This is a genomic window from candidate division KSB1 bacterium (assembly GCA_034506335.1).
GTDB lineage: Bacteria > Zhuqueibacterota > Zhuqueibacteria > JANLFK01 > Oleimicrobiaceae > Oleimicrobium.
Window position 1 is genome coordinate 1 of record JAPDPR010000013.1, and the last position, 57671, is coordinate 57671.

The following is a 57671-nucleotide window of genomic DNA, read 5'->3' on the forward strand; positions in this document are numbered from 1 at the left end:
GCCGCGCGGGACTGGCTAACGGCGCGCGGGATGACCGCCATGCGTGGTCCGATTAGCTTCGAGTCGCAGAACTGGGGCTTTATCGTCGAGGGCTTCGATGCGCCGCCCACCATCATGTCGCCGTACAACCCGCCTTTTTACAACCGGCAGATGGAAGCCTTTGGTCTGCGCAAGGTAAAGGACCTGGAGGTATACCGAGGGGACGCCGCCTCAGGGTATACGCTGCCGGAGCGCTTTGTGCGTCACCTGGGGCGCATTCAGCAGCGCTACGATGTGCGCGTGCGCACGGTGAATATGAGGGAGCTCGACCGTGAGGTGCGGCTCATCGTTGAGCTGGCCAATCGCTCCCTGGCTCACAATTGGGGCTACGCGCCGGTGACCGAGGCGGAAGCAGCGGACTTGGCCCGGAGCCTGAAGCTGGTCTTGGACCCTTCGGTGGTCTTTATCGTGGAAGCTGCCGGGCAGCCCATCGGCTTTTCCATTGCTCTGCCTGATGTGAATGAACTCCTCCGCGGGCTGAACGGCCGGCTTTTGCCTTTTGGCATTTTCAAGCTCCTGCTGGGCATGAAGAAGGTGAATAGCTATCGCATGTGGGCGTTGGGCATCGTGCCCGAGTTTCACCGCCGGGGCATCGATACCCTGCTTTACGTGAAGACGTACGAGGCGCTCAAACCGCGTGGCGCCCGTCTGGAGGCCAACTATGTGCTGGAGGACAATTTTGCTATGAAGGACGCCATCATCAAGCTCGGCTTGCAGATGGTGCGGCGTTACCGGGTGTATGAGATGCCTTTGACCGCCGCGGTGCATGCGTGAGGCTCGCCGATGGTCTGTGGTTCCATCCGAAAGAATGGGGAGGTGAAGACAATTGTACTTGTTCGAAGCGGACGAGGTGTGAAGTGCGTGGCATGAGGCGCGATCTGCAGGGGGTGGCGGCGTGTCTGTGGTTGGCGATGATGATCGCTGCGGCGCGCGCGGGACAGCAACCGCGAGTGACATTTTTTCAAGTGCGTGTCCTCGCCGGGTACGAAGGCTTGGCCGAGTCCGACTTTCCTGCAATGGAAAGCGAACCTACGGTCATGGTTGTACCCGCCAAAGAACGGCCTGGGGATGCTGCAGCTTGGCTCAAGGAACTGTTCAGGCTGGAAAGCGTTGATCCGCTGGAGTTGGAGACCATCGTCGAGGTCGTGAGTCCGCAAGTGAGCGGGGCCCAACCGTCGTTTTTCGACGCGGGCGAATCTGGGGAATTTCGGGTCTGGTGGTTCGGCGGCACTACCACGCCGTTGGCCGGATGGCTGAACGTGGCCCTGGGCGTGGATTGGCAGGGGGAGGAGCTGATTGCGCCCTTGCAAGTTCTGACCGCGCCCACGGAAATGGTGGTGGTCGCGCAACGTGTTGCGGCCGAACAGGGGATAGAAGAGCTCCAGTCCTTGTCCGATCTCAAGGAGCCGAGCCTGATCCTAATTTTGGTGATCACTGCCGAACAGGTGGTCGCTTCTGGAGAAGACTTTCGCCCGCTTGTTGACCGCTACCTGGCGTTGCGCGCGCAGCAAAAGCCCACTGGGGGGACTATTCCATTGGCAGAAGACCCCGGTTATGAGCTTCTCCGTGAACTCTTCGCGCAGCACTTCCGGAGCGCGGATTTGGAATACGGGGCAAACAAGCGCGTCCCGGTCAGCGCCGGTGGCTCGCGTCTGGAACTGACGCGCTACGACACTCCGCCGCAACTGGTGCGGGGCAATGAAGCAATCCGTGCGGCGCTGCTGCGCGTGTTTGAGCCGGCGGAGCTCTCGCGCTTTGCCCACAGCACGGTAAAGGTGTTGATCAATGAGAAGGGGAATGTGGAAGAGGTGCGGATAACCCCCCTCGTAAACCAGGAGGTGCGCAAGCGCTGGTGGCGCGCGTTGAAACTCCTACGCTGGCAGCCGGCCCTCCTCCACAACCGCCCTGTCCGTGCCTGGACGGTCATCCCCATTGGCGAGGCCCTGAAGTGATGAGGCACTACTGCATGCGGCCACGCGCGGTTTGACATTCTTTCTTCGGACGTTAGTGGATTGGAAGGTCGTTTGCGCTGGATAGAAACGCTGAGAAAGTCGGAAAGGCAAGGAGAGGTTCATGGGCTCGAACAACATCCCAAGATCGTTTCGACAGCTGGAACAAGAGTTTTCCCACTGGGAGAAGATCAAGGACATGATCGACCAGTGCATTGACTTTATGCTCAACCTCAGACAGAGCGGACACCCCGGTGGATCTCGCTCAAAGGTGCACGCGTTCGTGGTGACTGCTTTGAGCGGCGTCATGCGCTGGGACCCCCGGCACCCGGAAAAGCGCTTCGCAGACCGGTTTATCCTGGTGGGGGGGCATACAAACCCCTTGGTGTACGCGGCGCTGGCCGTCTTTAATGAAGCCCTGCGCCGCAAATACGAGCAGACAAAGGACAAGCGGTATCAGATTCCGGATGCGGACAAGCGCGCCGTCTTTTACGAGGATCTGCTCACCCTCCGTCGTCGGGGCGGGTTGCCCGGGCACGCCGAGATGGCCGGCAAGACGCTCTTTTTCAAGTTTAACACAGGCCCGTCCGCCCACGGCTCGCCGGTGGCTGCTGGCCAGGCACTAGCGCTCAAACTGGCAGGAGCGGAAGACGTGCGGGTGTTTGCCATGGAAGGCGATGGCGGCCTCACCCCGGGAGCGGCGCACGAAACGCAAAACAACGCCTACGGTCTAGGCCTCAATAACCTCTACTACCTCATCGATTGGAACGACTTTGGCATTGACGACCATCGCATCAGCTCCATCGTCTACGGCACACCCCAGGATTGGTTCAGCGCCCACGGATGGCGGGTGGTGGGTACCGAACAGGGTATGGAGTGGGGCCCGGTCACGAAGACGATTCTGGAACTGGTCTACGGCGAGAACCCGAAAAAGGTGCCCAACGCCGCCTGGTTCAAGACGCGCAAAGGGCGCGACTATGGCATTTTTGACAACAAGTCCCACGGCATGCCGCACACGCCCATGAACAGCCCAGTGTTCTGGGAATGGCGCAAGGGCTTCATGGAGCGCTATGGTATCAGCTTCGAGGGCTTCGGCCAACCTGCCCCCGCTACGGCTGAAGAGCGCCGTGAGCAGACCCGACGTAACCTTCGCCACGTGATGGAGGTCTATGACCAAAACCCGGACCTGGTGGACTATGTGGCGGACCGCCTGGTGGAACTCGGCGAGTCCATCCCGGAGGACAAGCCAGCGCTGCGCTATTTCTTTGAGCAGAACCCGGCGGCCGATCCGGTGATCACCGATTACCGCCAATACCCGCCTGAGCTTTTTGTGAAGCCCGGTGAGAAGGCCCCCAACAGGGCCGCGCTGGCGAAGTTTGGAGCTTGGGTCAATGCCTATACGCAGAAAAAGTATGGCCGTCCGTTGTTCATTGCAATGTCCGCCGACCTGGCCGAGTCGACCAACATCGCGGGCTTTGCCAAGAAGTGGGGTGACTTTCCCGGGTTTGGCGTGTACAATCGGGAGACAAATCCCGGCGGCTGCCTGCTGCCGCAGGCCATCACCGAATTCGCCAATGCGGGCATCTGTGCCGGCCTGGCGTGCGTGAACTTTGCCCGTGACCCATTTGCCGAATTCAACGGCTTCTACGGCGCCTGTTCCACCTACGGCTCTTTTGTCTATCTGAAATACGGGCCTTTGCGCCTGCTGAGCCAGCTTGCCCAGGACTGCGAGCTCAAGATCGGCAAGGTGCTCTGGGTGGTGGGCCATTCTGGGCCGGAGACGGCCGACGATTCTCGCACCCACTTTGGCATCTTTGCCCCGGGTGTGACGCAGCTCTTTCCGGAGGGACAGATCATCAACGTCTACCCTTGGGAGCACAACGAGGTGCCGGTAGTGATTGGGGCGGCCCTTGCCACCGACGTGCACATCATCGCCCTGCACCTGACGCGTCCGCCCATCGAGGTGCCGGATCGGCAGGCGCTGGGCATCCCCTCGCACTTTGAGGCTGCCAAAGGGGCCTATGTGCTGCGCGACTACCTCCCAGGCCAAAAGGTCGGCGGCACCATTTTCGTGCAAGGGACCAGCACGACGGCCAACGTGGTCAAAATTCTGCCTGAGCTGGCCAAGGAAAAACTGAACGTCAAGATCGTGGCGGCCATCAGTCCGGAGCTGTTCCGGCTGCAACCGGCCGCCTATCGCCAGTCGGTGGTGTCCGAGAGCGAATGGATGGACTCCACGGTGATCACCAACGTGGCCAGGCGCGGCATGTACGACTGGATTGCGCACAAGGTGGCCATCGAGTATGCCATGTCTGCCGATTGGGACAACCGCTGGCGCACGGGTGGCACCGTGGACGAGGTCTGTGAGGAGGCACACATTTCGCCGGAGTGGCTGCTCAAGGGCATCGAGCGCTTTGTGCGCGATAGGGACAAACGCCTGCGGGCCATAAGGGACGCCTGCGACAAGGCTCTCAAGCATTAGGTGCACGCCATGAGCTCCCCTCGGCAAGGAACAAAGCGGGTTTCCCGGCCTATCAAGCTGGGCATCATCGGCACCGGGCTTGCCGCGCGCAACCTGCATTGGCCGGTGCTCAAGGAGCTGCCTGAGCTCTTTCGAGTCACCGCCGTATGCAATCGCGGGGAGGAGAAGGCCGCCGACTTTGCCAAGCTGGTGGGCCTGGACCATTACTACCTCGACTACGAGGAGATGGTGCGCGAGGCGGACATGGAGGCGGTGCTGGTGGCCGTGCCCATCGCGCTCAACTACCCGATCAGCCTGGCATGCGCCAGGGCCGGCAAGCATGTGATGTGCGAAAAGCCAGTGGCGGTGGACCTCGCGCAAGGACGCAAGATGATGCACCTGCCGGCCCAGTACGGCGTGGTGGTGCAGATTGCCGAGCAGTTCTACTACCGCGAAGACTTGCAGCGGGCAAAGGAATTGATTCAGAGCGGCGAGCTTGGCGAGGTCTTCCAGATTCGGATGGACGTGACCGCGAAGATTGACCCGAACTCCGGCAGTGGTGCCACAGGCTGGCGGATCAACCCTGCGCATCGCGGCGGGTTTGTCACCGACGCGGGTGTCCACCACATGGCGCAACTGCGCTTGCTTGGAGGTGAGGTAGCGCGCGTGCATGCTTTTGCCCGCAGGCAGAGTCCCCATTTTGGCGGCGTAGACAACGTCTGCGTGAACCTATTGTTTAGATCAGGCGCCATCGGCCACTATTCAGCTTCCTACACGGCCACGACGCGCGAGCGGTGGTGGGTAAAGTGCCTGGTGTTTGGAACAAAAGGCACCATGGAAGTAGGCCATGGCGAGCTCTGGTTGCAACCGGCAGGCACACGCAAACGCCACCACCTGCGCTGGCAGCCTTTCGACGCAGGGTACCGGAACCAGTGGTTGGCGTTCTATCGCGCCATCAGGGAGGGTGAACCACCCATTGCCTCACCGGCCCAGACCTACCGGGACCTGCAACTGATTCTCGCTGCACTGGACGCGGCGGAGCGTGGCGAGGTCACATCCTTGGAAGAGGAGTAGATGAGGAGCTCCCCGAAGAAACCCGTACTGGCGCTCTTTGACATCGACGGCACACTCCTGCACTCCGGCGGGGCGGGCAAACGGGCTATGGTGGCCGCCTTCCGCGACGTATTCGGGTGCGAGAATGGGTTCGCCGACGTGCAGATGGCCGGCCGCACCGACCCAGAGATTGTGCGCGAGGCGCTCCAGAAGCAGGGCATTGCCTGGGACCCAGCGCTGGTGGAGGCGTTCCGCAGACGCTATCTGGAGCTGATAGGACCTGAGCTGGAGGCGCCTTCGCCTACAAAGCGCCTCATGCCGGGAATCCCTGCCGTGCTCGATGCCTTGCAGGCTCTGGGGTTTGTGACCCTTGGGCTCCTGACCGGCAACTGGCGAGGTGGGGCGGAGGCCAAGTTGTCCCATTTCGGCATCAACGGCTATTTTCGCCTTGGCGCCTTTGCGGATGACGCCGAACAACGAGACCGTCTACTCCCCTTTGCGTTGCAGCGCATGCGACAATTGACGGGTCTTGCCATTCCCCCGGAGCGGGTGGTGGTCGTGGGGGACACTATCCGGGATATCGAGTGCGCGCGCCCCCACGGCGCTGTGACGCTGGCCGTGGCAACCGGAGGCAACACCGCGGCCGAGCTTGCCGCCGCCAGCCCTGATTTCCTCCTTGCGGATTTGTCCGACTTGGTGGCGGTGAGGGGCATTTTCAGGTCACTGGCTTTCTTGGGGGAGGGGTAAGCCGGGGGGCCTGGCATGAGTGCGGCCACCTCGGGGAGCATGTCAATATGCAGGTCTTTGTGCCCTCCGTTTTTTTTCCTGGCCGTGGCGAAAATTTTCCTTGATTTTTTCCTTATTTTTTTTTTTACAATCCAGAAGCGGAGAGAACGAGGGGCGGGCCAGAACCCGGAAGTGGACACCCATGGGCGGAATTGTGCTATGAGGGAGGGCCCGCACGACCGGGGGAAGGCACCCCTTTGGGTTTGCAGCAGGAGTAGCGCGCGTGCGGAGGCGAAGGTTGGCACCTCGGGCCATTGAGGGCAAACGGGTAGTTGGGGGGCTGGTGGTGCTCAATGCCGTCCTGCTGGCGGTGCTGGTGAGTGTGAGCCTGCGGTTGGTGAGGAATTTGGCCAGGGAAGCCAGCGCTCCTGGTCCCCGGCTGGTGGGGGCTGGCGCGGTGGTGGGCGAGGAGGCCCGGGCGGTTCTGAGCGGGGCGCTGGCCGACGAAGTGAGGCGCAGCGCCCTTGTGTTTTGGCCTGATTCCACCCACAGCAGGGCCGCCAGGTTTGTGCAGGCACTCGGGGGTAGGGCAGAGGTGAGTTCGGGGCATTGGCGGGTGGTGTTTGTGTGTGGGGCGAGGGAGCGATGTGCGGCGGAGCCGGCCGCGGTGGGGGGAGGGGCCTTTGTGCTTGTGGCTGACTCGCGCGGGGCATTGCGCAAGGAGCTTGGGGTGGTGTGGCGGGCGACGGTGATCGTGAGCTGGCCTGAGGGCAAGGTGCTGGAAAGCTACCCGTACGCGTTGAATCCGGTGGTGTTGTACGAGCGTCTGCAGAGGGAGGAATCATGAGGTGGAGGGCTCTTGCCTGGGTATTATTGGCGGCGATGGGCGTAGTGGTGGGGTGTGGGAGGCGGGAGCCGCAGAGGCCATCGGTGGCGGAGTATGCCAAGCGGCTGAAGCCGCTGCTTGAGGCGGCGCCCAAGAGCGTGATCGAGCTTGATGCGCTGGAGCCGGAGGTGATCTATCCGGATTTGGTGATCCCTAGGGACACCACACAGAAGGAGGGAGGGTTGTTCTTGGCGGCTCCCTCGGGCGTGGTGGTGTTGCGGGATAGCGTCTACATCACTGACTGGATGAATCATTGCATCATGGTGGCAGATATGGAGGGGAGGTTGGACAGGGCGATTGGGCGCCGCGGCCAGGGGCCAGGCGAGTTTGACACGCCAGTGGGGATAGCGGCAAACAGCGCCTCACTGTTGGTCGCGGAGTTCGGCAACAGGCGCGTGCAGGTTTTCGACCATGCCTTAGCTTACCTTGGCTCCATCCCTGCGGGCTTCTATCTCGGCCGCCCGGCGGGGATCGGCGCCTCGGATCGGCGATTCTTTATCCCCGGCGGGCTTGTCCAAGACTCGCTGCTGGCCATCTACGAGGCGTGCCGACCTTATCGCCGCATCGGTTCATTGATGCCTCCTGTTGCTTCATCACCTGCCTACGCCAATGCGCTGAGGCAGGTGCAAGCGGCCAGCAATGCTGCAGGTCTCCTGGCTGTGGCTTACAGCGTGCTGCCCTATGTGTTTGTATTCGACTCCGAGGCGAGGCAAGTGGCCACCATAGAGTTCCGCGGCCGGGAGGTTCGAGAACTGGACGAGAAGCCCAAGGGAGTGGAATTCAGGGGGACAGGCCCAACAGTCTGGACTAGGGGCTTCATTTGGGGCCTCAGCGTCCTAACAGACGGTACTCTACTTGTCAATGTCCCAAAGAAGACTCTGATATTGCGCCAGGGGCGCCACGGATACGAGGTTCAGAGGTGTGTCCATCTGGAGGGCACAGAGGGTCCATGGGCGTGGTGGTATCATAACGGGAAGGTGTACACGTCCAGCAGGGATGGAACGAGAATACTTGTGTATTCATTGGGCTGACTGCGTGCGGCGGGGTTGTGGCAGAAAGGCTGGTGAGGGAGGTCGGAGCCCGAGGAGGAGACGGCGATGCGTTCAAGAATCAAGGTTCTGCTGACGGCGCTCGTACTACAGGCGTCGTTGGTCCTGTCTTTGCTGTCAGTGGGGCAGCTGATGGGGGCAGGAGGGGGCAGCGCCAGTGCGGAGTGCCCAGACGCCTGTTACGCAAGCTGCAAGGTCTCGCACTGCGTGGGCCAAACATACGGCTGCTACGCTACTCCCTGCGATGTCACTAGTCCGCAGTGCGTGTGCTTTTGCGGCACGGCGGTCTTCGAGACATCGTGCGGAGGTACCCAGCAGTGACCTTTGCGTGACAGCCGAAGGCCGTGGGGCGTTAGAGTACGTCCCCACGGCCTTGCTCTCGCGCGACCGATTGGGCTTCACGCTCGGCCAAATGGGTGTCGGGAAGTTATTACGCATGGGATTCACTCCAGGCTGGAAGGGAGAGAGCGAAACATGGCGGCCCCGTTGGGGAAGGGTGCCCCCGGGTTGATGCATCACCCCCGTTGAAAAGCACACCGAGGCTGGCAGACCCACCTCACCGTGGCGGTTCGCGTGCTACCGGGTGCCCTCCTGCTCTTGTCGGCCATCGCCAAGCTTCACGACCCTTCGCCTTCCCTCCGCTTCGTGGCGGCGATGGGGTTCAGGCGGCCATTGGCCTATGCCACTCTGGTGGGGGTGACCGCAGCCGAGCTAGGACTGGGCCTGGTCGCCCTGCTTGGGCTCTATCCCCGCGTAGTATCACGCCTTATGGCGGTGCTCTTTGCTGGGTTTGTGCTGGTGCTGGCTTACGCCCTGCTGCGCCGGGTGGGAGGTTCCTGCGGCTGTTTTGGCCGGATAGTGCTGGTGAAGGTGTGCCTTGCCGGGAGTGGGCGCGACCTACTCTTGGCGGCGCTGGCGTCGGTGGCGCTCGGGGGTACAAGTGGACAAGAGAACTTACGCGCCCGCGGCAAATGGACGCCGTTGGGCCTTGCTGAGTGCGTCTGCGGAGAAGGAGAGGAATGATGAGCGGAGGTGAGAGACTGCGGGCCATGGCGGTGGTCCTGGGGCTGGCAATACTGGTGGGATGTTGCAGCCGGGAGGAGGCCAGGCCATCGGTGGCGGAGTATGCCAAGCGGCTGAAGCCGCTGCTTGAGGCGGCGCCCAAGAGCGTGATCGACCTTGATGGGGTGGAGCCGGAGGTGATCTATCCGGATTTGGTGATCCCTAGGGACACCACGCAGAAGGAGGGAGGGTTGTTCTTGGCGCAGCCCTCAGGGATATTGGTGCTGCGGGACAGCATCTACATCACCGATGCGAAGGACCATTGCATTAAGGTTGCGGACATGGAGGGAAACCTTATCCGGACCATTGGCCGGAGAGGGCAGGGGCCAGGGGAGTTCAATCAGCCTTGGGAGATAGTGGCAAATGACAGCTTTGTCTTTGTCTACGACGTGGGGAACAGCAGAGTTCAGATCTTTGCCCATGACTTTCGCTATGTGGCGAGCCTGCCGGCGTTGTACATGCTGCTGCCGCCGGTAGGTGGCTTGGCAGCGGGCAATCGCAACCTCCTGGTGCATGGCTTTGTCACTGACAGCATGTTGGTGCGGGTGTACCGGGCGCAAAGGCCCTTCTCGCTCTGTTACGCTTTCCTGCCCCTTGTGGTTCCTTATCGCAGGCAGCCGAGGGTGATGAATAGCGTGGCCTTAGCGAGCACACCGGACGGTCGGTTTTGTGTCGGCTTTGTGTGTCTCCCTTATGCCTTGGTGTTTGACTCCACGGGTACGCAGGTAGCAACCCTAGAGTTTCGGGGCAGGGCGGTGAAGCGGCTTGATGAGCCTGTCTCTGCCAAGCGCCTCGCAGGGGTACCCCCGGGGGCCGGCAGAAGGAGATTCATGGGTAGCATCCGGATAGAGGGCAATTGGGGCGTGCGAACGCTGGTGATCTCTGGGCCCGATGTTGCTGACCTCTTGTTCCTACAGCGCCACGGCGAGTCCTATCGGTTAGAAAAGAGGCTGAGACTCCCCAACACCTTCAGCGAGCCCTTTTTCCTCTCCGAGGATGCCCTGTACGTGGCAATGGATTGGCGGGGCATGGTGTACAGGTACAAACTAAAGGGAGAGGGTTTGTGATGTTGCGTTAGTTCTAACGGGGAAGGAGGACTTTACCATGAGAGCGAGGAATGGCCTTAGGTTCTTGCTGGCTCTGTTGTTTGTGCAGGTCAGCCTGGTCCTCACGTTGCTTGGGGTGCACCAAGCGCTGGGCGTGGGCGGACACGCGGAAGCCTGGTGCAATGCCGACAAGTGCCCTGGTGGCTGCATAACGTGGTGCGACCTCACCCAGTACGGCTGCATGACCATTGGCAGCTGTTTCTGTGGGTGCTGGTGCGGCAGCGGACCGATGTGGACTTTCGACTGCGCAACACAACAATAGCAGTCAGCCCACATTGCTCGAGGCCAGGCGGTCTCTTGGTGGCGCCGCGCCGCCTTTGGCTATGGGGCCTATTCGGCGCGGTGGGGCGTGGTGCTAGCTCCGCGGAGTGGACTTGCGAGTCCGCAAGGCTTTCTGTTGCCCGCAGGTGGCGCGGGCTGGCGCCGGATTGTTGGCCATGAGGGACCGGAGATGAAGCGAGAGCTATATGAAGTGGCATTGCGAGCGTGGCGTTTTCTTCCAAAAGTGCTGCGCCTCCTCCTCGGGGGTCTGCTTGTGTTCTCGGCGGTGGCCAAGCTTCACGACCCTTCGCCTTACCTCCGCTTCGTGGCGGCGATGGGGTTCACGCGGCCATTGGCCTATGCCACTCTGGTGGGGGTGACCGCAGCCGAGCTGGGACTGGGCCTGCTCGCGCTGCTTGGGCTCTACCCCGGCGGGGTATTACGCCTTATGGCGGTGCTCTTTGCTGGGTTTGTGCTGGTGCTGGCTTACGCCCTGCTGCGCCGGGTGGGAGGCTCCTGCGGCTGTTTTGGCCGGATAGTGGGGGTGAAGGTGGGCCTTGCCGAGATGGGGCGGGATTTGGTCCTGGCATGCCTTGCCCTGCTGGCGGCGCGGGGGTATCGTCACCAATAAGACACCGGGTAAATCCACCGCCTGTCGGGCTTGCCCATTCCACTCTCCGCCGCGGCCCAAGGCCATTCGCAATGTGACGGCGCGCCTCGGCTGCTCCGACTCTTCCTCCCCCCTCCTACACCGGCCGGTACTTGAGTCCCTGTGCGAGCTCCCGCCCGTTGTGTCCAAGTGTCTTGATAGAGAAAGCGTCCCAACTCCGTCGCTGAGCCGGTGAGGATTTGCCTGGGGTCGCGAGCACTTTCGAAGCTGCGGTTCCGAGTGCGGCCGTGCCTCCAGCGCCTGGTTTCGGTGCCGCTGAAAGCTCCAGGCCAGAGACGCCCGAAGTTGTTTTTTTCCGCTCCCTCGAGCAATTTCTCCTTGATTTTGGCGCCAATTGGTGTTACATTTTTAGAAAACGTGGCACAAGAAAGGGAATAAAAAGATGCTGACCAGATTTGGCATATCCCTGGAGGCCGAGCTGCTGGAGCGGTTCGACAAAATGATCGCGGAAAAGGGCTACACCTGCCGCTCCGAGGCCATTCGCGATCTGATCCGCGATGCGCTTGTCCAGCGCGAGTGGGAAAAAGAAGCCGGCGAGCGCGTGGGGACCATCACGCTCATCTACGACCACCACCTGCGTGAGCTCCCCGAGCGGCTCACCGAGCTCCAGCACCGGTACACCGGCCAGATTATCTCCACCATGCACGTGCACCTGGACCACGACAACTGCTTGGAAGTGCTGGCGGTGCGCGGCGAAGCACAGGTGGTGCGAAACATTGCCGACCAACTGATCGGCACAAAGGGGGTCAAGCACGGCAAGCTGGTCACCACCACCACCGGGCGCGAGCTGAAGTGAGGTCTTTGCGGGCAATAGGTGCACGAAGGACGTCCGAAGAAAAGGAGGCTGTAATGAGGGTTGCGTTGCTCTTGACGACGTGGGGTTTGGGGTTGCTCAATGCCCATGGGGAGACGCCTACCGCCGAGAAGGGTTCCGCCGACTCTGTCAAGTACCGCTTCAACCCCGTCGTGGTGACCGCTACCAAGCTCAGCCAAGCGCAGCGCGACATAGCGGCCAGCATCACTGTGATAGATGGCGCCAAGCTAACGCTTGCGCCCAGTGCCGCCGTGCTTGACGTGGTGCAGAGCCATGTGCCTAGCCTGCACCTGACGCAGTGGGGTGTGATGGGTTACGGCGTGGCCGGCAGCGCGGCGGGCAAGATTGCCCTGCGGGGCGTAGGGGGCACTGCCGATACGCACGTGCTGATCCTGCGCAACGGCCGCCCGGACTTCATGGGGCTGATGGGATGCACCATCGGCGACGAGTTTGTCACTGACGGAGTGGAGCGCGTGGAGGTGGTGCGCGGCCCGGCCTCGTTTCTGTACGGCACCAATGCCACGGCCGGAGTGATCAACATCGTCACCGCGGGGTTGGATCGTCCGGGATTTGCGACAAGGATCAGTGGTGGAGTTGGCAGCTTCGCCACCCGACGCCTCGCGGCTTACCATGCCGGGCGGGTTGGGAACTTCAGCTACCAGCTCACCGCCGCGCGGCGTACCACCGACGGCCATCGCCACGATGGCAACAGCGCCTACGAAGGCAATTTTATCACCACCCATGCTGGCTACGCGCTCGGACAGCGCACACAGCTGGAGGCCAATGTCACCCTCGCCGACCTCATGCTGCATGACCCTGGACCAGTCACCAAGCCTGCGCGCGATGACTGGTATGACGTGCGTCGCTGGGGTGGCGATCTCACCTTGACCCACAGGAGCAGGGTGGGGGAGAGCTACCTCAAGCTGCATGGCAATTTTGGACGCCATCGCTTTTTCGATGGATGGCGCTCATACGATCGCATGCTTGGGTTAATGTTCTACCACAACCTCCGTCTTGTGCCCGGCAATACCACCACCGTAGGGTTTGACCTCAAGCGCTACGGGGGTGACGCCGAGAACACCAAGAGCCACACGCAGTATGGCAAGTATTACCTGAGCGAGTGGGCTCCCTACGTGCACGTGCAACAACTGCTGCTCAAGAGGTTCATCGCTTCGCTTGGGTTCCGTGTGGAGCATCACGAGTTGTACGGCACTGTACTCCTGCCCAAGCTGGGTCTGGTGGCCCACGCCACGGCTACCACGACCGTGCGCGCAGCGTTATCCAAGGGCTTTCGCAGCCCTTCGATCCGCGAGCTGTATTTCTTCCCGCCGCACAACCCGGAGCTCTTGCCGGATGAAATCTGGAACTATGAGGTAGGGGTTGCGCAGGACCTAACCGCTCGCGCCAGGGTCGAGGCAACCGTTTACCGTCTCCGCGGCGACAATCTGATCGTCCTGGCCAGGAATACTTCGCCGCCCCCGCCGTTTCGCCTGGCCAATGCCGGCAAGCTGGCCAACACAGGCTATGAGCTAAGCTGGCAATGGGAGCCCGTGGACAGGGTGCAGCTCGGTGGCTCTTGGTCGCACATCGTGAGGATGGATGTCCTGGTAGCGAATGCGCCGCGTAGAAAGCTCACTGCCTATGCTTCGGGACGTATCGGCGGCCTGCGCCTGATGGGAGAACTGAATGCGGTGCAGGACTGGTATGGGCGAGACAACGCTTCACCGAAGCCCAATTTCTATCGCATGGACGACTACCTGGTGGTCAACGTGTACGCGGAGGCGCGGCTGGTGGGGCCGCTGGGCGCGCGTCTGAGTGCACGGAACCTGCTTGATGCCAGCTATCAAGCAATGTGGGGCTACCCCATGCCGGGCCGGACCGTGGATGCCGAGCTGACGGTGAACTTTTGAGAAAGGCGATGCCAGCAAAGCATTTAAGCCTCTCGGGGCTGTTCGTGGCCATGGGCGTATTGATACCCATCGTATTTCATGCAGTGGGGTTGGGCAGTGTATTCTTGCCCATGTTCCTGCCGTTGGCCGCGGCTGGGTTCTACCTTCCGCTTCTTGCGGCGATGTCGGTGGGTCTGTTGACGCCGATGGTTTCGGCGCTTGCTACCGGCATGCCCCCGCTTTCTCCTCCAGTGGCGCAACTCATGGCGTTGGAAGGGCTAGCGCTGACAGGTGTGGTAGGGTGGCTTACTGGGCGTCGCTTGCCCGCGATGCTTGCCCTCCTGGCAGGACTGGCAGCATCGCGGGCCGTCATGGTGCTGTGGATTGTGGCGCTGGTCCCGCTATTAGGGTTGCCTGCGAGGGCGCTATCCGCAGCTGCCCTCCTGCAGGGATTGCCGGGGATCGTACTCATTCTCGTAGTGGTGCCTGTAGTCTTGAGACGAGTGCCACCGCAAAGCCGGAGGGGCAGCCATGCGTGACGAGCGCCGCGCATTTTTCGAACAGCTGGCTAATTCCTGGGACCTAGCGGCAGGAAACGAGTCATTGCCATATGTCATGGAGCGGCTGCAAATCCAGCCGGGAGAACGCATTCTGGACGTCGGCGCGGGCACAGGAAGGCTATCCCGTGCCTTGGCCAAAGCAGTGGGCCCCCAGGGGTTTGTGGTGAGCATGGACTTTTCTCTTGCAATGCTCCGCGCGGGGAAGCGGAAGGAGTACCCGTCACGGCAACATTTCCTTTGTGCCGACGCGGTGGACCTTCCCTTCGTCCATGCATGCTTTGACCGGGTGGTGTGCTTCTGCTGTTTTCCGCACTTTCGGGACCAGCACGCGGCGCTCCAAACCTTATCCCGAACCCTTGTGCCCGGCGGAAGGTTGTACGTGATTCACGAGGATTGCAGCCAGTCAGTCAACGCCATGCACCGTCAGATCGGTGGCATTGTAGCTCACGACTATCTCCCCTCCGCGGAGGCATTGGGCGCCATGATGCAGAGCTGCGGTCTGCGCTGCATGGTGAAAGAGGAGCGGCCGGCACTCTTCTGGTGTGAAGGCGTGCGCGAAACACGCGCGGCTGAGTCGTAGAGCGGGTGGAGTCTGTCCGGTTCAGCGCTGTGCCAAGCTGTTGAGGGCTGCGCGGTGGTAGTTAGCGCCTACGAGCAGGTCGGCATGCAGGGTAAGGTCGTCCAGCGTCCGGTCCAACTCGGCAAGGGAGGTGGGCGCCATTGGCTTGCCCACAATGGCCACACAGCGAGAGAAAGGCCTCGGCAGTAGGTAACGGCACCAGGTGCGCTTCAGGACCCAGGCGCTGCTGGCGCTCGCAGACACCGGGGCGATGAGTAGACCGAGCTTCTGCGCCAAGAACAACACCCCGGGCTTGGCATGGAACGCCGGCCCGTGAGGGCCGTCCACCGCGAACGCTGCGGGATGCCCGGCATCGACCGCCTTTTTCATCATCAGCAGGGCCCGCATACCCCCGTGGCTGCTCGACCCCCTGACCACTGTGTAGCCAAAGCGCTGCAAGATACGCGTCTGAATGTCACCTGCCCAGCTCAGGTCGCTCATCAAGGCGATATTCCAGTAAGAAAACTGGGGCACAAGCAGGAACTGCCTGCCATGCCAGAAGGCAAACACCAAGGGGTGGTGGTGCAGCTCCTCTTCAACCTGAGGGTGGAGTACGATGCGCACGCGCAGGGTACTGGTCAGCAGGCGTATAGCCGCGAAGCCAAACAGGGCCAGCGCCGCCACAAAGGCACGAGAATAGGTGATCTTACGGCGTAGCATTTTCACGCGGAGCCGCAGTGTAAGCCGAGCGGTATGTTGGGATGCTTCCCTGTCGCTTTTCTCCATCGCGCTGCTAACAGAAGCGCCGTCTGAACGGTTTCTTCAGACGGCGCCCAGCCTTTCGTTTGGTGAGCTCGTTACCCTCTCAGCCGCCTGAGGTAGGATTCGGCTTTGGGTACATATTCACTGTCTGGATAATCGCGGAGCAGGGCCTCCATAGAAGAACGCGCACGTTCATTGTCGCCCAGCTTCATGTAGCACCTGCCGATCATGAGCGTGGCGTCATCCTTCTTGTACGAAGACTCGTAGGAGAACACCTTCTCGAAGGCATCTCTGGCTGCGGAATAGTCGCCAAGGCCAAAGTACGACTCCCCAATCCAATACTGACAGTTGCTTGCCAGACGGTGGTCTGGGTATTCCTGCAACAAGGCGGTGAATTTCTGGATGGCGCCATTGTAGTCGCGGCTGTAATAGGAGCGCAGGGCATCCTCATAGGAGGCAGAAAATGCACCGGTTACCGCTGGAGCAGCAGCCGGCGCCACACGTTTCTTCCTCAGCTCGTCCTCCAACTCCGCAATGCGGTCGACCCTAAAATCCAACTCCGTACGAAGCGCCTCGATCTCTCGCTCCTTTTCCGCGATGACGCGGTTGAGTTCGTCAAGCTTCGATTTGAGGGCAAGATACTCCTCCATCGTAACCTTGCTCTCGGCCGACTCGGTGAGGACCAGTTTTTCCTCGAAGGCTCTGAACTTTGCGGTATCGGCTGGTTCTTCTTTCTCAAGCCACTTGGCCAGGTCCTTTTCATCCATGGCGATGAGCTCAGAAGGTTTCTCCGCAGGTGCCAACCTATCCTTGAAATAGTAGGTGAACCCCGCCCGGACTTGCAGATAGCCGTCTTTTTCTTGTCGGACGATTCCATCATAGCCATCGCCGGTGGTATGTCGATAGTCGGCGTAGAACTCGAGTGAGGTACGGGGCTGGAGCACTACTTCCAGACCGCCGCCGAATATGAATGACCCGTCGAAGTATCGCGGCCAGTTTTCGTATTGCCAGTTGAAAATGCCCAAACCGAACACCAGATAGGGGATGATGTGCCTTGGGCTGCTCAGCGCCAAGTGCCCTTTTAGATCGGCATTGATCAGGTTGGTGGTGAAGGTGGCGCTGGAAAAACTATCGGTGAGCTGGCCGTAGCCGAGGCTGGCCACAACGCTGAACTTGGAGCCCAGGAGGTATTTGACAGTGCCCTCCGCTCCAGGGGCAAAACTGGTGTGATAGATATCGCAGTAGAGCTTTTGTGCTCCAAGGTTAAAGCCAAGCCCTAATCGATCCTTAATCCCCTGCCCGGCCGCCTGCCCTCCTGCGATCCCAATGCACACCGTAGCGAGTAGGACAATGCTTCTTCTCCGGCTCATACTCTGGTTTCCTCAATCGTGAAGGGGTAGTATCCTCGGTTTGTCCGTGTTTTAGAGATAATCGCGCAAGTCAGCAGGCAGCACCTCGCTCAGGGACAACCTTTGGCCTGAATAGAGATTGTAGGCACCCAGGAGCTGCGACATCCGCACCTTCGCGTCCCGGATGCGTTCGGTGCTGGCTCCTTGCTCCACTTCATGCCGAAAAGCAAGAATCTCGTCGCCCAATCGCTCAAAGTAGTAGACCTTCATAGACTCTCTGATGGCCGCCCTTACCTCGGCTTCCACGCGCTGTTCGCGGCTTGTGTTTTCGCTCGTTGGCTCTTGTGCCTTCTTGGTTTCTAACTCATCGTTTAGCCGGGTATCGGTACCCATGCATATGAACAGCGAAGGGGCGCGTTCGTAGAACCCCACTCTGGCCGCGAACTCCGAGAGCAGGTATTGTTCAACAAGTCGGCGCTCAGTAGCATCGGTCTCACGGTTTGTCCAGTAGCGCAAAGCATTTGTGTCTGGACTGTAGTCGACTCTGATCAGAAGATCGACCGAAGAGAAGTATAGGAGTTCATTCATGGTCCGATGCGCGCCAACTCTGATTCAGATGTAGCCTTCGGTTTCGGAACTGCAAACACCGTGCCTTTCTCTTAAGGCGCTACTTGGCCCCACGATCAAGCACTTAACGCACCTTAGCCCTCCGGGTATGGCGGGAGTTGTTCATTCCCGACGCACTGTTTCACCCTGGGGCACCCCCGACCAAACCCGTGAGAGGCGTTGATCAGCAGCCTCGTCTCCTTCTTAACGGCCCGCATCACCCGCTCGCGCGGTGTCCACGGGAACCCCGCTGAACCACAACCAAGCCAGCGAAACCAACCCTGCCCGTCCCCAGAGCGCGCAGCGCGAGTCGGGTGCATGCGGTTGTTAGCCGCCCGAGATAGGGAGCCGGAACAATTCCACCGCATTTCTCCACAGAATCCCCTCCCGTATCTCCGGCGCGACAGGTAATTGCTTCACCATCTCCAGATGAGCCGCCCGATTGCACATCGCATAGTCCGTCCCAAACACAAGCTTCTTCGCGCCGTCTTCCAACACTTTCAGCAACACCGCTTCAATGCGCGCTTTCCCCGTCGCCGCAAGCACTTCCTCATCGGCCAACCCTGACGTGTCATAATGAATCGTCGGATAATCGCGCGTGACCCGATAACAATACTCCACTTCCGGCCAAAAGAAATGCGCGATCACGATCTTCAAGTTCGGATACCGTTCGGCCACCTGCACAATGTACTTGGGATCGTTATATTGCGCTACTTCGGGATGACCGCCTGTGTGAATTACCATCGGGATGGCATAGGCCTGGCATAACTCGTACAGCGGGAACACTCTCCGGTCGGTAGGATAAACCGGATCATGCCCAGGAAAAATTTTCATCCCCACAATGCGACGTTCGGCCAGTAGGCGTTCCAACTCTACCAGCCAAGCCTGCCCTTGAGTTTGAATATCCATTGTCCCCATAAGAAACAATTCAGGCGCATCTTTCACCAATTCCAGACAGGTGGGCACATCCCCGATACCAGAATTGGGCAAGTTGTCAGGAATCAGAATGGCATAATCAACTTGGTCCTTCTTCAAGTCTTCGATGAGCAGTGCTTTGGCCTGCTCATACGTGCGTGTATCGGATATCACCGGAAGGTGAAGATGTGCATCGATGACCATGTTTTTTAAGGCGGCTAACACTACTTTAGGTCACCCTACCCTGACATGTCTAACTGCACTTTCAGGACGTGGTCCTGTTGGGCAAAAGTAAAGGCCTCCAGCGCCTGGCTAAAGGGGAAGGTTTGCGTTACCAGAGGTTCTACCTGAACCAACTTCTGCCGCAACAACCGGATAGCGGTATCGAATGGCCCGCATCGGGAGCCCACCAACGTGATCTCGTCCACCACAATGTGGGAGAGATCCATGGTGGGCCGTTCAGCATAGGTGCTCTTGACCACTACCGTCCCCCGCGGCTCCACGAGCTGGAGGGCCAAGTCTAGACCACTTGGTGAGCCCGAAGCCTCCACCACCAGGGAGTAGGAGCGCTTGGGCAAATTGTTGCGCAAGGTGGTAGGGATGCCCAGCTGGGAAAGGGTCGCCAGTTTCGGCTGATGCTTGCCGACGACGATGAGCGCGCACCCGATGAGTCGGAGGACTTGCGCTACGAGTGCGGCCAGCTTCCCGTCCCCGATGATCGCCACGCGGTCTTCGGGCTGGATATGGACCTGCGCGAGAATCTCGGCGCTGGCAGCCAGCGGCTCCACCCACACTGCCTCCAGGTCGGAAATAGTGGACGGGACCTCAATGAGATTCGCGGTCGGCAAAGCCACGTACTCCGCGAAAACACCACTGCGCCCTTGTATTCCCACGACCGTGCGGTTCGGGCAGTGGCGGCTTAGCCCTCGCTGGCAGTATCGGCATTTGCCACACCCCACGTTGATCTCTGCAACCACCCTCTTATTGAGCCAGCGGGTATCTTGGCACTGCTCTACTACGCCCACAAACTCGTGCCCCAGAACCCCCTCAAAGCCCATGTACCCCCGGACTATCTCCATGTCGGTGTTGCAGATGCCAGCCCGCAATACCCGCACCAGGGCCTCCCCCTCTTGCAGAGCGGGCCGCTCCAGCTCCGTCAGCCGAAGCGACTTTTCCATGACAAGTGCTTTCATCACCATTCCTCACAGGCACGCCCGTTTCTCGTCTTTGCCTACGCCTTCCTTGGCTTCAACCTGCACAGGGCAAACCTGCAAGAAAGATGCCGCTCCTGTGAGTGATGGCGCACCAAAAAGACAAAAGTCCCCACTTTTCTGGCACCAATCTGTTCAACTTCTTGTCAAACAACCGGCCCAGACAGCAAGAGTCCGCTATACATGGGCTTCTTTTCACTCGAAAGCTCAAGTTCACGAAGCTGTTCTGCCCGAAAGGCGGCCACTTCCGAGATGGGCCACAAAAGTGTAAGAGACGCTGGCAACACCCATCCTTGGTCAGTTCCCTCTGGGCGTCCCCGCCTTTGGCCAAAAGGAATGTCGCGGCTAAAATAAGAATATTTTGCCGCTTTGTCAAGCTCTTTTTGTGCAAGAACAGCACAGAAAGCGAGCCAGTGCACCGCCCTACCGAACCACGGCTACCTTTTCAATAGACACCCCATCGGAGAAGCGTGCCACGATGAAATAGATGCCTGCCGCTACCTTCCCGCCGTGCTGATTCTCTCCCCTCCAAACCCATGGATAGGCACGGCGCGGGCCCACAACGCCCAGAGCTTCTTCAAACACCACCCGGCCATGAAGGTCGCGTACGGACATTGCGACTTCTTCTTCCGTTTCCAGGTGCAGAAGCACGGTCAATAACGCGTTTTCCTGCAAACGGAAGGGGTTGCTGGAGACTTGAGTAATGGCATTGCCTGTTGGGGCTTCGGTTGGGGGGAACCCCATTTCAACGATGAGCGAGAAGGCATAGAAGGCAGTCTTACCTAATCCCAGGTCTTGGTCGGCGAGGTTGGTCCGCGACGCCGCGACGACCACGGTGTCCACGGGCGCGAGGTGTCCCAAGCTACAGAAGGCGCCGCCTGGGGAAAAGTCGCCATTACCCTTCGTGGGACCGAACACGGCCAGCGACAATCGCCATCTGCTCGGGTCTGAAGATATGAGCGTTGCCCCATAGGGCGCCGGCAGCTGGGGCAGGAGCAGGTAGTACTTGGTGGCCATGCGCCGGCACGAATCTGCGACATCGACTCTCTCCTCCAGAACGAGGTGCTGGTGGAAGCGGACTTGGGGGTAGTGAGCTCCCTCGGGGTAGAAACGGATGGTGTCGGCGCGGCTTCCGGTGAATGCGTTCCAGAGCGCAAACTCGCCCAGTGCGTCCTCTAAGGTAAGCCCGCGGGGAAGAAGGGCCTGGCGGATGGCTTGCAAGCCGTGCATCCCCTTCATGGCCAGCCACGAGTCCCGAATCGCCTCGGGCCCCACCCGCTTGGCCACAAAATGATTCCACACGGCCATCCCGTACTCGCGCCTGCCATCGGTGCTATTGAATGGCAGATGGGTGGTACGGAAAAAATCTCCAAGGTAGTTGTAATAGTCATTAATGTGATCCCATACAACATCTTCCATCCAGGTTGCCGACACTTCGTAATAGAAGAGATCGGCGGTGGATTCCGGTTCTCGGAATGGTTCGCGAATGCCGAAGTGGATTGCATGAAAGAATTCGTGCGCAGCCGTCACCCGCAGTCCGTCGAGTCCCTTAGTGTAAAAGCCCCGCGAATAGTCATTATCCACCACGATGTAGGTGGTCCAGTCTGACTCCTCGGTTTGTACGACGGGAAGCTCAGGATAGGTCCAGCCGTAGTCCGAGATGTTCTGGATGTAGACGTCGTACTCAGGCCCGTCGATGCCAAAGTCTGGCGGAGGCGGCGGATAACCCAGCTCATCCACCTCTACCTGCCAGGCCTTGTCGAAGGCCACGGCGGCCTCGTGTGCAAACTCCTCTGTGGTCTGGTCCGCACCCGGCGAGGTGGTGTAGTGAATCTTGAAGTGACCGGTAGGGCTGACGAGAGATTGGGGAAGCGTGGGCCTGGACACGTAAGGGGCAAGAGTTTGCTGCTGGACAGTGTTCAACTCGTGCCACCGGGATTTCACCTCCCACATGGTCATGGTGCCGCATTTGCCTGGTTCGCGGGGCAAAGAGCGATAGGGCTCCGGCAAGGCCTCGGGGTTGACCATGGCCAGCACCCGAAGAACCAATTCCTGCTGCGGCGAGAGAATGCCTGCCGCCCGTTCCCACTGCAGGTACGAGGCAAAATCCTCGTGTTCCTCCGTCAGGGCCGTGCCCGTCAGAAACAAAGCAACAGTCAACCAGGCAAGTCTGCGCATGGCGCCTACGCCTTCCGAAATGAAAGGGTCAGGGGCACACCCATGAATCCGAATTTCTGGCGCAGCTGCTTTTCCAGGTAGCTCTGGTAGTTGGCCTGGATGCCGCGGGGGTGATTGCAGAAAAAGGCAAAGACCGGCGGGGCTGCGTTGACCTGGGTGCAGAACCTAATCTTCACTTCTTTGGCGCCAAAGGCAGGCGGGGAGTGCTGTGCCAGCGCCTCTTGCAGGAACTGGTTCAGCTCCCGCGTGCGAATCACTTTGTGCCTTTCTTTGTGCACAGCTTGAGCAAGCTCCAGTACTTGGCTGACGTGGCGTCCTGTCTTGGCCGACACGAAGAGCAAAGGCACATAGCTGAACGTGCGGAGCTCTTCCTGGACAGCCCGCTCGAATTGGGCCGTGACTCGTGCCCCAGGGGGCATGAGGTCCCACTTGTTGACCACCAGAAGCATTCCCTTGCGCTGCTGCACCACCTGCTCGAGGATGCGTTTGTCCTGGTCAAAAAGTCCCTCGCTGGCATCTATGACAACGGCCACCACATCCGCGCGGCGCACAGCGCGCATGGTGCGTTGGGTGCTATAGTACTCGACCGGCTCGGAGATACGGCTCTTCCGCCTCAAACCAGCCGTGTCCACCAGGATCAGCCGTTGCCCTTTATAGGAGAACTCGGTGTCGATGGCGTCACGCGTGGTGCCCGGGATCTCAGTCACCACTAACTTGGGGCTTCCCAGAATTGCATTAATGAGCGAGGATTTGCCCACGTTGGGGCGGCCCACCACCGCCAGGCGCAGGGGTTCTCCCTGTTCGCCTGGCCTCTCCTCCAGTTGACCCGGAAGGCGCTGGATCATTTGGTCCAAAAGGTCGCCGATGCCTCTCCCCAGGGAAGCAGAGACGCCCAACGGAGTGCCCAAGCCCAAGCGGAAAAACTCGGCGCTTAACGGTTCATGGGTTCCGGTGTCGATCTTGTTCACGACCAGAAGCACATTCTTGCCTGACCTGCGCAGCATGCGTGCCAGCTCTTCGTCTTCTGCGGTCAACCCGGCTCGACCATCAACCAGAAAGAGCACCAGGTCCGCTTCGGCTATCCCCACGCGCAGCTGCTCCATCACGGCACGGGAGATGGGCTCATCTGAGCCGCTCATGAAGCCACCGGTGTCGACAAGCACAAAACGTCTGCCCGTCCACTCCACTTGTTCGTACTTGCGATCGCGGGTCACCCCCGGGGTGGGGTCCACGATGGCCTCGCGCCGCCCCAGGAGGCGGTTGAAAAGGGTCGACTTGCCCACATTCGGTCGGCCCACTATGGCAACGATGGGCAACCTCATGAACCCCGCTCCCTAAGCAACGGCGCACGGAACATTTGCACGATGCGCTCGCTATCCACTACACAGACGGGCACATTCAGCTTTTCTGCCAGATGGTCAGGCCTCCAGTCATCGAGAAAGAGTCCATCGCTGTTGAGGCAGTTGGAGGGGAGGAACACGACATCTCCTGCGTGCACGTTCTTTAAAGACGCGTAAATATCCTGCCCGGTCAAAAGGCCACTTACCGTGACCGTTTCGCCGTAGAATCCATTCTCGACGGCAACCACTGAGAGCTCGAAGTTCTCGACTATCTGTGTGATCTCGGCGCAAACTTGCGCCAAAATCGGTGCCGCCAGCGTTCCAGTGGCAATTGTGGCGCGCGTGGGCTTGCTCAGCCGGCGCGGCAGTCGGCGTTTTTCAATCTGAAACGCGTCCAAGAATTTCCTCACCATGCCCACGCCGTTTTCTACCTGTGAAAAGTCCTCGTAGCGTTCGGCAGGGGGCACCTGGCGCCGGGCCAAAAGGTAAAGCTCATCTGCCAGGTAGACAAAGTAGCTGCCGAAAAGGTTCCGCAATTCTTGGGCCCGCCGTTCGAATTCCTGTACGATCTGCTGCGCCTGGAATGTATCCACACCCCTGAGCTGGGCGAGCCCCTGGCGGTGACGCGTGAGCCCCACTGGCACAATTGCCACTGTGGCGATCTGGGGGAAGTACTCCAGCAGTGTGTCGACGGTCTGAGCAAGGACGGGGCCGTCATTGTACCCCGGGCAGATGACAACTTGCGCGTGCATGGTGATGCCGGCGCCTGCAAGGAACGCGAGCTTTTCCAACAAGCGGTCGTCGCGGCGTAGGCCCAACAGCTTCCTGCGCACCGCGGAGTCGGTGGCATGGACCGAGATGTACAAGGGGGAGAGTCTCAATTCCGCGATGCGCAGCAGGTCTGACCGCCCAGCGTTGGAGAGGGTGACATAGTTGCCATGGAGGAAGGAGAGCCGATAGTCTTCGTCCTTCAAGTAGACAGCCGGACGCATGCCTGGGGGATTCTGGTCAACAAAACAAAACAGGCACTTGTTGCCACAGGAGCGTACGCGTAGGGGTTCAAGTTGGATGTCCAGGTCGTAGACGTCCTGCTCCCCACAGTCGATATGCACGCGCTCCCCGTCTCGTTCGACCTCCAAGGAACGTATTCCTTCGGCGGACCAAAAACGGAGGTCAAGCTCGTCCAGCAGGCGGTGGCCGTTCAACGTGCGCAGTTCGTCACCAGGACGCAGGCCAAGTCGGCAGCCGACTCCCCCTTCACCAACCGCTACGATCTTCATGATACTTCGGGCGCAACTCTGCCACCGTGAACCTGCGCGTGGTGGCTTCTCAGTAGTGCTGCCACCACCGCCGCGCTCGGCACCGCGATGACCAGGCCCAACAGCCCCCACAATTTCGAGAACGCCAATATGGCGAACATCACCCAAGCAGGATGGAGGCCCACACGTTCGCCCACGATCTTTGGCGAGAGGAACGAGCCTTCGACTATCTGCACGCTCTCGATGAGCACTACGATCTTGATGGTGGTCAGCACGGGGTGAGGACTGAGCAATCCTACGAGCACGCCTACGGCCATAGTGATCGCCAGCCCTACGTAGGGTACCAAGTTGAGGATTCCTGCCAGAAGGCCGAGGAGGAGTGCGTAAGGGGCGCCAAAAATGGTCAATAACACAGCGGTAAGCGTTCCCACAATGAGGCACACCAGCAGTTCTCCGCGAAAAAAGCCCGCCAACACGGTGTCTACTGCGTGGACAACAGTCACTACTCGGGCTTTGTGCCGTTCGGGAACCATGCGCCGCACGGAAGCCTTGAGCTTGTCATAGTCCTTGAGCAAAAAGAAGGTGAGGAACGGGATGAGTACCAGATTGAGCAGCTGCCCGAGCATTGTGGAAAGGCGGGCGGTCAACTGCAGGAGATTCTGGAAAATGAATTTGAGGAGGCCTTGCGCTTGGTCTGCGATGGCCGGGACAAACTGGGATTGCAACTGCGAGGAGTCCACTCCAAGGCGTGCAAGCAGGGGCAAAAAATCGGTGTCAAGCCAGGACCGCAGCACGCCAGCAAACTGCACGCTCGCCTGCACCATATCGCTCACTTCGCGCGCGATCCGCGGAACCAGCAAAACCAGTGCAAGCACAACCAGTCCGATAAAGGTCAGGATCAGCAGCGTCACCGACAGCAGCCTCGGGATGCGCCATCGTGCCAAGCGGTCCACCAAGGGATTAGCCAGGTAGGCGAGAAGAAGCGATACGCCAAATGGGAACAGCACATCCCGCAGCTCGTGCACCAACCACAGGACAAAAAGGAGCAGGAGTACGACAAGGAGGTGACGTGCGACGGGCTGGCGGCGGAATGGGAACAAAAGTGCCACCACAGCCACGGCCACCACTAAGGGTGAGAGGTGGCTGCGCACCGCAAACAGCAGCGCCCCCATGAGCAAGGAGGCGCTCACAACGAGCAAAGCATCAAGCCGATCTCTTTCAGGCATTGACCAACGCGAAAGTTAACACCGACGCCGTAACCACATGGAGCCTTCTATCTGGAACGAACCTGCCGGTCGCGTTCCTTGTTCCATCGCACCCACTCCAGTCTTGCATCTTCCGCCTCATTGAACCGCCGCTTGTGGTACTTGCCGTCTGGGCGCACCGTAACCTGGAATCCCCTGACTATGCGGATCCATTCTTCCAGCGTCACTTGGTAAGGCGGAGGCACTTCGTAGGGGCCTGGTATTTGGCGAGGCTCCAGGGAGCGCGGAGTAGGTTTTTGCTCAGTGCGTTCCAACTTGCTCAGCGGGCCGATGTCCACCGCGCCGTCGTACACAAGCACCGTGGTGGTGGAGTCTGCCTCCACGCGGTAGATCGTGCCGCGCACCGCACAGACCGCAGTCGGCGCCTTAACTTGGAAGTTGCGTGAACCGCTCGCCTCTGTGATATTGACCCATAGTTTTCCCTTGCTCAACTCCGATTGCACCTTCTTACTCTTTTTGGTCAGAGTGGCCGTTGTGAGTACAAACTCGCTCTGCTCGCCGATGCGCAGCAGGCTCTTGTCCAGGAGCGTCACTTCTACGCGCGATTCCTTCGCGGTGCGGACCACGTCTCCTTCGAAAAGGTCCATCTTCAGCTTGGCCGGCACCCATGTGGTTGAGTCGCGATGGCGGACCATCACATCGTTGGTCCCTCCCACCAGGAAGGTGATGGTGCCGATCTTTGCAGGCTGCGCGGGGACCTCGAGGGCCCAAATCAAGGGCAGGAGCACACAGACCCCCAGCCGGATGGCTTTACTGAATACCACGATTTCCTCCCAGTGATTTCTTCCTGCTGCAGGCTCCCATCTGCCGCGGCATGGTTTCAGGACCCGCAGTGTCGCAGCCTTGGGAAGAGAGCTTCCCCGCTCCCCATTGAACAGAATACGCGCTTATGGGCTTATGAACGGGGCGGACAGCAAAGCATCGTAAACTGCCCTCCCGCGCCTTTCCTATCCGACCCGTTTGTCCCTTTCTCTTGTTTGCAACTGGTCCACACGCTGAAGAAACAGCTCCTCGAGCACGTAAAAAAGACACAGGGGAGGTCGTCTCCCCGTGGGCCTCCCCTGACGACGCGCTCCCCCCATTGGGAAGAATAACCTTGGGTTGTAAACGGGCCCCGCGCGCTACTGCGCCGTTTTCCCCAGGGGCTTGTCTTCTACTGGAGTCTGACTATGTCTTCACGCTGGAAGCCGCTGCCCTCCAGTACCACACACTCGGATGCTTTGCCGTTGCCCAGATTGTTGTTGGTGACCTTGATTCTACCGATCTTGGTGTCCACTGAGCCGAGGGAGAGTCCGGTGTCCGGATCAATCAGCTCCTCGCCTTTCCGGTAGATCACAAACACATCCCCATTCTGGACGCCTGCTTCCGCGCCGGCGTTGATGAACACGGACCCATTGGTCTTGATGATCTTCGCTTGCCAGGGGACGTTGGCTGCCGATTTTTCCACCATCTCTACCAGGGCATCTATGGCGTCGCGCGTGGCTTTCCCCACAAGGGACTCATCGAACTTGTCGCGGTTATCGAAACTAATCTCCGGTGTGTCGAGACCGAGTCCCTTGGAGGACCGCTCCTTACGGACCGTTTCTGCTACCAGAATCTCCCCGGTGGTGGTGTTGATAAACCTTACGTCGATTGCCACCGTGGCCTTGGTGGATTTGACACCCACGCCGATCCCTTTGACACGACCGCCCACGCCGCCTTCGGAGTAGCCGAATTCAGTCACGGCGCCGATGATGGCAAGCTCCACGCCCAGCATCTTGCCCGCTTGGGCAGCGCTTTCTGGGGTGACAATGCCCGCCATGCCCAGCGACTGCTCCTTGAGCAGCGCTTCCATTTCCTTGCGCTCGAAGACGCGATAGTTGCCGGTCTTGACCAGGGCGGTGACAAGCATGTCGGCCATGCCTTCACCCACAGGTTGCCCTGTCCACCAGTGGTAGTGATGCGCCGTCTTGTCCTGGAAATCGAACACCGCGACCCGCCGCTTCAGGCGCTTGACGGCATCGGTCGTCTGGCCGCTGACCCACGAGGTGAGGTATCCGAGGACCAACGTGCACAGCACAAATGTGACCATGCGTTTCTTCACAGGTGTTCCTCCTGGTTAATGAATACGGCGGTGCTGCTATTCGGGCTCAGAAGGTGCTGTGGCTTTTGGCACGAATCTCGCCGTGATGCGATTGGCCGACACACCCTCCACGGTGATGGTGAAACGCCCAAAGTCCCGCCGTTCAAACTCGCGGGCAAGTTGGGTGGCGTTGCCACTGATCTTCACATCCAGCTCGGCCGCACCCCCACCATAGTTGCGCTGGTAGATGTCCTTCACGCCCCGCAGATAGAACTTGGCGGTGTTGACAAAATCGCTCAGCTGGGCCATGGACTCCACGCCTCGCAGCACTATCTTGATCTCACTCAGGTTGTAGTACTTGTCTCGCCATTTGGCAAGGATTTTCGCGATGAGGCCCTCGGCGAGCTTGTTGGCAGCCTTTTGAATGGCCATCGTGCCGCCGGTCACCTCGTCGATGTGAGGGTAGGCGGCGTGCTCGCTGGCTGTGGCCAACACACGCCCCACGTCAGTTTCCACCACGCGCGCGGTGATATTAGCCTGGCAGGACTTCATCCCCGCCATGTTGAATCCGCTGGCCACTGTCGCTATTGCCTTGCCTGTGATGACGATTTCGGCACCAAACGAAAGGCCGATGGCGGCGGCGGCCTTGTTGTCGCCTTGCAGGGCGGCCAGCACCTGTTCACGTTTGATGTTTTCCCGCACCGTGCCCGGGTCCACCACCGGAAAATCGCTGTCCATGAACTTTTGCATGATGGCGGTCTCGGCCGCGGTCATGTTCACCTCGAACCAGCGGAAGTGCCCGGTGGGGTCACCCACGTTCTGTTCGTCGATGAGCACCATCACGCGCGGGTTACCCATGCGCTCGATGAGGTTCTTTACTGCCTCGGCATCGCGTTGTAGGTCGCCCAGCTCCACCTCTGCCTTGAGGCGAACTTCGTAAAGTTCGGGGGTTTTCTTGTAGTCGGACAGGATGGTGTAGTTACGGACGTAGCCGCGGGTCCAGCTGAGGATGTTGTCGTCCACCACCTGGTAGTTTTGCACCCTGGTCTCTGATTCGATGTAAGTGCCCAGGGCCTGTTCCACCGCCTGGCGCAAAGCGTCATCGATGGCGCGATCCCGCGCCCCTGCCACGTCTCCTTCAAAAATGGTACCGGTACCGACTGCTTCGATTAGCTGGGTGCGTGCAGGTCCCACCTGGCAAAGACCGAGTGGGCCCGCCGCACACACCAGGAGGCAGAGCAGTGCCATCGCTAAGAGAGTCTTCACCTCCAACCTCCTCTCACTCTGCCGGTGCGCTGGTTCAGAGAGCAAAAAGGGGACCCCGACGCGCGAGGTCCCCCGCTGGACTCAGAACGTCATGCGCATCGCATTTTGGAAGTCGCGTATGGCGAGCAAGGCGTCGGCGCCAGACATATGGTCATTGAGCCGAAACTCGCCAGTCATCTTGTCGGCAGCCATGACCCCACGGCTGACCATCAGCATGATGGAGTTGAACGCCCAGTGGCTGGGGTTGACATCCGGAAACGGCGAAGACTCGCCTATGAACTTGGTGGCCAGACTCTGATCACCGGTAGCAAGGATCATAATGTCTTGCATAATCTTGGCATAGTTAGCCCTGGTAATCTTCTCATCAGGCCGGAAAGTATGGTCTGGGAACACATCCATGCCCTGGGCCGCGACGATGTCCTTGATCCAGTTCTTGGCCCAGTGTCCCTCGATGTCGGTGACGTCTGGAAGCTTTGCTTCTGGCTGGGCCATCTTGGTCACGTCTTCAGGCGGCCGGAAACCCGTGTCGTAGGTCTTTGGGCGCTTCTTCTCCAGCAGCTCCATCAGCTTCAACTCTTCCATCAAAAGCACGGCCAAGTCGGCTCGAGAGATTTCGGGGATCAGGGCGATTTTGGCGCCGATCTTGGTGCCAGGAGCAGCGCGCTGAATCTTTTGTACCACCGCCCACTCCTTGTCGGCAGCAGCTGCATAGTCGCCCTTCATCTCTATGACCTTGGCAAAGGCGGCGGCCGCCTGACCAAAGTCGTACCCCTCTTTGTACGTGATGCCCATATAGTAGAGGGGCTTGTCGCTATTCGGGTACTGTTCGGCAGCCTTCTTGAACTCCTTGACAGCCTCTTCCATCCAATCGTCGCCTTTGCGGCGCATGGTGATGATCCGCCCCTTGATGATGCGCGCATCAAGAGAGTTCTTGTTCTTGGACAGTGCCTGGTCGGCGAGCTCCATGGCCTTGACAAAGTCCTGCTTGCTGGCATGGACTAGCGCCATGCCCGCGTAGGCTTCCGCGTACTTGGGGTCGAGTGCTTTGGCGCGCTCAAACTCCTGCATGGCCAAGTCCAAGTTACCACGGTCCAGCTCCCTCATTCCTTGGTTGAAGTGGTTTTGGGGTGTATCTAAGACCGACTTGGGCTTAATCGCCTTTGGTCCGCAGCCGACCAACCACAGCGCCAAAGCGCCCACCAGTAGCGTCCCCAGCAGCATCAATCGTCTGTTCTCCATAGTGTGCTCCTTGCAGCAAAGACCCATGGCCTTGTCGAACTGGCACGCGCGTCAGTCGACGATGAACATCACCCGGCACTTATCCAAGAAGCTCTGGGTGCTGGAGGCGGCATGGATGGCAGCCGCATCGGCGTTGGAGATGACCACATCTGCCTTGTTGGCACCCGCCGCCTTGAGGGCTTTTACCACCAGTGGGTTGTTGGTCACGCGCTCGTTGCTGCGGGCGCGATTGATGTCCTTATCGTAGCCCACCATGCCGATCTGCACCGCCCAGTCGCGGCTGACGAATTTCGAGCCGTACACCTCCTGGCCGTTTTCGTCGAGTACCTTGGGCGCCATGGCTGGGCGGACGCCCAAACCTTTGGTGTCGATGATCAGGCCGGTGTAAGCGGCGGCCCCAGGGGCTGCTTGCACGCCAGGAGCGCCAGGTTGAATGAGTTGCACGCCTGGGGGAACTGGCTTACCCGCAGGCCACGGTTGACCGCACATGGGGCACAGCGGCTGGGCAGCACCGGGGTAGACACCTCCACCCACTGTAGTGGGCAGCAGCACATCGGCCAAGGCACCGGTCAGCGGCATCTCTACCGTCACTTCCACGTCGCCGGTGGACATGTACTTTGTGTCCACTATCGTGAAGTTCCGGAGCACACCCTGCACCCGAGTGTTGATGACATCGTTTTCGACCATGGCGTTGCGGACGGTGACTTCTGAGGTGAGTTGGACTCCCTGAACGGCCTCGAGGAGATTGCGGAAGGCTGCGCGCTTGGCAGCTTCGATCGCCCCCGCACGCTGCGCTGCGAGCGGATGGTCAGGGTTCGGCGCGCCGATACCAGTAGCGCGAATCACTTGCCTGCTCCAGTCGATGTTCCCGGCCGCGCCAATGGGCTGGGTCACATACTGACTCCAGGCTACTGTGGCGCTCAGTGTCACCACGCATACGAGTATGCCACGGACCGCTTTCATGGTGCTCCTCCTTTTCGCTTGTTCACAGCCTTGAACTGTAGTGCCGTATTGGCGACGGCCCGTCAGCCACCGTCGTCGCTCACGGCCAATGCAAATTTCTTCATCCGGAGGAACTGGGGGCGTGATGGCGGTCACAATCTTGGCGCGCCACCGATAAAAAATAGAGCGAATGACGGGATTCGAACCCGCGACACCTGGCTTGGGAAGCCAGTGCTCTACCAGCTGAGCTACATTCGCCTCTCGAGGAAGTATGGGAAATTGTCATGTATAAAGTTATAGAATTTTTTTCAAATGTCAAGGGGAAAATTTCCCTTTTCGGCGCAGCGCGTCACGATAGCCCATGCCTTTTCTTCGCAGTCTGCCATTGTGCCCGTGGTCATGTCGATCCACTGCACCCGTGCGTCCCGTCCGAACCAGGTCAGCTGCCTTTTGGCATAGTTGCGAGTGTGCTGCTTAATCAGAGCCACCGCCTCGTCGCGTTGGAGCTCGCCGTGCAGAAGCGCGAACATCTCTTTGTACCCCACAGTCTGCAGGCTATTGAGTTCAGGCCCATAGCCCATCTGTTCCAGTCGGCGCACCTCTTCTTCGAAACCCTGGGCCATCATCTGGTCTACGCGCCGGTCGATGCGCGCGTACAATTCAGCCCTTGCCCAGCGCAATCCGATGAAGCACCAGGAGAAGGGGGTCTCGGGTCGATGTCGCCTCTGGTGCTCAGACAGGGGGATGCCGGTACACTCATAGACCTCCAGGGCGCGGATGATGCGCTGCGCATCGTTGGGGTGGAGTCGCTCGGCAGCTTGGGGATCTACTTCACAAAGGCGCCGCCAAAGGGGGCCCAGGCCATCCTTTCTTGCTTCTTGGCGGAGCCGCTCGCGCAACTCGGGGTCGCGGATGTTTGGGCCGAATAGCCCATCGGTGAGAGCCCGGATGTAGAATCCGGATCCACCCACCACGATGGGCAGATGCCCCCGCCCAAGCACCTCTGCGATTCGTGCGGAGGCGTCGCGTGCGTATTCCCCCGCGCTGTAGTATTCGTCCGGAAAACGGACATCGATAAGATGGTGCGGGACAAGGGCGCGCTCCTCGGGAGTGGGTTTGGCTGTGCCAATGTCCAAATAGCGATACACCTGGCGGGAATCGGCCGAGACGATCTCGCCACCGCACCTCTGCGCAAGGCGAAGCGCCAGAGCACTTTTGCCCGCAGCGGTCGGCCCGACGATCACAGGAACAATCGGTTGTGATTGCTCGCCTCTCAACACAAAGCCCTATTGCCTTTGGAAACGGCGCGCCAACTCTTCCAACGAAAGGTTGACCACCGTGGGGCGCCCGTGGGGACAGTAGTAGGGGTTCTCTGTGGCAAAAAGCTGGTCGATAAGCGCATGCATCGCCTCCACCGAGAGGCGCTCGCCCGCCCGAATGGCCGCATGGCAGGCGTACGACCTGGCCACACTCTCGCGCATCTCGATGCCGGAGCGGCGATTTTCACGGTATTCGTCGATGACCTCTATGAGCAGGCGCGCTTCGTCGCCGCCACGGTAGCCAGAAGGAACGCCCTCGACCACCACCGTCTGCCGGCCAAAGCTGCGAATGACAAAGCCAAGCATTTCCAGAAACGGGAGCATCTCCGTAAGGAGTTCGTATTGCTCGGCGGAAAGCTCCACCGTCTGCGGGAACAGCAGCTGCTGCGATGCCGGCCTGGAGCTGCCCAAGTTGCGCATAGCCTGCTCAAAGAGAATGCGCTCGTGGGCAGCATGTTGGTCGATTATCACCAGCCCGCTCTTGACCTCAGACAGAATGTAGGTGTCGTGGAACTGCCATACGCTTGGACGGTCGACAGCCTGAGGTACAAGGCCAGACTGTAGCTGGATAGGCTGGGGGGACTGCTGTATTTGAGTGGTGTCACCGAGTGAACTTGGGGAAGAGAAAAGCTCCAGTGAACGGGGCATTGTCTGTGCTCTGGGCATGTGCGGCACGATGACTCTGCCACCGTCTGATCGCGTAGAGGCTTCTGCCCTCCTCGTGAGCGCGCGGCGAACCGCCCCACGCAGGAGTTCGTAAGCCAACTGGGCATCAGCCAACTTTACTTCAGTCTTTGTGGGATGGACATTTACGTCCACCCGGCGAGGGTCAAGTTCCAGGAAGAGCACGTAGCTCGGGTAGAGGCCCCGCGGCAGACTCTCTCCGTATCCAGACAGCACAGCGTGGTTCAAGGCCCGATCCACCACGTACCGGCGGTTGAGGAATAGGTATTGGTCGCCCCTCGATTTGCGCGCTGCCTCCGGCTTGGCGACCATGCCGTAGATACGGATGGCGGAGCTCTTGTCCTCTACGGGCACCATCGCAGAAGCCAGGTGTCCTCCCAGTACCGCAGCCACGCGCGCCTCCATTGGGGCCGGAGTGAGGGAAAAGACTTCCGTGTCGCCGTTGATGAGCGAAAATCCCACCTCCGGAAAGGCGAGGGTGAAGCGGCTGAGCACGGTGAGGATGTGGCGGTACTCGGTTTCGTCGGCGCGCAAAAACTTGCGTCGGGCGGGCGTATTATAGAAAAGGTTCTTCACTGCCACCGAGGTCCCCTGGCGAAAGGCCTCTTTCCCCACTTCGACAATCGTGGCGCCTTCTACGCGGACCACGGTGCTCTCGCTTGCCCCAGGCTCTGCGGTGCGGAGCTCCACGCGGGCCACCGAGGCAATGCTGGCCAGAGCTTCGCCGCGAAAGCCAAGCGTAGTGATGCTCTCAAGGTCAGCGGCTGTGGCGATCTTGCTGGTGGAATGCCTCTGGAAGGCGAGTGAAGCATCCTCTGGGCTCATCCCGCAGCCGTCGTCTATCACTTGCACCAGGAGTTTGCCGCCCCCCTTGACAATGATATCGATCTGGCGTGCCCCCGCGTCCAAGGCGTTCTCCACCAGCTCCTTCACCACCGAGGCGGGGCGATCTACCACCTCGCCGGCGGCTATCTTGTTCGCCACATACTCGGGGAGCACATGTATTCGGTTTCTGGCCATGAGCCTTTCTGTCGCTCAAACTTCTACCTTGTGAGGCAAATCTAACGAATTCGACCGGTATTTTCAAGGACAATTTCCCGCCCCCGCGAGAAGGGCAACCACCTTCCCCAGTGTCCAATGGGTCGTGGGGCGAGGCGAACGCCGTTCCCAACCCTCTGACCGATATTCCGTGGTGATAACATCGCAGCGAGAAGCGGATGACCATCCTTGGTTCCCGTCTATGATGTGAGGGTCTTCCCGGTCGAAAGGGCGGGGGAGAGAAGACGTTCAAAGTCCCTCTCTTATGGCAACCGTTTCTAGACATGCCTTCTGCTCATAGGTGAGCACTGGCGAGCGAAGGGATGCGGGTGCGCTCTTGTGGGAAGGAGACCCCGTGGTCACCTTGCGAGGCCGTCATGGCTCTCAACCGAGGTTGCTCTCGGGAGGAAGGGAATCCGCGGAGTCCGCCCGGGCGCGAAAGGCAGAGTTAGTGTACCAATGGGCAAAAGCTTTAGGGCCCATCGCCAAAAAGTGCAAAAAAGGGGTGAGTAGGGACCTGTAGGGATGGCTCCGGAGCGTGCCTCTCTGACCGCATTCGCCACCCCAGGCCAATGGACGTCTCCTCTTTTCCCCGGCCGAAGGGCTTCGGACGTCGACGACGTGAACGCCCTGTTTGGAGAATGCTTGTAACCTTTTGCCCTTAGATGGCGTCTAAAGGCGTGTACGATCGAAGGAGGAAAAGGAGAACTATGCGCAAGTTCGTGCCACGAGTCACGGTCTTACTCGGCATTGTCATGGTGTTGGTGGGAGGCCCGGCTGCTTCAGAGCAGCGCCAAGAGGAGTCCACATCGCCCCGGATAGCACAGGCGGTGCGTATCGAGGGGGGAAAGGTGCGGATAGATGGGCGCCTGGATGAATCCGTGTGGCAGTTGGCCCCAGTGGCCAGTGATTTCGTGCAACACGAGCCAGACGAGGGAGCGCCCGCCACGGAGCGGACCACCTTCCAGGTCGCCTACGACAACGAGCACCTGTATGTGGCCGTGCGCGCCTTTGACTCCGAGCCGGGCAAAGTCCGTGGGTTGCTCACGCGCAGGGACGTCGAATCACCTTCTGATTGGATCTTCATTGCTGTTGATAGTTATGGCGATCATCGCACCGCATTCCAGTTCGGGGTCAACCCGGCGGGCACGCGGAGCGATGTGTACCGCTCAGGAGATGTAAACGAAGACACGAGCTGGGATGCGGTGTGGGATGTCGCCGTAAGCCGCGACTCTCTGGGGTGGGTGGCAGAGTTTTGCATTCCGTTTAGCCAGCTCCGCTTTCCCCAGGGGCACCATCGCTGGGGCTTTCAGGTGGGCAGAATCATCAGCCGCAAGAACGAGTTAGATCTCTGGGCGCCGATTCCACGCAATGCCAACAGCGTGGTGGCCCTCTTTGGTGAACTGCAGGGGATTCATGACGTCCCCCCGCCCCGTCGCCTGCAGGTGTTGCCCTACGCTGTGGGCCGCCTGGAACGATACCTTCCAGATGAACCAAACCCCTTTTTCACGCCAAGCCGGCGGGTAGGAACGTTGGGCGGGGACATCAAATATGGAGTCACTTCCAACCTCACCCTTGACCTCACCGTCAATCCTGACTTTGGGGAGGTGGAGGCAGACCCGTCGGAGTTTAACCTTACCGCCTACGAGAGCTACTTCGAGGAGAAGCGACCCTTTTTCTTGGAGGGGAACGACATTTTCAGGTTTGGCGTCGGAATCGGCGATGGCGAGATGGGCAATGAGACACTTTTCTACTCGCGGCGCATAGGTCGTGCGCCGCAGCTTTCCCCTGATGTCTCTGAAGAAGGGTACGTGGACATGCCCCGCCTCACCACGATTCTCTTCGCCGGCAAGGTGACGGGCAAGAGCAAGCACGGATGGTCCATAGGGTTCTTGGAGGCACTCGCCGACCGCGAGGTGGCGCAGGTTGAGGACCAGGGCCGACGTTTCACCGAGACCGTTGAGCCGCGTACCAATTATCTGGTGTTCCGCACGCAAAAGGATTTTCGCAAGGGGAGGACAACCCTGGGGACGATGGTGACGAGCGTGACGCGCCACCTTGATGCCCCCTCCGTGCAGTGCCTAAACAGGCAGGCCTTCACTGGCGGGATAGATTTTGGCCACCGTTGGAGTCGGGATCGGTTCATGCTGGAACTCAAACTGGCGGCAAGTCAGATACGCGGATCCCACGAGGCAATTGCCGAGGCGCAGACCAGTTCAGCGCGCTACTTCCAACGCCCGGACGCTCCGCATGTCCGCTTTGACTCCACCCGCACCACGCTGTCTGGTGTTGCCTTCTCCTACCTGGTTGGCAAAATGGCGGGAGGCAACTGGTCGTATGGAGCAGGAGGGGTTGTGCGCAGCCCAGGATTCGAAGTCAACGACCTTGGCTATCAGCGCGAGGCGGACTTTGTGGTGAACTTTGCTTTCCTGGGGTATCACTGGTTCCAGCCCGGTAAGGTGCTGCGGGACTATGGCATGAATCTGAACCTTTGGCATGTGACCAATTTCGGCGGGGAGGCGCTGGGACTGGGCGGCAGCGCCAACTACCATTTTCGCCTGCTCAACTACTGGGGCGGGCACCTGGGCTGCAATGTCCACAGTGCCCACCTTTCCCCTTCGAGCCTGCGCGGAGGGCCGGCTATTATGGTGCCGGAAGAGTTTGGAATCTTTGCCCGTTTCTTTACTGACGAGCGAAAGGCGATCGCGGCCAGTCTTAGCATCATGTGGGAGGGCGACGAGCATGGCAGTCGCCAGCTCCGCATCATGCCCTCGGTGACTCTGCGTCCAAGTGGGCGGATGCAGGCGCAGTTAAGTGTAGGAATCGTTCCAGCGGTGGATGACCGGCAATATGTGGACACCATCACGCGGGGAGAATGCACTGACTATGTCTTCGGCCGGCTCACGCAGAAAACGGTTTTCCTCACTACCAGGCTTAGTTACACCTTCACCCCCACCCTTAGCCTGCAGTACTACGGCATGCCCTTTTTGACGGCGGGCGCGTACTCGCATTTTCGCAAGGTGATTGCGCCGCGAGCCGCGGACTATGCGCAGCGCTATGCCCCTTATGAGTATCCCGACAACCCCAACTTCAACTTCCGACAGTTCCGCAGCAACCTCCTTCTGCGCTGGGAGTATCGGCCAGGTTCCACGCTTTTCCTGGTCTGGTCACAAGGCCGGACAAGTCTCGACGACGAAGGTACATTTTCGCTGTTGCGGGAAGGGCGCGCGCTTTTCGACACCCGCTCGGAGAACGTCTTCCTGGTCAAGGTCAACCGCTGGCTAAGCCTCTGAGCCGTCTGCTCCAGGATCACGTCCTGGGTGTACCTCTGCTTCTCCGCGAAGTGGGGCTGATGTCCGTAAATAACAACAGCTTTGTGAAGAAGATGTGGTGACGGGCGTTCGCCGCGATTGAAGCGGTGGAGAATGAGGGCGAGGCGCGCGGTGAAGCTTCAGGCAACGATCGTCCTGCTGCTGGCAGTGCTGATCTTTTTCTTTACCACGGTGGAGTACGGCATCTTGCGCCTGCGGATCGAGCGCTACCACCGGGAAGTGGAGCAGGACTGTGCGGAGGCCAACTTTCACCGTGCCGAGGCTCTGCTCCAAAAGGAACGGGGCAGCCTCAGCCGGCTTGCTCAGGCCCTGGTAGAGAGTGGGCCGGCGCTGCAGCACACGGTGTGGCAGAGGGACGGTTTGCTCGGTGAGCAAGGCGTGCCGCTCCCATATGACTTTGTGGCGCTCCTGCAAGGCCCTGCCGTTGCCCGCATGCGTGTGCTGTTCCCCGACTCGAGCCTACCCCCCGCGTGCGTCTCTGAGGCAGCCGAACGGCTTGGCAGAGAGGTTCCACCCGCTGGGCGCGACACTTCCGGGTTTGTGGTCACCGAGTGTGGCTCTTTTCTCGTTGCGTTGGCCCAAGGGGAAGCGGGCAGGGTTATGGTTGGTCGATCCCTGGAACGACTGGGAACCGAGCTGGCCGAGCCGATGCAGATGCGGATCACATTTCGCGCGCCAGGGAGGGGCCCGTGGTCACCAGCCGTAGAGGTGGAGGAGGTGGATGGCGAGCTGGTGGCGCGCGGTGGCATTGCCGGTGTTGCCAGTGATCAGCTCCAGCTTGAGGTTGCCAGCCCCAAAGTCTTCTTAGCCCGCCGGGAACAGACGCTCCTCCTTGCGCTCCTCGCCAATACCGTAGTAGGCTTGGCCATCGCCTTCATCGTCATGGCCCTCTTTCAGAAGTTGGTTATCACGCGTATCAATGGCCTGGTGGAACAGGTGTCGGCGATTCGCAACGCCGGAGACTTTGCTTCGCGAGTGGAAGTCTCTGGCAAGGACGAACTGGGCACCTTAGCGACCGCGTTCAATGAGGCGCTGGAGCGCTTGCACCAGATGGCTCAGCGCATCGAGGAGTCGGAGAAGCGCTATGCTTCCCTGGTGGAGCAGTCACGCGACGGGGTGGCGATCGTGGTGGAGCATACGGTGCGCTTTGCCAATCAGCGTTTGCTGGATATGCTCGGCTGCCCGAACCTGGAGCAGCTAGCCCGCGACGGGCTCGCGTTCCTGCCAGAGGAGGTGCGGGGTCAAGTCGTAGGCACGCCTCAACTCACCGGGGAAGGTGCCGTCAGCCCCATGCCATTGACCTTGCACGCGTATGATGGGAAGGAAATTGAAGCGGAACTGGATGTAGTTCACGGCACGTATGAGGGCCAGTCAGCCCTTTTTCTGTATCTGCGGGACGTCAGCGAAAAGAGACGCATCGAACGCCATTTGCAGCGTGTAGACAAGCTTACCTCGCTGGGCCAACTCTCTTCCGGCATCGCCCACGAAATTCGCACTCCGCTGGGGAGCATCCAACTCAATCTGGACCACCTCTTGCAGTGCACCCAGCTGACCGACGAGCAGCGGCATGTGGTGGAAAGCAGCATGGAGGCCGTCAATCGTATCTCAAGCATCGTCCAGCGCACCCTGGACTTTGCCCGACCTGCAGAGCCGAGCTTCGAGCCGACGCACGTGCCGCACGTGGTAGAAAACGTGCTGAAGATGATGGCGACCAATCTGCGACACGCCCGCGTTGCAGTTACGCAACAATGGGAGGAAAACCTGCCGGCCATTCAGGCCGACGGTTCGCAATTGAGCCAGGCCTTTGTCAACATTGTCCTCAACGCCGTGCAGGCGATGCCACGTGGGGGGCGACTCCGCATCTGGGGGCGCCGCGTGCGCCAAGGGCGAAGCCAGGCCGTAGAAGTGGGATTCGAGGACACGGGCATCGGTATTGCGCCGGAAAACCTGCGCCGGGTGTTCGACCCATTCTTTACCACCAAGCACGAGGGCGTGGGTTTGGGGCTCTCGGTGGTTCATCGCATCATGGAATCGCATCGTGCCACGATTGACATCAGCAGCACCCCGGGGAAAGGGACCGTGGTACGCATACAATTCCCTGTAACCTGAGCAGAACGAGGTCATAATGGCAGAGAACCCCATCAAGGCAAGGATTCGCGTACTGACGGTCGAAGATGACCCGCTGATGCGCGAGTCTATCATCACCGCGCTACAAGGCAAGTTCAGCGTAAGCGGGGTGGAGAGCGGCGAGAAGGCGCTCAAATACATGGAGCGCGAGCGGTGGGATATCCTGCTCATCGACATCGGTCTGCCGGGGATGGACGGGTTCGCGCTCTTAGAAAAGGTGAGGGACAAATACGAGGATGTCCCGTGCATCATGATCACCGGCTTTGGGCAGCCCGAGAATGTGGTCCGCGCTATGCGCCTGGGCGCCTACGACTATTTGACCAAGCCCATCAGCCGGGATAACCTCTTCCACACGGTCGAAAAGGCTGCTGAGCGCGTCGCCCTGAAGCAGGAAATCGAGCAGCTCAGGCGCGTGGAAGTGGAGCGAAACCGCTTGGACCAGATCGTCTGTCAGAGCCCGGCGATGAAAGACATCATGGTCATGGTGGATAAACTCATCAAGGTCCCCGGTGCCACCGTGCTCATTACCGGCGAAACTGGCACGGGCAAGGACCTCATCGCGCGGGCCATTCACTACCTTGGGCCCCGCTTCCAGTATCCGTTCGTAGTGGTCAACTGCGCCGCGATCCCGGAGAACCTGTGGGAGAGCGAGCTCTTCGGCTACGAGAAGGGGACCTTCACCGGTGGACTGGACAAGGGCAAGGCGGGCAAATTCGAGCTGGCGCATGGAGGTACGCTCTTTCTGGACGAGGTTGCCGAGACACCGCTCAGTCAACAGGCCAAGCTGCTGCACGTCATCGAGAGCCAGGAGTTTTACCGTGTGGGAGGCACAGAGAAGATCCACGTGGACGTGCAGATCATCGCGGCCACCAATCAGGACCTACAGAGTGCGGTGCGTGAAGGGCGGTTCCGGCAAGACCTCTACTACCGCCTCAACGTGGCGCACATCGCCATGCCCCCTCTGCGAGAACACAAGGAGGATATCCTCCCGTTGGCCAAGCTTTACCTCAACGAGTTCGCCCGAAAATTCAAAAAGTCCTTTGTGCGCATACCTGAGAAGACCGCGCGCCTGCTTGAGGCCTACCCCTGGCCAGGCAACGTGCGGGAGCTGCGGAACGTCATCGAGCGGGCAGTGCTAATCCACGATGGCGAGCAACTATTGCCAGAGCATTTGGACTTTGTGCGGGTGGAAGGCCAGCGAGCCACCGACCGGCTTTTTGCCCTTCCTCCTGAGGGGATTGACTTGGAGGAATTGGAGAAGAGTCTGTTGAAGCAGGCCTTGGAGCGAGCAGCGGGGAATAAGGCGCAAGCGGCGCGCCTCCTCGGGATTTCCAAACCCACCTTTGTCTACCGCTTGGAGAAGTACGGCTTAGCGTGAGCTCTCATTTACCAGCGCATCATTTCCTGCGGGAGAGCAGCAAATCCTTCTTTCCGTGAGGGGCATTGCCCGACGCTCCGCTTTTTAACTTCCACAAAAACAAGTGCGTTTTCTTTTTGGCATAAGTGTTGCAGCCAAAAGAGCGGCCCGCAAGGTGAGCCGCGCTGTGATGGGTGGTGGTGAGGTGACGGGCGCGGAGGACACGGTTCTGTGACAACCGCAACCCTCCTGGCCGGAAGGTGAGGCACAAGGAGAAGGGACGCTCGGCGCGTTCCTCAGGAGTATCGGCAGCCGAGGGATGGGGGTCGAGGGAGTGGTGAGGGGTGGTCGGTACTGCGATGCAGGGCCACGGCCTTGGTCTCTGGATGGTGAGTGAAGATGGGCGGTGGCGGTGGACACCACCAAGAGGCGACAGGGGCGGTGAAGGGAAGCGTGAAGACGGGCGCCGGAGGGTGGCGTCCAGAGACACAGGTCGGCAGCGCTATTGCAGCTGTGGGTTGCGGTTGTCACGGCGGAGCCGCACGCACGCGGCTTTAGGGCACGGGGCAGAAAAAGACAAAAAGTCTTGGGCACCTGGCGGGCGAGAGGGGAAGGATTGCGCAAGCGGATACGCAGTCGAGGAGTCCTTTCCCAGCAATGTCCTTTTCCCTTCTGGGCACAGGGGCGCGGTAATATCGACCCCGGCTCCCACCAGGTGGAGGTTTTCACGAAATGCATACCAGACCAAAGGCAGGCTCCGCACGGGGTTCCTGTTGTTTTGAGGTGCGCAGGCAGCGAAACTGGTTGCATTGCCAGGGACCAAGGCATGACCAGCGCGGCTCGGCCCTGGCGGTCTCAGCGGTGGCGCTGTTCATTGCATTGTTGGTGTGTGGACTCGCTATCGACGTGGGGGGTATTCTGGTGGCCCGCTCCCAGCTGCAAGCGGCCGCCGATGCTGCTGCCCTGGCCGGCGCACGTGGCCTGCTCAATGGTCGGGAGTCGGCGATTACCACAGCCCAGCACGTGTTTGCCAGCAACAGGATGCAGAATCGCCAACTCTGGCTTGGAGCGGATGAGGTGTTGTTCCCTGGGCCGGGACAGGTGGAGGTGTCCGTCACCCGAAGTGTGCAGCTCTTCTTCTTGCAAGTGGCTCGAATGAGGAGTGTGGACATCTCGGCGCGGGCCGTTGCCGCACTGGGTACGGCGCGGAAGATCGTAGGCATGAAACCATGGGCAGTACCGGACCTCCACTGGGCGCCCGGTGACGAGGTCGTGCTAAAAGCGGGGCCCCAGGGCGAGGTGCCGAGCTGGCGTTATCCGGTCTGTTTTCCGCCGTTGAACAAGGGAACTCCGATTACTGGGGCGGCCGCCTATCAGGAGGCCATACTGAACGGCTCGCAAGTCTCCATCGAAATCGGCGACCAGCTTCTGGTGGAAACCGGGGACATGGTGGGGCCCACGCGGCAAGCCGTCGAACAGCTCTTGGCCATGGACCCTGACGCCTGGTTGAGCGAAAGCGGCATTCAGGGGTCGCGCTTCCCTGGGGACAGTAGCCCCCGCATTTGCAAGATTGCGCTCATCGATCCTAACGCGCTGCCGGAGCCAGGACGCGGCACGGTGACGGTCGTGCGCTTCGGCGTCTTTTTCATCGAAGGGATGCAGGGGCAGTCGCTTGTGGGGCGGTACATGCGTGCGGCCACGATCGGTGAGATAGGAGGCGGGGGCTCGGACCTCTTCTGTGTGAAACTGATTTCCTGATGTGGCCTCGCATCCGTGATCGGCTCCGGACCAATGGTTCTGTGCGGAAACGAAGATGGATCTAGTACGCAGCATTTGCTGCACAAGCGCATGAAATGCTCCGCCTGGAAGGAGGAAGAGGATTCGCGGTTGGCTTTGTAAGGTCTTGAAGAACAATGCGTTTTGCTGGCTGCGCATTTGTGGCACAGCTGTTGCAACTAAGAGGATGGAGAAGTTGACAGGCCGCGTTGTGGTGCGGTGAGGATGGGAGGAGGACGGAGCGCGGCGGGCGTTATGAATGAGGACGCGGAGGGTAAGAGGTGCTGCAGGGTGGCAAGCAAGTCTGTACGGAGGCCTTAGGTCACCGAACGCAGGGTGGCGGTGGGCGACAGGTGAAGGGCCTGTTCGGCGATCAGAAAGGCAGCGCTCTTGCCCTTGCGACTGCAATGATGTTTGTGTTTCTGTGTTGCGCGGGAATGGCCATTGACTTGGGCTCTATTCTCTCCTCGCGCACGCAGTTGCAGTCGGCGGTGGATGCGGCGGCGTTGAGTGGGGCACGCGGACTCATTCAGAACGAGCAGAGGGCCATCTCTTACGCGGTGGCGACCTTCGGTGCAAACAAGCTGCAGAACCGGTCACTGCAGCTCAACGCCGGCGAGGTATCCTTTCCGGCGGCCAACCAAGTTCATGTCTCCGTCACGCGGCCTGTCAACCTCTTTTTCTTGCAGCTCATTGGCTTACGGCGGGTGAACGTTTCCGCAGAGGCGACGGCCATGTGCGGCACCGTACGCAGCACCTACGGGCTGAAGCCTTGGGCCGTGCCCGATGAGCATTGGCAGGTGGGCGACCGGGTGGTGCTCAAAACCAGCCCGCACGGGCACGGCGGAACCCAGGGGAGCTGGCACTATCCGATCTGCTTTCCGCCACTCAACAGAGGCAACCCGGTTCGGGGAGCAGATGCGTACCGGAATAATCTCATCTATGGGGCCTCTTGCAAGGTTGAGATTGGCGACTGGCTGTTGGTGGAGCCCGGCAACATGCAGGGGCCCACGAGTCAAGGTGTAAACGAAATCCTGGCGTTGGACCCAGGGGCCTATTGGGACGGCGACCACATCGCCGGCTCGCGCTACCCTGGCGATAGCAGCCCGCGCGTATGCAAGATTGCCCTCATCGATCCTAATGACGATCCGGGAAATGGCAGAACCGAAGTGAGGGTAATCCGCTTCGGCGTCTTTTTCCTGGAGGGCATGGACGGGCAAGACGTGGTGGGCTACTACATGCGCGCAGCGACCCGCGGGGAGATGGGCCCAGGTGGTTCCGACCTGTTCGCCGTCAAGCTCGTCTCCTGAACGTCTCATCTGGGCGCAGGAAACGATATTGGCATAGAAACTCCCTCTCTACTGCTTCACACTCTCATTCCAGGCCGCTCTTCGGTGACGGAGAGCGGCCTTTGCATTGGGGCACCCCAATCAGTCTTGCTCGCTCCTAGCATTTTTCCCTTGCGAATCCCAGAGATATTGCTATATTTTACAAAGGGCTCGCCTGGAAAGACAGAAACTGCCCGGACAATATAGCGAGGAAGGCATAGCGCGCGTGCGACCTTGTCGGGTGATGGCAGGCAGATCATGTCGGCTGCTGTGGGCGCTCGTGCTCGAGGGTTTTGTGGCCTGCGCTGCGGTTACCGTCTTGCCCCCGCAGGCAACGAGAATCGCGCACGTCAGCTACCGCGCCGGCACCGTCGCAGTAGAGTTCTCCTACAGGGGTCATGTGTCCGTGCGACAGCATCGGTGGGGGCAGCGCCTCATCCTCGACCTTTCGCCCTGCTTGGTGGATAGGGCAGGGGCGGTGCGGGTCGGGGATGAGTACGTGGTGGAATACCATTGGGCGCAACACGATCTGAGGACGGTCCGCGTGGTGGTTACACCCCAGGTGGGTAAAGACGCCCGTGTGCGACTGCAACGCGACCGCCTGGTGGTGATGGTGGGGGGCGGAACGACTCCCCGGCCTGCGCAGCGACCGCTTATGGTGCTGATAGACCCCGGCCATGGGGGCAGCGATACAGGAGGAAGGGGAAGGCGCGGTACCTTGGAAAAGGACGTGACCCTGGACATATCACTCCGACTGGCGCGCCGGTTGCTGGCCGACCGTCGATTTGATGTGCGCATGACCAGAATCGATGACACTGGGCCCTCGCTTGCGGCCAGACGCGACATGGTGCGGGCGTTGCAGCCCGATCTACTGATCTCGGTGCACGTGAATGCCTCTCGGAACCCGGAAAAGTCCAAGACCGAGGTCTACTACTACGGAAGCGCCAGCCGCGATTTGGCGAGGCACGTAGGCCTTGCCCTAATGAACACCTTAGGAACGGAGGAGCTCGTCTTCGGCAGTCGCGCATTCTACGTGCTACGTTCCAACGGCGCGTCGTATTCGATCCTGGTGGAGCCCCTTTACCTTTCCAATGACCAGGATGAACGGCTCCTCGCCAGTGCGGCCGGCCGGGAGCGCATTGCCAGGGTCCTGCACAGTGCCCTTGTGAGCTACTTCCGTCAGAGGTGAGCGCGGCCCGAGGGGGAGGAATGACAAGAGGCTTTTTCGGAGGTAAATGCGGTCGTGCCAGCCAATTTGACCCCCGAATACCTGGACGCCGAGCGCGAGTATAAACAGGCGCGCACGCCCCAGGACCGCCTCGAAGCCCTGCGCAAGATGCTGGCGACTGTGCCCAAGCACAAGGGGACAGAGAAGCTCCAGGCTGACATCAAGCGCCGCATCTCCAAGTTGATGGAGGAGATGCAGAAGTCCTCCAGGCGCAAGGGATTTGCCATATCGGTGCCGAAAGAGGGAGCAGGGCAGGTCGCCTTGGTAGGGGCGCCCAATACCGGCAAGTCGCGGCTGGTGGCTGCATTGACTCACGCCACGCCGGAGGTCGCGCCCTACCCTTTCACCACGCGCTCCCCCTATCCTGCCATGATGCCTTTCGAAAACGTGCAGGTGCAGTTGGTGGATCTGCCTCCCTTCTATGCTCAGCACCTGGAGCCGTGGGTGGCCGGCATCGTGAGGACAGCAGACGCGGCACTCATCGTCTTCGACCTGGGCTGTGATGACCCGCTGGAACAGCTGGAGGAAACCTTCCGCCTGCTGCGAGAGTGCAAGATCAAACCTGTTGCCGGCGAGCCGGTAGTCGACCCTTGGGCCAGCGTGGTGGAAAAGAAATGCCTGTTGGTGGCGAACAAAGCCGATGTGCCTGGGGCAGCGGAAAACTTTGTGGTGCTCCAAGAACTGTACGGCGATACCTATCCCATGTTGCCAGTTTCTGCCGAGCGTGGGGATGGCATTGAGCAGCTGCGGCGGGGGATTTTCCGCATGCTCAACGTACTGCGCGTGTACTCCAAGCCGCCGGGCAAGGAGGCGGACCTTTCCCGTCCATTTGTGCTCAGGCGGCCGGCGACTCTCTTGCAGTTCGCCAACTTGGTGCATCACGACTTTGGCGAGAAATTGCGCTACGCGCGTGTATGGGGCGATGGCAAGTTTGATGGCCAGCGCGTCACCAAAGAGTACGAGCTCCAGGATGGCGACGTGGTGGAGCTACACATCTGAGACCAGCTGCCAGGAAGCTCCCGGTGCACTAAAACGCAGCCACTCACGTGACGTGAATGGAGGCGTTCAGGGATACAGGCAGCCCGCGTGAGGGCGCGGCGTCTGTGCCTCACTGCCTTGGCCAGGTAATGGGCGTCTTGCAATGCCGGCGTATGCCGATCTATGGTGAGCTTGCGGCGTTACGCCCCAGGGCGAGCGTTAGATTGACTGCGGTGGTCTGTCGGTGAGGGAGCGCAACGCCGCATCGAGCCGTCGAGCGCGTGGGAAATCACATGTCAAACAACTTGTGCAGGTTAGCATGCGCACTTGCCGTGGCCTGCGGAGTCTTTTTTCCGCGGGGCGATGGTCACGGCCAGACGGAAGCTCTGTTGGTACGCGCTGACTCTTTGCGCAGCCGCGGAGAATTGCGCGCTGCGCAACAGCTTTACGAAAAAGTTCTCAAGGCTGACAAGTCGTCGCTGGAGGCACGCGTCGGCCTGGGCAAGGTGGCGGTGGCCAAAGAGGACTGGGGTGAGGCCATCGATCATTTCGGCGCCGTCCTGGAGCGCGCACCCGACAACCTTGAGGCGCACTACTACCGCGGTATCTGTTATCGGGAAAGCGGCAAATTCAAGGCCCTACTCCTGCGAAAACTGGACTGGAACAAGGCCGAGAAGCACTTCAAAGAAGTGCTGGCCCGCGACTCTTTGTTCCAGGACGTGCTTTACCAGTACGCGGTACTGTGCCGGTACCGCGGGCGGTACATGGAGGCCATCCAGGCAGCTCATGACCAGCTGCGACTTCGTCCGGAACTGGTCGAGCCACAGGTAAAAATCTTTCGTCTCTACCGCTACCTTATCTCGCACACGGGCACGGACACGGCGCTTAGCTGGCTCGCGGAACAGCCCTGGGAGCATGCGCGCTACTGTCGGGCCGAGGCACTGCGCCGTGCCGGAAACCTCAGCGTAGCCGACTCGCTGTTACAGAGCCTTTTGTTAGAACCCCTCAACATGCCTCGACAGCCCATCTATTTGTCGCTGGCTCGCGTCTACTACGAGCGCGGCCAGACCACCCAAGGTGAACGCTTTTTCTGGCGTGCTGTGGAAGAGATCGCTGGCAAAGTGGAAGCCGATCTGGTCTTCGAGGACGTGAAGTACGTACTGAATGACCAGGAGCTTGTGCTCTATCGCTCTTTGGAGGCACCGGATTCGCTCAAGGCCTTCTTCCGCGTGGTGTGGACTGAGCGCAACCCCACTCCGGCGGCAGAGACCAATTGTCGCCTTGCGGAACACTACCGCAGACTCCTCTTCGCCGAGAAAAACTATGAGTACGACGGTTTTCGTACGCGCTTCAACAACCCAGACAAACTCAGCCGCCTGCAATTCTCAAAGATCAGTCAGCTGAACGAGGAGTTTAATGACAAGGGGCTGATTTACATCCGCCACGGGGAGCCGGATGAGAGGGCAGTGACCCTCGGTCAGGATGTGGAGGCCAATGAATCGTGGTTGTACTACCAGACGCCGTTCAACCCGCGCATGACGTTTCACTTCATGCTAGAAAACTCGCCCACAGCGTGGCGTTTGGCCCCATACATTGATAACCCGCGCATGCTTGAGGACCGCCTCACCTGGGGCGGGGAGTACGCGCGCCTGTTGCGGGCCGACCAGCTGGAGCGACTGAGCTTGGTGGAGCAGATGGCGCAGCAGAGTCAGAAAGCGGTTGCGGTTGCTCTCTCCACTGACCGTCACACGTGGGCCAAGGCTATTCAGCCCCTCGAGGTGCCGTTTCTGCTCGCCGCTTTCCGGGGGGAGCAAGGCGGGCCGCGCCTGGAGCTGTGCTTTGCAGTTCCCTTGCGCCAACTGGCCCAACGCGCCGCACAGGAGATGCGGCTGGTGCACATAGACCATGGCGTTGCGGTATTCGACCGCGCCTTGAGACCGGTGAGTCAGGAACGAAAGACCGTCGAGGTGGACCCACACCGCAGCACAGCGGCCTACCTGGAGCTCCTGCAGTTTCATCTTCCGGCTGGCACCTACAACATCGGTTTTCATGTGCAGGTGCGCGAATTGAACATGCTGGGCGGCTTCAAGCTGCAACGCACGGTGGAGGAGTTTTCAGAAGGCAGCCTGAACATGAGTGACCTGTTGTTGGCCAGTCGCATCTCGGCAGCAATGCGGCCTTCCAGTTTTGTCCGGCAGGACCTGGAGGTAATTCCGAACCCCACGCATACTTTTTCCCTGCAGCAGCCTGTCTACGTCTACTTTGAAATCTACGGCCTCACGCGTGACCAGAGTGGCCACACTGCCTACGTACTGGAATACCGCCTCGATCCGGTCAAGCAAGGCAAGAAGGGGGCGCGCAGCGGGTTTGGCCTTTTCGGCGGGGGAGAGAAACCTTCCCTGTCTATTCGTGCCCAACGAGAGGGAGACGGAGAATTTGCCGCCGAGCATGTGGCCATCGATGCGAGCAAGGTGCCAAAGGGACAGTACCGTCTCACGGTCAAGGTGAGCGACCGGCAGTCCGGCCAGACAAAGGAGCGCTCGGTTGATGTGAGGCTTCTCTGAGACTGGGGGAAAGCTCAAGCGAGTATCTGGACAGATGGGAGCGCAGCGCAGACAGAAGGTGGCAGCAAAACGGTTTGGCATGCTACGTGGAGCTGCAAAACCTGCACAAGCGAGGGACGAGGCAACCCGTCGGCTCATTGAACTCGCACGCGTGGAGGAGCTGGCGACACAGCTTGACAGCTGGACAGAGCTTTGGCATCGCGAACCTGCGGAGGAAGAGGAGGCGACCGTCGGTTTTCTCGGGCTGTTGAAACGCTTGCACCTATGCAACTTCAAGCTGTGGCACGAGGAGGACGAAGCACGTAGGGAGGACGTGCCAGATGCCGTGATTGTGCAGCATAAGCGAGCCATCGACCGTTGGAACCAGCATCGCAACGACACCATCGAGCAGTTGGACGAGTTTCTGCTCGCTGCCCTGGTGCGGGAAGGGGTGCGTGTCCGTTGCGATGCAGAGCAGAACTCTGAAACGCCCGGGAGTATCCTCGATCGGCTTTCCATTGCATCGCTCAAGATCTACCACATGGCCGAGCAGGCGGGCCGCACTGACGTCGACGTTCAGCACCGGCAGGTGTGCGCCGCCAAACACAAAGTGCTCCGTGAACAGCGCCAGGACCTGCTGGTCTGTTTCGAACGCCTTCTTGTTGAACTGCTCTCCGGGCAAAAGCGGCTCAAGCTCTATAAGCAGTTCAAGATGTACAACGACCCCACGCTGAATCCGGCCTTATACTCTGCACGGAAACGCCAGGGGGGGAAGGCCCCGTGAAGGAAAAGCTTTACGCCTACCTCACGCATCGGCAAAGCGCCGTTTCTTCCGTACAGCTTGTCAGGGACGTGTTGAGAATTCAGGGAGCCACGGCGCAGCTGGCGGATACCTTGATTGCCAGCGCCGTGGAGGGCGATCCGCGTTTCGAGCGTACCACAACAGGGTGGAAGGTAGCAGGATACGCGCTGGATCAGGTACGCTTCACGGTGTTGCAGCAAAGCAAGGAACCATCGCGAATTGCCTTCGCCTTAGTCGAAAGGATGAGACTGCAGAACAAAGGGGTTGTGGAAATCCTGCCGTCGCCTATGAGCGCAAGGGTGACTTGGGACCGTCCCCTGCTCGGCGACCTGGAGGAAACGGACCCGCTCGCCTACCTGGTGAACGTGGTGCAGGGCGGTTGCGTGGTCGAGTTCAAGGGTGCCGCAGGTTTGCGCATGCTGAACAGTCTGAGCGTGCGGGAGGGCGTAGGCGAGATAGAGTGCGACCATCTTTCGCTCCAGGGCCTCGCCCTGGGGGAACTCGGGGTCCGGTATGCTTCGCCCGAGGCGTTGGCCAAGGGGCTCCGGGTGAGCGTCCACCTGGATGAGAGGGGTGTGGTACCGGTTGACCTCCTCGCTGAGCTGCTCCTTGTTCTGCTGGAGCGGTGCCGAAACAAGGGGCTCAGTACGCTGGAGGAGATTCTTCAGTTGGCCGAACCACCGGCGCCGCCGGCTACATGGGCAAGGCTCCGGTTCGGCCCGGATTTCCTGCGGCAGGTGCCGCAGCTCCCCGGGGCATACCTCATGGTTAGTCAGATGGGTGAAGTCCTGTACGTGGGGAAGGCCCGCAACCTGCGCCAACGCCTCCGCAGCTACTTTCAGCCCACGCATGCGGAGGAAACAAAGGTTGCACTCCTGCACCGGCACCTCTACGACATTCGTATCGAGCCGGTTGGCTCGGAACTGGAGGCGCTGCTGCTGGAGCACAGGCTCATTAGGCAATATGACCCGCCAGTGAATCGGCAGGTGGCGGTGCATCCACGGACGGTGCGATCCAGCACGCGCTCAAACTGCATTGTCGTGATGCCCTCCGTGGCGCCGGGTGCCGTGGAGCTGTTTCTTGCATCGAGGAGCGGTTTGTTCCGCCAGATGCGGGTGGTACCCCCAGTCCCCGAGCAGCACGTCCAGGCACTTCTCGCCGAGATTTACTTTGCCGCCCAGGCGCCGCAACCGAAAGAGTTGGAGCTGGAGCTCAGCGAAATCATGTTCAGCTGGCTGGAACAGCACAGAGACAGCGTGAGTTGGATCGAGGTAGATGGCACGGCTGGCTTGCACGATTGTCTGCGCCTGGTCAGGCTGCACGTGGAGCGCTTCGAGCCGGGCATCAGGCAGATCTTTCGCTAAGAGGTGCATCGGCAAATTCGAGGACAGAAGGTGGGAGTGAGTCTCCGGGCGCGGATCAGCCGGCTGGTTGTGTTACCCTGCCTACTTCTTCAGGTGGCTCCTGGCAGAGCAGGAGTCCCTTCTCCAGAGGAGTTTTTCGGCTTCCGCGTGGGGAGTGAGGGCCTGCTTCTGGACTATGACCAGTTGCGCTCTTATTTCTATGTTCTCTCCCAGTCTTCCCCTCGCATTCGACTCCATGAGGTCGGCCGCACTACCGAAGGGAGACCGTTTCTTGTGGCGGTGATTAGCTCTGTCGCCAACCTAGCGCGTGAGTCCTACTTCCGTGCGCTCCAAGCCAGACTCGCGGACGCACGCGTCACGAGCCAGGAGCAAGCCGAGCGCCTCTGCTCCGAGGCGCGCGGGGTGGTGGACATAAACTGCAGCATTCACCCCACCGAAGTGGGGGCTTCCCAAATGGCGGCAGAGCTCGCCTATGAACTTCTCAGCGAAGAATCGCCACGCGCCGAGCTGGTGCGCAACGAGGTGATCGCGCTGCTCATCCCAGCTCACAACCCAGATGGGCTTGAGCTGGTGGCAGACTGGTACCGCAAGTATGTGGGTACGCCCTATGAGGGGACTTTGCCGCCGTTTCTCTATCACCGTTACACTGGGCATGACCTAAACCGCGATTGGTTCATGCTCACTCAGGTGGAGACGGGGTTGACGGTGGACAGTGTGTACAACGCCTGGCGGCCGCATGTGGTAGTGGACATGCATCAGATGGGCTCACAGGGAGCACGGTTGTTTGTGCCACCTTACGTGGATCCCATTGACCCAAATGTGGACCCAGTGTTGCAGGCAGCCATGACGGCACTTGGGGCGCATGTTGCGTTAGAGCTCACTGTTCAGGGTTATGCAGGGGTCATCACGCACTCCGGCTTCGATGCATGGACACCGGCGCGTGCTTATCCAAATTACCACGGCGGCATCAGGTTTCTTGTCGAGACGGCGAGTTGCCTCCTGGCCAGCTCGGTCCAGGTGACGCCTCAGGCGGATAGCGGGCGTCGGGGCGAAGGTTTGAGCAGAAGTTGGAACTTGCCCCTCCCATGGCCTGGCGGTCCCTGGACCCTGCGCCACATCGTGGACTATGACAAAGCGGTGGCATGGGCCGTGTTGGAGCACGTGGCGCGCAACCGCGTGCTTTGGGTGCGCAACGCTTACACAGTGGCTCAGAATGCCCTACGGGCACGGGATGAGGTTTCCGCCTTCGTAGTACCTCGCGACCAGCCAGATCCGCCTGCGGCGCTCCAGATGCTGCAGACGTTGCGCCGCGGTCTGGTGGAAATCTACGAGGCACAAGCACCGTTCACCATCGGGGGCTGTTGTTACGCAGCAGGCACGTATGTCATCCCGCTCGCGCAACCGTACGGAGGCTACGCGCGTACGTTGTTGGAGCCCACCGTGTACCGGCCACCGCGCGTTCATCCCGACGGTCCTCCCGCCGAGCCCTATGACGTCACAGCCCACCAGCTGCCGCTGCTGATGGGAGTACGGGTGGAGAAAGTGTCGGGGCCGTTGCCGGCGGGCCTGCACCTGAAGCCAGCCGCACTGGAGCCCATGGGAGGCGTTCGAGAGCAGAGGAAGGCTTTCGCCTATCTGCTTGCGCCGCACACCCATTCCCACGCCGCAGCAAATCTGGTTATGCGTACCGGCGGGCACGTTTTCTGGGCCTCTGAACCCTTCACTGCAGCAGGACTGCTCTGGCCTGAAGGCACGTTTGTATTAGAAAACGTGGAGCATTGGCAGACATTGGATAGCCTAGCGCGCCAGGCAGGCCTGGAGCTTGTCCCTGTAGACAGCCCGCTCCGGGTCCAACTTCGGCGCATCGCGTCGCCGCGAATAGCCGTGTATGAGAGCTATGTGGCCGCCGCAGATGAGGGTTGGCTTCGCTGGGTGTTGGAGAAGGAGGGGTTTTCTTACCAGTCGGTGCACGACGTAGATATCAGAGCGGGTGACCTTGCCAGGCGTTTCGACGTGGTCCTCCTTCCCAGCCTTAGCGAGCGGGCCCTTCGAGAGGGACTCAGCGCGGATCGCTACCCGCGTGCCTTTGCTGGTGGCCTTGGCCAGGAGGGGATTGAGCAACTTCGACACTTCGTGGCCCACGGTGGGACGCTCATCGCGCTGGGCACGGCGTGTGAACTGCCGTTGCGCCACTGTGCACTCCCCGTGCGCAATGTGCTCGAGGGAAAAGAGGGCCAGAGATTCCGCTGTCCGGGCTCGCTGGTGCGGATGCGATGCGATCCCCACCATCCCCTCTGTTATGGCATGCAGGAGGAGGGAGCTGCTTTCGTCACCGAGAAGATGGCGTTTGATCCCTCCTCGTGTGAGGCGCCAATCACTTTCGCAACGAACGGACTGTTGCTGAGCGGGTGGTTGGAGGGAGAAGACCTCATCGCCAATCGAGCTGCTGTGGCGGCATGTTCCATGGGCAAGGGCAGGGTCGTCCTCTTCGGATTCAGGCCCCACTTTCGGGCCTGGACCGTGGGGACCTTTCGGGTGCTCTTCAATGCGCTGTACTGGGGATCGCTCAGGGAGCAGTAGAGTGGCAATCGGACTCGCGGAGGACCAGTGGCTGCCCAACTCTTCGGACCGCAGGTGAGCGCATACGTAGTGACCATTCGCAACTGGCGCGTGGCCAGGGCCGTGCGTCGTTACCTGCAAACGTCGGATCGGTTCGCCACTCTATTCGAGGGGTTTGTCCGCGAACTGGGTGCGCCTGTCGAGGAGCTCCGGGCGGTGCGCGCTATGCTTGACGACGTCCATCGCGACTTGACGCTTGTGTTCCGTCGCCCGGACGATATCGCCGCGGGTAGATTCGAGCCAGTGGCAAAGTTCACTCCCGAAGGTGCCGAGCTGCGCATGCTTATCAATGTGGAGCTCCTCCGGCACAAGATGATGGTGGTAGAAGAGTACCGCTGCGGCGTGGGCTACTACCGGGACGACCTTCAGGGCGCTCAGGTTCTCCAAGAAACCTTGTCCACCAACCTGGTGAATATCAAAGTGCTCTTCGATGAGGGGCGCGAGCTGCTCTTGGAGCTTGTGGACTCGAACAAAGAGAACGTGGTCTTGCTTGCGTGGATGCTTGAGGAGCCGGAAGAGGTCCTGGTCGGCTTGGGGGTGTCCACGCAGGCATTGCTGGCGCGCCTGTTTGGACCGGAGCATGTTCCGGATGTCTATCGCAAAGTGGGGGAGTACTACCTGGAAAGCGGGTGGGGCGAACGCGCGGCGCGGGTGCTCGCCGAAGGGGCGCGGTTCAAGGACAGCTTCGTGCCCCCACCCGAGGCGGCACCGGCGACGCTCACCGATGAGAAATGAGTTGCAATCTTGGGTGGAAATTCGTAAATTGCATACGCTGTCGGAGCTGATCAACTTGTGGAGGGTGAGATGGCAATCAAAGAACAGATGCATGGCAACGTGGCAGTCCTGCAACTCAAGGGCAACCTGATGGGGGGACCGGAAACGCTGGAGGTCCACGAAAAGGTGAAGGAGTTGGTCGGAAAGGGGATCAACCGCGTCGTGATGGACTTGTCCAAGGTCAAGTGGGTGAACAGCTCGGGTCTGGGTGCCATGATGGGTGCCATGACCACTGTGCGCAATGCTCAGGGGGACCTTCGCCTCTCAGGGGTGACGGAAAAAGTGCAAAGCCTGTTGATGATTACGAAGTTGGTCACGATTTTCGATACGTTTCCGACCGTGGAAGAGGCGGTCGCCAGCTTCGGCAAGTAAGAGGTTCCATCAGGGGTAAGTAGAGCACAGAAAGGAGCAGCGATGCGTGCCGAGCACCAGCGTTGCCGCATGCCATGCGCCGTGGCAATCGCCCTGCTTCTGGGCGGGCCCCTGTCTGCCTCCGACCTGCAGAGGCCCTATGACCCGGTTGTGGTAGACGGGCGATCTTTACCCCTATTGGTGGGGTCGCAGGTGGAGCAGATCCGGGTCTATGCCTATCGCGCCAATACTGGGCAATGGGAGCCCATTCCCTTCCAGATAGACGAACGTGACAACCAGAACACCTACTTCAATGGCACGTACAACGGGGTATTGGACTCTCTGGATCAGGTGGTCTTCATGGCGAGCGACCTGGGCGATGTGGCACCGGAAGACGGGTGGGTTGCCGATAATGCGGCCCGCTTCAATGTCCGCTACTTGGTGACGGTGGCCGACACACTTGGCGGTCTGCGGCAAGGGTATGCCTACCTCTACCTTTCGCCAGAGCTTGCAGCCTCGCCATTGCAATACATGAGCTATAACCCAGCCACCGACCTGGTCACAGGTGTGAGCTATGCCATCCAGAATGGGGTCAAAGGGTTTGCCGACTTTTTGGCCATCAATGCGGCGGCAGGGGGCGACGGGCTCGATTTTCTGGACCGGCAGAAGTTTCGTCTTCAGGTGAGCGTGTATGGACTCAATATCGAGCCGTTTCACGAAGACCACCCTTGGCTTTCTCTCCGCAGGGTAGACTATCGTGGTGGTGCAGTGCGGTTGATGCGGTCGCAGGTGCTGCTTTTCAGTGGCTCGGTTTTTGGGGTTACCTTTTCCGACAGCCTTAAGCTGGTCACCACCTATTACCCGCACTTTGCCTACATGTCCACCGGTGAACGGTCGCTGGTGGCTATCCCCAACGTGAGCATCCGCATGCTCCGGTTTTCCTATGACCTGAATTCGCGGGCCTTTGGCATGGTGTTTTACAACCCTTGGAACCTCGCCGGTAATCGCATCAACGCGATCGAGGCCGCGGGCTTTAATGCCACCTTGCTTTGGCCAGGGCTGAACTGGTACCTCATCACCGCCGACCCGAGCTATCCGGGGAGCGCCTTGCAGAGGGCCTCCGTGGTAGGGATTGTGGGGTTGGGAGGGAACCCGATCAGTGACCGATATCGTTTGTTCTACCGCGACAACTCGTCCCCGGAGTCTCCGAACACCGGTGAAGATGGTTCCTACGGCGAGACGGGGATAATCCTCGAAGACGACCAGACGATGCAGGGCACGCTCAACTTGACATATTGGAGCTACTATCTTCCGGAAAACCTCACCTATCAGCAGGCGGAACAAATAGCTGCACAGGCAGCAGCCCCCTTGGTGGCGTGGGGTGTGCCCGAATACTTCGATTTTACTCCGCCGGCTCGCGTAGCTGACTTAGGGGTCGTGGATGCCCAAGACACGTTCGTCATACTGAGCTTGACCGCCCCTGGAGACGACCAGTGGATGGGTGGCGCGGCCACAAGCTATGAAATTCGCTACCACACCGAGCCGGTGGGGGCCGACACAGCCGCGTGGTGGGAGGCGGCAACGCCCGTGGCCGGAGTACCCGACCCCGTAGAGCCAGGTCTGGCCCAGACAGTGGCGGTTGTCGGTCTGCAGCAGAACACGACCTACTACTTCCTGTTGGTCGCCTTCGATAATGTGGGAAATGCATCTCCGTACTCCAATGTGGCCTCCGCGACCACACTGCCAGTGGAGCTATCGAGGTTTGTCGCGCGGGCGGGCGAAGGGCAGGTGGTGTTAGAGTGGACTACCCAAACCGAAAGCAACAACTACGGCTTTGAAGTGCAACGACAGGACGGGCGGAGTCTGGAGTGGAAAGTGGTGGGTTTCGTCCCCGGATCGGGCACAACTTCCAGACCGCATACCTATTGCTTTGTGGACCGAAGGCTCAGCGCTCGCACTTATTACTACCGACTGAAACAGGTCGATAACGACGGCACGTTCACTTTCTCGCCGGTGGTAGAGGTTGTGGTTGCGCCACCTGCCTCTTCGGCGCTCGTGGGTAATTACCCGAACCCGTTCAACCCTGGGACGGAGATCTCCTATCGGGTGGGGAAGGGCCCTCAGGATGGTCCGGTGCAGGTGCGCCTTGTGCTTTACAACATGCTCGGTCAAGAGATCGCGACCTTGGTGGATGGCCTGATGGAGCCTGGGTGGTATACCGTGACCTGGGACGGACGTGATGCATTCGGCCGCTCCGCGGGATCAGGGTTGTACATCTGTCGGTTCCAGGCGGGCCAATTCGCCGCGTCAATGAAGATGCTTAAGATGCAATGAGGGGCCTTTTGCGGTATGTGGCGCATGGGTTGCCGCGACGGGATTGGCAGGCATAAGGCGAGTGGCTTGCCATGCCACGATGGTAGTACTTGTGAAAGGTTAGTAAGAAAGACGGAGTGGTCTCAATGAGGTTTAGTTGTCGCTGTCTAGACCTTGGAGGTGCACTCTTCCTCGCGGTGCTGGTGGTGGGGTGTGCGGCGCGACGACAGGTGACCGAGCAAGGGGCTCCTGGGAAGAAC

46 protein-coding genes and 1 tRNA gene (1 of these 47 running past the window's edge) are annotated in these 57671 nt (G+C 60.1%); 30 read left to right on the plus strand and 17 right to left on the minus strand.

Annotated elements, in window-relative coordinates:
* The 15 genes from ONB25_06010 to ONB25_06080 all read left to right on the plus strand — a co-directional run.
* On the plus strand, positions 1-813 hold an 813-nt coding region (locus tag ONB25_06010), incomplete at its 5' end, for an N-acetyltransferase (protein ID MDZ7392432.1).
* Between the two features lie 92 nt (positions 814-905).
* The gene (locus tag ONB25_06015; GenBank protein MDZ7392433.1) at positions 906-1991 is read left to right on the plus strand and encodes an energy transducer TonB; all 1086 of its coding nucleotides are present in this window, start codon (positions 906-908) and stop codon (positions 1989-1991) included.
* Positions 1992-2112: 121 nt separating this feature from the next.
* The gene (locus ONB25_06020; GenBank protein MDZ7392434.1) at positions 2113-4470 is read left to right on the plus strand and encodes a transketolase; all 2358 of its coding nucleotides are present in this window, start codon (positions 2113-2115) and stop codon (positions 4468-4470) included.
* A 9-nt stretch (positions 4471-4479) separates the two neighbouring features.
* Entirely contained in the window at positions 4480-5523 is a 1044-nt protein-coding gene (locus ONB25_06025; protein MDZ7392435.1) for a Gfo/Idh/MocA family oxidoreductase, read from the plus strand.
* Positions 5524-6249, plus strand: a complete 726-nt coding sequence (locus ONB25_06030) for an HAD family hydrolase (GenBank protein MDZ7392436.1) — start codon at positions 5524-5526, stop codon at positions 6247-6249. It abuts the gene before it with no gap.
* Between the two features lie 262 nt (positions 6250-6511).
* Positions 6512-7075: a hypothetical protein gene (locus ONB25_06035; GenBank protein MDZ7392437.1), complete on the plus strand. Its 564-nt coding sequence runs from the start codon at positions 6512-6514 to the stop codon at positions 7073-7075.
* Positions 7072-8145, plus strand: coding sequence for a 6-bladed beta-propeller (locus tag ONB25_06040; protein ID MDZ7392438.1), 1074 nt, complete (start codon positions 7072-7074; stop codon positions 8143-8145). Before ONB25_06035 ends, ONB25_06040 begins: the two co-directional genes overlap by 4 nt.
* A gap of 591 nt (positions 8146-8736) precedes the next feature.
* On the plus strand, positions 8737-9186 hold the full coding sequence (locus ONB25_06045; GenBank protein ID MDZ7392439.1) for a hypothetical protein: 450 nt from the start codon (positions 8737-8739) through the stop codon (positions 9184-9186).
* A complete protein-coding gene (locus ONB25_06050) occupies positions 9183-10292 on the plus strand; it encodes a 6-bladed beta-propeller (protein MDZ7392440.1) in 1110 nt (369 codons plus the stop codon). The genes ONB25_06045 and ONB25_06050 overlap by 4 nt, the downstream gene beginning before the upstream one ends.
* 37 nt (positions 10293-10329) lie before the next feature.
* The gene (locus ONB25_06055) at positions 10330-10593 is read left to right on the plus strand and encodes a hypothetical protein (protein ID MDZ7392441.1); all 264 of its coding nucleotides are present in this window, start codon (positions 10330-10332) and stop codon (positions 10591-10593) included.
* 189 nt (positions 10594-10782) lie between these two features.
* Positions 10783-11223, plus strand: a complete 441-nt coding sequence (locus ONB25_06060) for a DoxX family membrane protein (protein ID MDZ7392442.1) — start codon at positions 10783-10785, stop codon at positions 11221-11223.
* Between the two features lie 421 nt (positions 11224-11644).
* Entirely contained in the window at positions 11645-12058 is a 414-nt protein-coding gene (gene nikR, locus ONB25_06065; protein ID MDZ7392443.1) for a nickel-responsive transcriptional regulator NikR, read from the plus strand.
* A 53-nt stretch (positions 12059-12111) separates the two neighbouring features.
* The gene (locus ONB25_06070; protein ID MDZ7392444.1) at positions 12112-13986 is read left to right on the plus strand and encodes a TonB-dependent receptor; all 1875 of its coding nucleotides are present in this window, start codon (positions 12112-12114) and stop codon (positions 13984-13986) included.
* Positions 13987-13994: 8 nt separating this feature from the next.
* Entirely contained in the window at positions 13995-14504 is a 510-nt protein-coding gene (locus ONB25_06075; GenBank protein ID MDZ7392445.1) for an ECF transporter S component, read from the plus strand.
* A complete protein-coding gene (locus ONB25_06080; GenBank protein ID MDZ7392446.1) occupies positions 14497-15105 on the plus strand; it encodes a methyltransferase domain-containing protein in 609 nt (202 codons plus the stop codon). Before ONB25_06075 ends, ONB25_06080 begins: the two co-directional genes overlap by 8 nt.
* A 21-nt stretch (positions 15106-15126) precedes the next feature.
* Here the strand turns inward: ONB25_06080 and ONB25_06085 are convergent, their stop codons facing one another.
* The 17 genes from ONB25_06085 to mutL all read right to left on the minus strand — a co-directional run bounded on the left by ONB25_06085 (position 15127) and on the right by mutL (position 34501).
* The gene (locus ONB25_06085) at positions 15127-15804 is read right to left on the minus strand and encodes a DUF374 domain-containing protein (GenBank protein MDZ7392447.1); all 678 of its coding nucleotides are present in this window, start codon (positions 15802-15804) and stop codon (positions 15127-15129) included.
* Between the two features lie 137 nt (positions 15805-15941).
* Positions 15942-17216 carry a tetratricopeptide repeat protein gene (locus ONB25_06090; GenBank protein MDZ7392448.1) on the minus strand — a complete coding sequence of 425 codons (1275 nt, stop codon included), beginning with the start codon at positions 17214-17216 and terminating at the stop codon, positions 15942-15944.
* Between the two features lie 51 nt (positions 17217-17267).
* On the minus strand, positions 17268-17783 hold the full coding sequence (locus ONB25_06095; GenBank protein ID MDZ7392449.1) for a hypothetical protein: 516 nt from the start codon (positions 17781-17783) through the stop codon (positions 17268-17270).
* Positions 17784-18128: 345 nt separating this feature from the next.
* Positions 18129-18941 (minus strand): amidohydrolase family protein, encoded by an 813-nt coding sequence (locus tag ONB25_06100; GenBank protein MDZ7392450.1) that lies wholly within the window; start codon positions 18939-18941, stop codon positions 18129-18131.
* Between the two features lie 14 nt (positions 18942-18955).
* Complete coding sequence (locus tag ONB25_06105; protein ID MDZ7392451.1) at positions 18956-19909, minus strand: alcohol dehydrogenase catalytic domain-containing protein; 954 nt, start codon at positions 19907-19909, stop codon at positions 18956-18958.
* 441 nt (positions 19910-20350) lie between these two features.
* Positions 20351-22105 carry a hypothetical protein gene (locus ONB25_06110; GenBank protein ID MDZ7392452.1) on the minus strand — a complete coding sequence of 585 codons (1755 nt, stop codon included), beginning with the start codon at positions 22103-22105 and terminating at the stop codon, positions 20351-20353.
* Between the two features lie 5 nt (positions 22106-22110).
* Positions 22111-23427, minus strand: a complete 1317-nt coding sequence (gene der, locus ONB25_06115; GenBank protein ID MDZ7392453.1) for a ribosome biogenesis GTPase Der — start codon at positions 23425-23427, stop codon at positions 22111-22113.
* Positions 23424-24725: a DUF512 domain-containing protein gene (locus tag ONB25_06120; protein MDZ7392454.1), complete on the minus strand. Its 1302-nt coding sequence runs from the start codon at positions 24723-24725 to the stop codon at positions 23424-23426. Before ONB25_06120 ends, der begins: the two co-directional genes overlap by 4 nt.
* Positions 24722-25930, minus strand: a complete 1209-nt coding sequence (locus ONB25_06125; protein ID MDZ7392455.1) for an AI-2E family transporter — start codon at positions 25928-25930, stop codon at positions 24722-24724. Before ONB25_06125 ends, ONB25_06120 begins: the two co-directional genes overlap by 4 nt.
* Positions 25931-25977: 47 nt before the next feature.
* Complete coding sequence (locus ONB25_06130; GenBank protein MDZ7392456.1) at positions 25978-26733, minus strand: FecR domain-containing protein; 756 nt, start codon at positions 26731-26733, stop codon at positions 25978-25980.
* Between the two features lie 389 nt (positions 26734-27122).
* Complete coding sequence (locus ONB25_06135) at positions 27123-28052, minus strand: CsgG/HfaB family protein (protein MDZ7392457.1); 930 nt, start codon at positions 28050-28052, stop codon at positions 27123-27125.
* A gap of 36 nt (positions 28053-28088) precedes the next feature.
* Positions 28089-29297, minus strand: a complete 1209-nt coding sequence (locus tag ONB25_06140; protein MDZ7392458.1) for a flagellar assembly protein T N-terminal domain-containing protein — start codon at positions 29295-29297, stop codon at positions 28089-28091.
* Between the two features lie 81 nt (positions 29298-29378).
* Positions 29379-30536 carry an S-layer homology domain-containing protein gene (locus tag ONB25_06145; GenBank protein MDZ7392459.1) on the minus strand — a complete coding sequence of 386 codons (1158 nt, stop codon included), beginning with the start codon at positions 30534-30536 and terminating at the stop codon, positions 29379-29381.
* A 51-nt stretch (positions 30537-30587) separates the two neighbouring features.
* Positions 30588-31499, minus strand: coding sequence for an LPP20 family lipoprotein (locus tag ONB25_06150; protein MDZ7392460.1), 912 nt, complete (start codon positions 31497-31499; stop codon positions 30588-30590).
* Between the two features lie 164 nt (positions 31500-31663).
* Positions 31664-31736: transfer RNA gene (locus ONB25_06155), tRNA-Gly, on the minus strand.
* 50 nt (positions 31737-31786) lie between these two features.
* Complete coding sequence (miaA, locus tag ONB25_06160) at positions 31787-32758, minus strand: tRNA (adenosine(37)-N6)-dimethylallyltransferase MiaA (GenBank protein MDZ7392461.1); 972 nt, start codon at positions 32756-32758, stop codon at positions 31787-31789.
* A gap of 6 nt (positions 32759-32764) precedes the next feature.
* A complete protein-coding gene (mutL, locus tag ONB25_06165) occupies positions 32765-34501 on the minus strand; it encodes a DNA mismatch repair endonuclease MutL (GenBank protein ID MDZ7392462.1) in 1737 nt (578 codons plus the stop codon).
* Between the two features lie 728 nt (positions 34502-35229).
* On the opposite strand from mutL, the gene ONB25_06170 reads away from it, so the two are divergent.
* The 15 genes from ONB25_06170 to ONB25_06240 all read left to right on the plus strand — a co-directional run.
* The gene (locus ONB25_06170) at positions 35230-37812 is read left to right on the plus strand and encodes a carbohydrate binding family 9 domain-containing protein (protein ID MDZ7392463.1); all 2583 of its coding nucleotides are present in this window, start codon (positions 35230-35232) and stop codon (positions 37810-37812) included.
* A 150-nt stretch (positions 37813-37962) separates the two neighbouring features.
* Positions 37963-39960, plus strand: coding sequence for an ATP-binding protein (locus ONB25_06175; GenBank protein MDZ7392464.1), 1998 nt, complete (start codon positions 37963-37965; stop codon positions 39958-39960).
* A gap of 16 nt (positions 39961-39976) precedes the next feature.
* Complete coding sequence (locus ONB25_06180) at positions 39977-41356, plus strand: sigma-54 dependent transcriptional regulator (protein ID MDZ7392465.1); 1380 nt, start codon at positions 39977-39979, stop codon at positions 41354-41356.
* A 711-nt stretch (positions 41357-42067) separates the two neighbouring features.
* Positions 42068-43093, plus strand: a complete 1026-nt coding sequence (locus tag ONB25_06185) for a pilus assembly protein TadG-related protein (protein ID MDZ7392466.1) — start codon at positions 42068-42070, stop codon at positions 43091-43093.
* 299 nt (positions 43094-43392) lie between these two features.
* A complete protein-coding gene (locus ONB25_06190) occupies positions 43393-44421 on the plus strand; it encodes a pilus assembly protein TadG-related protein (GenBank protein MDZ7392467.1) in 1029 nt (342 codons plus the stop codon).
* 244 nt (positions 44422-44665) lie between these two features.
* Positions 44666-45628, plus strand: a complete 963-nt coding sequence (locus tag ONB25_06195; GenBank protein ID MDZ7392468.1) for an N-acetylmuramoyl-L-alanine amidase — start codon at positions 44666-44668, stop codon at positions 45626-45628.
* 54 nt (positions 45629-45682) lie between these two features.
* Entirely contained in the window at positions 45683-46666 is a 984-nt protein-coding gene (locus ONB25_06200) for a TGS domain-containing protein (GenBank protein ID MDZ7392469.1), read from the plus strand.
* Positions 46667-46938: 272 nt separating this feature from the next.
* On the plus strand, positions 46939-49209 hold the full coding sequence (locus ONB25_06205) for a GWxTD domain-containing protein (protein ID MDZ7392470.1): 2271 nt from the start codon (positions 46939-46941) through the stop codon (positions 49207-49209).
* 79 nt (positions 49210-49288) lie between these two features.
* The gene (locus tag ONB25_06210; protein MDZ7392471.1) at positions 49289-49972 is read left to right on the plus strand and encodes a DUF4254 domain-containing protein; all 684 of its coding nucleotides are present in this window, start codon (positions 49289-49291) and stop codon (positions 49970-49972) included.
* On the plus strand, positions 49969-51354 hold the full coding sequence (locus ONB25_06215) for a nucleotide excision repair endonuclease (GenBank protein MDZ7392472.1): 1386 nt from the start codon (positions 49969-49971) through the stop codon (positions 51352-51354). The genes ONB25_06210 and ONB25_06215 overlap by 4 nt, the downstream gene beginning before the upstream one ends.
* A gap of 30 nt (positions 51355-51384) precedes the next feature.
* Entirely contained in the window at positions 51385-53934 is a 2550-nt protein-coding gene (locus tag ONB25_06220) for a M14 family metallopeptidase (protein MDZ7392473.1), read from the plus strand.
* Between the two features lie 27 nt (positions 53935-53961).
* The gene (locus ONB25_06225; protein ID MDZ7392474.1) at positions 53962-54708 is read left to right on the plus strand and encodes a hypothetical protein; all 747 of its coding nucleotides are present in this window, start codon (positions 53962-53964) and stop codon (positions 54706-54708) included.
* 69 nt (positions 54709-54777) lie between these two features.
* Positions 54778-55119 carry an STAS domain-containing protein gene (locus ONB25_06230; protein MDZ7392475.1) on the plus strand — a complete coding sequence of 114 codons (342 nt, stop codon included), beginning with the start codon at positions 54778-54780 and terminating at the stop codon, positions 55117-55119.
* 42 nt (positions 55120-55161) lie between these two features.
* The gene (locus ONB25_06235; protein MDZ7392476.1) at positions 55162-57432 is read left to right on the plus strand and encodes a hypothetical protein; all 2271 of its coding nucleotides are present in this window, start codon (positions 55162-55164) and stop codon (positions 57430-57432) included.
* 125 nt (positions 57433-57557) lie between these two features.
* Positions 57558-57671, plus strand: the 5' portion of a protein-coding gene (locus tag ONB25_06240) for an SPOR domain-containing protein (GenBank protein MDZ7392477.1). 393 nt of this gene lie beyond the right edge of the window; only the first 114 of its 507 coding nucleotides appear in the window; it begins with the start codon at positions 57558-57560; the stop codon falls past the right edge of the window.

Coding starts and splice junctions, on each gene's coding strand:
- ONB25_06020 (MDZ7392434.1), top strand. CDS start 2,113: ATGGGCTCGAACAACATCCCAAGATCGTTTCGACAGCTGGAACAAGAG.
- ONB25_06070 (MDZ7392444.1), top strand. CDS start 12,112: ATGAGGGTTGCGTTGCTCTTGACGACGTGGGGTTTGGGGTTGCTCAAT.
- ONB25_06030 (MDZ7392436.1), top strand. CDS start 5,524: ATGAGGAGCTCCCCGAAGAAACCCGTACTGGCGCTCTTTGACATCGAC.
- ONB25_06050 (MDZ7392440.1), top strand. CDS start 9,183: ATGATGAGCGGAGGTGAGAGACTGCGGGCCATGGCGGTGGTCCTGGGG.
- ONB25_06230 (MDZ7392475.1), top strand. CDS start 54,778: ATGGCAATCAAAGAACAGATGCATGGCAACGTGGCAGTCCTGCAACTC.
- ONB25_06110 (MDZ7392452.1), bottom strand. CDS start 22,105: ATGCGCAGACTTGCCTGGTTGACTGTTGCTTTGTTTCTGACGGGCACG.
- ONB25_06075 (MDZ7392445.1), top strand. CDS start 13,995: ATGCCAGCAAAGCATTTAAGCCTCTCGGGGCTGTTCGTGGCCATGGGC.
- ONB25_06170 (MDZ7392463.1), top strand. CDS start 35,230: ATGCGCAAGTTCGTGCCACGAGTCACGGTCTTACTCGGCATTGTCATG.
- ONB25_06210 (MDZ7392471.1), top strand. CDS start 49,289: ATGCTACGTGGAGCTGCAAAACCTGCACAAGCGAGGGACGAGGCAACC.
- ONB25_06090 (MDZ7392448.1), bottom strand. CDS start 17,216: ATGAGCCGGAGAAGAAGCATTGTCCTACTCGCTACGGTGTGCATTGGG.
- ONB25_06095 (MDZ7392449.1), bottom strand. CDS start 17,783: ATGAATGAACTCCTATACTTCTCTTCGGTCGATCTTCTGATCAGAGTC.
- ONB25_06080 (MDZ7392446.1), top strand. CDS start 14,497: ATGCGTGACGAGCGCCGCGCATTTTTCGAACAGCTGGCTAATTCCTGG.
- ONB25_06040 (MDZ7392438.1), top strand. CDS start 7,072: ATGAGGTGGAGGGCTCTTGCCTGGGTATTATTGGCGGCGATGGGCGTA.
- ONB25_06180 (MDZ7392465.1), top strand. CDS start 39,977: ATGGCAGAGAACCCCATCAAGGCAAGGATTCGCGTACTGACGGTCGAA.
- ONB25_06235 (MDZ7392476.1), top strand. CDS start 55,162: ATGCGTGCCGAGCACCAGCGTTGCCGCATGCCATGCGCCGTGGCAATC.
- ONB25_06055 (MDZ7392441.1), top strand. CDS start 10,330: ATGAGAGCGAGGAATGGCCTTAGGTTCTTGCTGGCTCTGTTGTTTGTG.
- mutL (MDZ7392462.1), bottom strand. CDS start 34,501: ATGGCCAGAAACCGAATACATGTGCTCCCCGAGTATGTGGCGAACAAG.
- ONB25_06025 (MDZ7392435.1), top strand. CDS start 4,480: ATGAGCTCCCCTCGGCAAGGAACAAAGCGGGTTTCCCGGCCTATCAAG.
- ONB25_06205 (MDZ7392470.1), top strand. CDS start 46,939: ATGTCAAACAACTTGTGCAGGTTAGCATGCGCACTTGCCGTGGCCTGC.
- ONB25_06105 (MDZ7392451.1), bottom strand. CDS start 19,909: ATGAAAGCACTTGTCATGGAAAAGTCGCTTCGGCTGACGGAGCTGGAG.
- ONB25_06125 (MDZ7392455.1), bottom strand. CDS start 25,930: ATGCCTGAAAGAGATCGGCTTGATGCTTTGCTCGTTGTGAGCGCCTCC.
- ONB25_06145 (MDZ7392459.1), bottom strand. CDS start 30,536: ATGGAGAACAGACGATTGATGCTGCTGGGGACGCTACTGGTGGGCGCT.
- ONB25_06085 (MDZ7392447.1), bottom strand. CDS start 15,804: ATGCTACGCCGTAAGATCACCTATTCTCGTGCCTTTGTGGCGGCGCTG.
- der (MDZ7392453.1), bottom strand. CDS start 23,427: ATGAGGTTGCCCATCGTTGCCATAGTGGGCCGACCGAATGTGGGCAAG.
- nikR (MDZ7392443.1), top strand. CDS start 11,645: ATGCTGACCAGATTTGGCATATCCCTGGAGGCCGAGCTGCTGGAGCGG.
- ONB25_06015 (MDZ7392433.1), top strand. CDS start 906: ATGAGGCGCGATCTGCAGGGGGTGGCGGCGTGTCTGTGGTTGGCGATG.
- ONB25_06185 (MDZ7392466.1), top strand. CDS start 42,068: ATGCATACCAGACCAAAGGCAGGCTCCGCACGGGGTTCCTGTTGTTTT.
- ONB25_06150 (MDZ7392460.1), bottom strand. CDS start 31,499: ATGAAAGCGGTCCGTGGCATACTCGTATGCGTGGTGACACTGAGCGCC.
- ONB25_06120 (MDZ7392454.1), bottom strand. CDS start 24,725: ATGAAGATCGTAGCGGTTGGTGAAGGGGGAGTCGGCTGCCGACTTGGC.
- ONB25_06060 (MDZ7392442.1), top strand. CDS start 10,783: ATGAAGCGAGAGCTATATGAAGTGGCATTGCGAGCGTGGCGTTTTCTT.